Genomic DNA, 54,300 nt, shown 5'->3' on the forward strand with positions numbered 1-54,300 from the left:
CGGTCAAGTTGCCGTTGGCGTCGTAGCTGAACTGCTGGACACCGGCGGCGCTCAGGCGGTTGGCGGCGTCGACCCGCGCGCCGGACAGCGCCGCCGGCAGCGCCGTGCGCGCCAGGCTGCCGCCGGCCTCGATGCGCCGGCCGCCGTTGTCGTAGGTGTAACTCAGGTCGCCCAGCGTGCTGCCGTCGGGATTGATGTAGACGATGGCGGTCAACTGGCCGGCGGCGTCGAAGCTGTTGCGGCGCACGATGCCGTTGGCGTAGCTGGTCTGGATGCGCCGGTCGGCGGCATCGTAGGCGAAGCGAATGCCCTGGGCCTGGTTGTTGTTGGCCGGGCCGGCATCCTGCACGATGCGCGTCAGGCGCCCGCCGGCGTCGTAGCTGTAGCGCAGCGTCGGCTGGCCGGCCACGTCCATGCTCTGGCGCCGGCCGTTGGCGTCGTAGGTGTAGGCGACCGTGCCCCTCGGCGTGGTTGCCTGCGTGACCCGGTCGCGGCCGTCATAGCGGAAGGTGATGGCGCCATTGATGGAATCGTCAATCCGCGTGACGCGGTTGGCCTGGTCGTAGCTGACGCGCACGCTGGCGCCGTCGGCGTAGGTCGTGCTCGTCAAACGGTCGAGCGCGTCGTAGGTATAGCGCGTGACCTGCCTTTTGCGGTCGGTCTTCTGAATCAGGTTGTGCTTGCCGTCGTAGACATAGGCTTCAAGCTGGTTCAAGGGATCGGTGCTCTCGGTTGGCGCGTTGCGCTGGTCGAAGGCGAATTGATGCCGGTTGCCTTTGGGGTCGGTGACGCTGACGGGGTTGCCGTTGGCGTCGTAACCGCTGGTGATCGATTGGCCCAGGGTGTCGGTTACCTGGCTCAACCGATCAAGAGCGTCGAGATCGTAGACCGTGTGGTTGCCCAGCGCATCGACAACGCCACGACGACGACCCGCGTTGTCGTTGAAGAATTGGACGCTGCGGCCCAAAGGATCGCTCGCTTGTGCCAGATCAAAACCATCGTAAGCAAAGTTGCTGCTGTTGCCGAGCGCGTCAGTGATTTGCAGCGGCTGCCCGGCGGCGTTGTAATTGCGCTTGACGCGATTGCCGTTGCGGTCCTGCAGTTCGGTGAGTTGGCCTTTGGCGTCATACCGCATCAACAACTGGTTCCCGAGAAAATCTGTCACGCTCGCCAAGCGGCTGAAGTCGGCGGTATAGGTTCTGCTGGACGTGACCGCGTCGGCGCCGCCTGCCAGCACGGTCTGTGTCAGTAGATTGCCCATGGCGTCATAGGCATAGGCGGTCTTGCGCCCCAGCGCGTCCGTTACCGACAACAGCAGATTGGTCGCTGGATCGCGCTCATAGGTGAAGGCTTGTTGCTCCGGCAAGCCAAACGCTTTCGTCATGCTGCTGGTGTAGCCGCCGGCGTTGAACATCATGCGCGTCAGCGTGCCGCGCTCGTCGGTCACATCGGTTTGCGTCACCTTGCCGCTGACATCGAGCTTGTAGGCGAATTGATTGGTGCTGCCATCGCCGTAGGTCTGTTTGCTGACACGGTTATTGACATCGTAGACATTCGTCACCATCAGATTGCCACGCTTGTCCTGAACGGTAAGCATGTTGTGATTATCGTCGTAGGTGTAGGCCTCAAACTGTCCGTCCGGGTCGATCACTTTGATCAAGCGCCCGATCGTGTCATATTCATAGCGCACGGTCCGCCCCATGTTGTCGCTGGCGACCGTGATGCGATTCTTTTCATCATATGTGAATTGAAGATAGCGCGAGCCGGGGGAGGTCACACGTATTAGATTGCCCTTGCCGTCGCGGTCAAGTGTGGTGGTGTTGCCGTAGCGATCACGGATAGAACGCACTGCGCCAAGCCGGGCAACAGCGTTGTAACCTGCGTCAGGAAAGACAAAAACCGTTCCATCTTTTAACCGCAGTTCCCAATGGCCAAGAGTAGACTTAATAGTCGAGCCAAAATACTTCGACGTCGTCGACATATGCTGATAGACGGCATTAACAAATCCAGTTCCGGCGGAGGTTCGTACATAATGGACCCGCCCACCATCCGGCAGAATCAGATCCTGATAGGTATAAGGAGCCACGTCACCCACCATATAGAAGTCATACGATAAGCTGCTGCCGATTCCAAATGCGCGCGAAGCTGGATCGAGCTGGCGATAGCTGCGTCCGACCTTGAGCGGCACCACGCCGTCGACGAACAGGTCGGTATTCGTTTGCAGGAACAAGCCCGTCGCGCAGTCGACGGGATCGCCGGCACAGCCCGCCGGTTGCGCCGGCTGATTCGGATCGGCGTTGCAATCATCGCTGCCGGCGCCCCCGCCGGTGCCGGCACCGCAACCATTTGGCGTTGGTCCTTTCGCTGGTGCATTACTCGGCAACGAGACCATGGCGCCGGTGAATTCATAAATCGCCACTCCCGCGTCCGGCATCACCTGCTTGCCATTGGCCATCACGGTGCCCCGACCATACACATACCAGCCCTTACTAAGCGTGTCGTAATTCCAGAAGTCGATGCGGGTACCAGGCGCCGCGCCACTGAAATTGGGATAAATCAGCCGTGCACCCTGCTGCGCCATCCCTGAGAGATTGCTCAATTTCGCACCGCCCGGTTGAATGGTGAAATATACCGGCACACCAAGGTCAGGAATCGGAAATGGTGGGCGGTCCGTCGGGATCGCCGTCATATTGATTTCCGTAACAATCTTGCCGTTGCGGTCGCGAATAATGGTGCCGGCTGGAATCCGCAGTTCCAATCCGGGAATTCGCGGCGAAGTTACCACCGTTTCACGCAAGGTCGGTGAAGGCAACGCAACACTACCGGCCGGGTCGAGTTTGGTACTCCAAATGGTGTAGGGCAACACGGTGGTGCGGTTCTTTTCAACGTCGACGCGCACCTGGTAATAGCCATATCGTTTCCCATCAACGCCCGCACTTTGCCCATCGATCGACAGCACTTGCGCGCCGGGAACCAGATGGGGCAGCAAAAAACGTCCAGTCGCATCGCTGCGCGCCGATTGCCCGGCGATCGTCAACGTGACATTTTCCAAGGGGCGGCCGTGCAAGGTGAGCACCTGCCCGGACAATGCCGTCTCGCCCTCGGCGCCTTGCAGCGGCGGCAAGCCTTGCAGCGGGCTGGCGGCGCGCCGGGCACGCCAGTCGCCGCTGAAGTGACTGGCGTCGGGCAGCCACGCTTCGGCGCCGAAGAGACCGTTCGCGGCGGCGACCGCTTGCAGTTCATGGCTGCCGAGTCTGGTCGGCGGCACGATGCCGGCTGTCGTTGACGCAGCACGCACGGCATCGCCGGATGAGGTTGCCGGGCTCATGGCACGAACGCTCCCTTGGTCCTCGGATGCGTCAAAGCTCGATGTCGACTTTGCGCCAAGCTGGACGGTGTCGAAGCCGATGGCGGACAAGGCCAGCGGCTGACCGCTGGCGCCGGTGGCTCCGTTGATGAAGAGTGTGTACCGACTGGCCGGTAGCAGATCCTGCAGCGGCGTGACAAACAACAGCATGCCGTATTCGACCGGCACCACTTTGACGGGTACCGCGCCATAGGGTCCGATCAGCGTTACGCTGTCGGTAGTCAGTGTCGCCACTGCCATCCTTTGCGCGAAGTGCACCATCAGCGGCTGATCAATCGCCGCGCTCTGACCTTCCGCCGCCGGCCGGCTATCCCGAATGCCTGGTGTGCCGGCGATGGCGATGGTCTGGCTCAGTTCAAGGGCGGCCGCCGAATCGACCGGGCTAAAACGCTCGCTGCTGCGCTCATACAGTTCGCCGTTGCTGAGCGCTTCCCGCGCCATATTTACGCCACCCCACAGTAAAACATCCGCACTGGGCAGCATCGCCGCAATGTGCTTCATGCGGGCAGTGCCGAGCTTGCTGCTGAACGGATCGGTTTTCCGGGTAAGCGGGTCGTAGATTTCCGCATCGTATATCGCATGGCCGTGCTGGTCGACGCCGCCACTGATGAACAGATGACCGTTGGACAGGACGGTGGCGGTATGTCCCCAACGTGGTATCAAGACGGGATCGTCCAATACCCGGACCTGTCCGGTTGCGGGGTCGAACTGTTCGGCGGATGTGAGGATCGCGCCGGCGGCGTCGACGCCTCCCAGTATCAATACAGTACCATCGGGCAAGAGGGTCGCCGTATGCCCGCTGCGGGGCTGCCCCAATGTCGCAACCAGCGGGATCACGCCGCCTGTCTTTACGTCCAGCATGCTGGCCGTCGGCGTTGGGGCATAGTCGCGTCCTTGCCCACCCAACAGCAGCCAGCGTCCATCCGGCATTTGTGTCGCACTCTGGCCCGGCTGTACGGCTGGTTGCGGTGCAAATAGTGCACTTAGCGGACTGCCGCTGGTATGGTCGGCTGCACCATCGATTGGCTGAGCAAGTGTCAGCGACTCGCCCCACAGCAACAAGATGCCAGCGAGTAAGCTACGACCTCGACGGGGCAAGCAACGCCTGAACAGATCGCAGGCAATTTGGTGCGAAAACAACCGAATCAGTTTCGTCATTTGCTTTTGCATGATGATCTTCCTAGTCTGCAATCGAACATGGCTGGATACCGCGTATCAATTCGCCGGGATGGCTGTCTGCTTTTGCCGCGTCGCGCTCGTCAAGGACTACTGATGGCAACGCTCGCCTTGCCGGTGTTGGCGCCGCTCGGGTCTATGCCGATCATGTAGGCTCCGCTGGTGGGCAATATCTGGCTTGGTAGATTGAACACTGCGCCACACACTATTTGGGAGATCAGGACTGTGCCGTCTGGCTTGCGCAGACTGATTGTTGGGCATCCCAGCGTGCTTGCGGCAATATGCAGCGTGGTTTTCTGGCCGGCAATTCCGACGAAGCTCAGGCCGGCATTCTGCCCAGGCTTCGTGATCGCCACAGCCACCGCCGACCCGCCGACATCGATACCGGCGGCGACGTCTTGCGACACGTCGTAAAGCTGCAGTGTCACGCTGCCCACGACCAGGTCGCGCGGATTGAGTTTGATGGTGTAAGTGCCTGCAACAGGTAAAACTTTCGCATCAATGAAAGTCCCGCTAAGCAAGGTCATGATGCTGGAAGCTAAGGTGGAACCGTCGGGCTTGAGGAGGGAAATGTCGACATTCGTCCCGTTCAGCAGCAGCAATTTGGAAAGCTGCAGACTGACGCGCTGCCCTGCGGCGGCGCTGAATGTCAGGCTGGCATTCTGCCCGGGCTTGGTGCTTGTTACGGTTACGGCCGGGCCGTCGATCACCATGCTCTTCGCATCTTCTTCCGGCACGCCATATAGCTGTGCCGTCACGCTGCCCATGGCCTCTCCACGTGGGTTGAGTTCGATGGTGTAATTACCGGTGACTGGCAGGGCTTGCGCATCAACAAAGGCCCCATTCACCGACACGGGAATGCCAGGAGCCAACGTCGAACCATCGGGCTTGCGGATGGCGACATCGACATAGCTCCCGTTCGTCAGCGCAACTTTGGAAAGCTGCAGGCTGACGCGTTGCCCGGCCGTACCGCTGAATGTCAGGCCGGCATTCTGTCCGGGTTTTATAGTTGTCACCGTCACGGCCGGGCCATCAATCGCCATACCGGTAGCGACATCGTCCGGTAAGCCATACAGCTGAGCAGTCGCACTCCCCACGGCCTCGCCTTGTGGATCGAATTTGATGGCATACACCCCTGTAAGCGGCAAGGTTTGCGCATCAACATAGATGCCGCTCGAAATCAAGGAAACAGGAACCAGGGTCGTGCCATCGGGCTTGAGGATCGACAGTTTGGCGGAGACGCCGTTTACCAGCGCCACCTTGGAAAGCCGCAGACTGACGCGCTGACCGGCGATGGCGCTGAATGTCAGCACGGCGTTCTGTCCTGGCTTGGTCGTTGTCACCGTCATGGGCACACCATCGGGTGCGATGACGGCGACCACATCCGGAGTGCTAAACAACTGCACCGCCATTCCGCCCACGGAATTGCCGCTCGGATTGAGCTTGATCAGGTAAGTCCCCGTAACAGGCAGAATCTGGGCATCGACGAAGGTTCCGCTACCCGGAGGTGAAAAGGACGAAGACAATGTCGTGCCATCCGGCTTGACGACAGTGATGCTCACATCGCCGCCGTTCGTCAGCGCAACCTTGGCAAGCCGCATGCTGAAACGTTGCCCCGCAGCGCCACTGAAAGCCAAGCTGCCATTCTGCCCAGGTTTTGCAATTTGTACGTCCACCGCCGGCCCATCGATGACGATACTTCCACTAACGTCAGCAAAGGCATCCATCCTCATCGTGATGCTGCCCATTGCATTCGCCACCGGGACAATCAGTATCGTATAGGTTCCGGTGACGGGCAGTGTTAGCGCATCCATGAAGCCAGCGGGCGATATCGACGTCATTGGCAATACAGCGCCATCCGGCCTGAGGATTTTAACCATTACGCTGATAAGCGGCACCGAAGTCAATGACAGGCTCACCTTCTGCCCTGCAGTTCCATCAAACAGAACCAGACCTTTTTTCCCCGGCGTGCTGAATACCACCGTCTTGCTTTCGCCAATAGACAGTCGATCGGTCACTTGAATATCCGCAGCGCTGTAAGGCGTGGGGACAACAAAAAAATCGACGTCACTAACAGCTCCGCCATATGCCGTCGCGACGGAAATTTTTCCTGACGACACCTGCTGCGGCACCGCCGCGATGATGTTATTCGCAGTTACGGAGCGAACAGCGGCAGATACGCCGTTGAACTTCACGTGGTTCGCCACGCTGTCGAAGTTGCCACCCTCAATGCTTACCTGCGTGCCGGCCACACCGATACTTGGCGTAAAGCGTGCAATTGTCGGCGCCTTGTTGACACCGACGTTAAATGCAAGGTCGCTGGTGACGCTAGCTGTTGGCGTGGTAACACTGATCGTGCCGGTGGTCGCCCCAACGGGCACCGCCGTCACGATTTTCGTCGATGAGGCCGAAACGACCGTGGCCGCCACCTGGTTGAATTTGACGATGTTCTGGCTCGGCGTATCGCTGAAACCACTGCCGAAAATTGTCACCTTAGTCCCTGCCGGACCGCCATTCGGGGTGAACTCGGCAATCGCAGGCTGATCGGCGGCGCTGCGCGTGATGGAAAGGATATTGCCTACCGCGTCGTAACGATAGGTCGCGCTGTTTCCGCTTGGGTCGGTCACGCCGACCAAGCGACCGAGCTCGTCATAGCCGTAGGTGACAGCCCTGCTGCCGAGCCCGTAAGCAGGCAAAACCGTGGCAAGAGAAATCGCCGCCAACATCCAAACAATTCTGATCATTACCTTGCAGATGTCGGTCATATCGTTCTCCAGTGACGCGGCAGGCAGCCGATTGAAATCATAGGCAGACGAGGCATGCAGCCACTCTCCTCCCTGCAAGATCCAATAAGGAAATATTAATTACCCATAGGAATTCATTTCCCATTTTAATCAGCCCATTTATCCGCAGATGCCCATCCGATCAAGTAGTGATCTTGGTCAACGTCCATTGGAACTCGCCTATCGGCCCACAATGAAAAAAGGGCTGCGGTTCGAAAACCGCAGCCCTTTCAAATTCACCACGATGATGGTGTCGTTCAGCCCTCGGCGATGCGCTTGGCGATGTGGGCCAGCGCCTCCTCGACCTGGTCGACCAGGATCAGGCACAGGTCGCCCTCGCCCAGCCGCGCCAGCGCGGTGTCGATGGCGAGGAACTCGCCGTTGATCTCGTCGATGTGGCTGGTGCGCGGCGCGCCCTGCAGGCCGGCGCGCAGCAGCGCCACCACTTCGCCGTCGACGCGGCCGCGCTGGCACTGGTCCTGGTACAGCACGACGTCGTCGAAGGCCTTGCCGAGGATTTCGGTCTGCTGGCGGATGTCCTCGTCGCGGCGGTCGCCGGCGCCGGAGATGACCACGCTGCGGCGCTTGGCCGGCATGGTTTCGACGGCCTGCACCAGGGCCAGGATGGCGTCCGGATTGTGGCCGTAGTCGGCGATCAGGGTGGCGCCCTTGTAGTCGAACACGTTGAAGCGGCCGGGCGCGTTGTCGGAGTCGTTGGCGAAGGTCTTCAGGCCGAGGCGGATGGCGTCCCAGCTGATGCCCACGCCCCAGGCGGCGGCCACCGCCGCCATGACGTTCTCGACCTGGAAGCCGATGGCGCCGTTGCGGGTGATCGGCACCTGGTCGAGCGCCACGGCGTGGCGCTGCTCGCCTTCGACGGCGACCAGCTGGCCGCCGTCGACGAACAGGGTGCGTTTACCCTGCGCCAGATGGGTGGCGATGATCGGGTGGCCGCGGTCGGCGCCGAAGAAGATCACCTTGCCACGGCAGTTGGCGGCCATGCCGGCGACGATGGGGTCGGTGGCGTTGAGCACGGCGAAGCCGCTGGCGGCGACGTTCTGCACGATGACCCGCTTGAGCACGGCCAGGTCTTCGAGCGTGGTGATGTAGTTCAGGCCGAGGTGGTCGCCGGTGCCGATGTTGGTCACCACGGCCACCTTGCAGCGGTCGAAGGCCAGGCCTTCGCGCAGCACGCCGCCGCGCGCCGTTTCGAACACGGCGGCGTCGACGTCGGGGTGCAGCAGCACGTTGCGCGCGCTGCGCGGGCCGCTGCAGTCGCCGCTGTCGGTGCGGCGGCCTTCGATGTAGACGCCGTCGGTGTTGGTCATGCCGGTGCGCAGGCCGCTGGCCGTCAGCAGGTGGGCGATCAGGCGCACGGTGGTGGTCTTGCCGTTGGTGCCGGTGACGGCGACGACGGGAATGCGGCCGTCCTCGCCCTCGGCGAACATGGTGTTGACGATGGCTTCGCCGACGGCGCGGCCCTTGCCGTAGGACGGCGCCAGGTGCATGCGCAGGCCGGGCGCGGCGTTGACTTCGACCACGCCGCCGCGCTGCTGCTCGATCGGTTGCAGCACGCCGTCGCAGACCACGTCGACGCCGCAGATGTCCAGGCCGATCATCCGCGCCGCCTCGACGGCGCGCTCGGCGACTTCCGGATGGACGTCGTCGGTGACGTCGGTGGCGGTGCCGCCGGTCGACAGGTTGGCGTTGTTGCGCAGGATCACGCGCTGGCCCTTGGGCGGCACCGAGTCGGCCTCGTAGCCTTGCAGCGCCAGGCGCGCCAGGGCGATGTCGTCGAAGCGGATCTTGGTCAGCGAGGTCGAGTGGCCGCTGCCGCGGCGCGGGTCGGCGTTGACCTGGCGGACCAGCTCGCGCACCGAGTGCACGCCGTCGCCGACCACCTGGGGCGGCTCGCGGCGGGCGGCGGCGACCAGCTTGTCGCCGATCACCAGCAGGCGGTAGTCGTTGCCGGGCAGGAAGCGCTCGACCATGATGTCGTCGCGGAATTCGCGCGCCACGTCGAAGGCCTGCGCCAGTTCCTCGCGGCTGTTGATGTTGACGGTGACGCCCTTGCCCTGGTTGCCGTCCTTCGGCTTGACCACCACCGGCAGGCCGATCTCCAGCGCGGCGGCCCAGGCGTCGTCGGCGTCGGCCACCGAGCGGCCCAGCGGCACCGGCACGCCGGCCGCGTGCAGCAGCTTCTTGGTCAGTTCCTTGTCCTGGGCGATGGCTTCGCCGATGGCGCCGGTGCTGTCCATCTCGGCGGCCTGGATGCGGCGCTGCTTGCTGCCCCAGCCGAACATCACCATGCTGCCCTCGGTCAGGCGGCGGAACGGGATGTCGCGCGCCACGGCGGCGGCGACGATGGCGCCGGTGCTCGGCCCCAGGCGCACGTCCTCGTCGAGGTCGCGCAGCTCGGCCAGCGCGCCGTCCAGGTCGAACGGGGTGTCGGCCAGGGCGGCGTTGATCAGGCCCTCGGCCAGTTGCATCGCCAGGCGGCCGACCGCCTCCTCGCTGTACTCGACGACGGTCTGGTAGATGCCGTCCTCGAAGGTCGGCGTGGTGCGGCTGAAGGTGACCGGGCAGCCGGCCTGCGCCTGCAGGCTCAGGGCGGCCAGTTCCAGCACGCGCGCCAGCGGCACGCTGTCGGCGTCGTGGCCGGTCGGCTGCAGCGCGCCCAGGGCCGGGAAGCGGCCCCGCAGGCGGGTCTCGAAACCGGGCAGGCGGACGATGGCCTGCTCGTCGGCGGCGCAGGAGACGATGACCTCGACGGCCGTGTGGTGGCTCCACAGATTGGGGCCGCGCAGCGCGCGGGTGCGTATAACTTCCATAAATCCGATTATCCTGTCGTGTTGTCTGCGTGGCGTCCTGTTGGTCTTCGGACGCTCCTCACATGGCGCCGCCGGGGCGGCGCCGGCTCTCTCAATACGCTGCGGCTTGCGGCGCGGCCTCGAAGGTGCGCAGGCCGGCGCCGATCAACTCGGCCGACAGGCCCAGCGCCCAACCGGCGGCGACGGCGGCCAGCACGGCCTGGCTCGGCAACTGCGCCGGCAGCGGCAAGGTGGCCAGCTCCTCGGCGCCCTCGGCCAGCACGATGCCGGCGCCGTGTCGGTAGACCACGCGCAGGCCCTGCTTGCGGTGGCCGCTGATCGCCTCGACCTGCTGGTCGAGGCCGTAGAAGATCACGGCGCCGTCGCACAGCTCGGCCATCTCGACCACCTGCGGGTCGTCGGCGTTGAGCACCGCCGTGCCGCTCGGCAGCACCACGTCGACCTGGGTGCGCAGCACCGAGTACAACTGGTCGGCGCTGTCGATGTAGAACTCGCCGAGCGCCTCGTGGCCGCCGACGTCGGTGACCACGCCGACGGCGCATTTGTCGTAGGCCAGGCCCTCGCTGAGGATCATGCGGGCGCCGCTTTCGAACACCGCCGCCTCGACGCTCTTGTTGAGCAGCAGGCGCTCGCCCGACTCCCAGTCGGAGAAGCCGTCGCGCGGCAACAGGCGGCCGTTGACGAACAGGCCGTCGGCGCAGCTCAGGCCGACCTTGTTGCCGGCGATCTGCTGCAGCCAGGCGATCAGCCGCGCCGTCAAGGTGGTGCCTTGGCTGCCGCTGACGCCGACGATCGGCATGCGGCCGCTCTCGTCGGCGGCGAACAGGTGGTCGACGATGGCCGCGCCGACCGCGCGCGGCTGGCCGCTGGCCGGCTTCAGGTGGGCCAGCAGGCCGGGGCTGGCGTTGACTTCGATGATGGCGCCGCCCTGCTCTTCGAGCGGACGGGAGATGTCCTCGGCGACGACGTCGATGCCGGCGATGTCCAGGCCGACGATGCGCGCCGCCAGGGTGGCGGTGGCCGCCACGCTCGGGTGCACCAGGTCGGTGACGTCGGCGGCGACGTTGCCGTTCGGCTGGATCAGCACCTTCTGGCCGGCCAGCGGCACCGAATGCGCCGTCATGCCCTGGCGTTGCAGCTCCAGGATGATCTCGGCGCCGTGCTCGGGCGACAGGGCGTTGAGCGGCGCGCCCTCGGTGGTGCCGCGGCGCGGGTCGGTGTTGATCTGGCTGTCGACCAGGGCGTTGATGTCGGCGACGCCGTCGCCGACCACCCACAGCGCCTCGCCGACGGCGGCGGCGATCAGGCGCTTGCCGACCACCAGCAGGCGGTGCTCGTTGCCGACGATGAAACGCTCGACGATGACGCTCTTGCTGTCGCCCTTGCGCGCGGCCAGGTGGTAGGCCGCCTCGACGTCGGCCCGGGTCATCAGGTTGAGCGAAACGCCACGGCCGTGGTTGCCGTCGTAGGGTTTGACGACGACCGGCAGGCCGATGTCCTGCGCCGCCTCCCAGGCCGCTTCGGCGCTGGTGACCAGCTCGCCCTCGGGCACCGGCACGCCGCACGAGGCCAGCAGGGTCTTGGTCAGGTCCTTGTCGCTGGCGATGCCTTCGGCGATGGCGCTGGTGCGCTCGGTCTCGGCGGTCCAGATGCGGCGCTGGCGGGCGCCGTGGCCCAGTTGCACCAGGTTGCCGTCGGTCAGGCGGATGGACGGGATCTTGCGCTCGCTGGCGGCGTCGACGATGTTGCCGGTGCTCGGCCCCAGGCACAGGTCGTCGACCAGTTCGGTCAGCGTCTCGATGGTGGCGGCCAGGTCGTAGGGGCGGTCCTCGATGGTGGCCATCAGCAGCTCGCGGCCGGCGGCCAGGGCGGCGCGGCCGACCTGTTCCTGGCGCGTGCGGAAGGCCATCTTGTAGATGCCGCTGCCTTCGGCGGTCTGGCGGGTCTTGCCGAAACCGGTGCGCATGCCGGCCAGGTTTTGCAGCTCCAACACGACGTGTTCGAGGATGTGGCCGGCGTAGGTGCCGTCGCGCAGGCGTTCGAGGAAGCCGCCGCGCTCGCCGACGCCGCAGCGGTGCTCGACCAGGTTGGGCAGCAGGGTGGTCAGACGCTCATACAGACCGGGAAGCTTGTTCGAAGGGAAGTCTTCCAGCGCGCCAATATCCAGCCACGCCTCGATCACCGGGCGATAGGTCCAGATATTCGGTCCGCGCAAATGGGTCACACGGAGAACTTCTATGTCTTTCTTCTTAGTCATGTTTCTATTCTTGTATCTTGTGATGCATCTTTGTTAACGGCCGTCGCAGCTTGCGCCGTATTGTAAACCTGCCGCCCCATCCCCCGCCTTATTTTGCGCGTGCGCGCGGCAATTTCACCCTGTTTTGGCGCTGCCATTGTTGTGGCGGTAAGGCATTATTCGTTTTTCTTGACAGCGGCTCTTGCTGTATACTCGCCGCAAAGATCTCGCCCCTCTGTGTTGATTTCCGTCACATGTTCCTCACTGACAGAATACCGTAAATAAGCGCCCCCATCAGCCGCAATCCGGCGTCGCGATCGCGTTTATTTCCGGGGCGGGGATCGGATTTCACGATTTTTCCCACAGTTTTCAGACTTTGCCAAAGGCAAAGAACTTCCGGAGTCCGCAGCACGATGACAACAGCACAACTTTCCTTAGAATCCAGCCTCGTCGAACTGCCGCTCGCCTGGCGTTCCGATGTGCAGGCGCAACTTTCCAAAGGGGAAAACGTTGTAAGTGCCTTGGAGGTTGACCTGGATGCGCAACTTCATTTCTCCAAGGGCATAATTATTCTCACGGAGGGCCGGATTCTGGCCCGTTCGCCGGGCCAACCGGCCTGGCAAGACTGGTCCTTCGCAGCCGGCATGGCCTTGAAACACCACGACCACGCCGGCGTCGGCCATCTGGAATTACTGAATCAACAAGGCCGCCTGGCCGCCTGGCGCTTCACCCTGGGGCAGAACCTGCACGCCATCCGCCTGGTCGAGCAGTTCGCCGCCCGCCTGCACAGCCGCGTCAGCGGCGAACCGCTGGCGCTCGACGACAAGAACGTCTGCCCCAGTTGCAAGGCGCCGCTCGAACCGGAGCAGGAGGAATGCCCGATCTGCACCAAGGTGGTCTACACGCCGCCGTCGACCTGGACCCTGTTCCGCCTGTGGCGCTTCACCAAGCCCTACCAGGGCCAGCTGGCGCTCGGCTTCACGCTGATGCTGCTGGGCACCGCCGCGCACATGATCCCGCCCTACCTGACCATGCCGCTGATGGACAACGTGCTGATCCCCTACCAGAACGGCAAGCCGGTCGACACCATGCTGGTGACGCTGTACATGTCCGGCCTGGTCGCCTCGGCCGTGCTGGCCTGGGTGCTGGGCTGGGCCAAGACCTATGTGCTGGCCCTGGTGTCCGAGCGCATCGGCGCCGACCTGCGCACCGCCACCTACGAACATTTGCTGAAACTGTCGCTGGAATACTTCGGCGGCAAGCGCACCGGCGACCTGATGTCGCGCATCGGCAGCGAGAGCGACCGGATCTGCGTGTTCCTCTCCCTGCACCTGCTCGACTTCGCCTCCGACGTGCTGATGATCATCATGACCGGCGTCATCCTGTGCTCGATCGACCCGTGGCTGGCCGCCGTCACCCTGCTGCCGCTGCCCTTCATCGCCTGGCTGATCCACGTCGTGCGCGACCGCCTGCGCACCGGCTTCGAGAAGATCGACCGGGTCTGGGGCGAGGTCACCAACGTGCTGGCCGACACCATCCCCGGCATCCGCGTGGTCAAGGCCTTCGCCCAGGAGGCGCGCGAAGCGTCGCGCTTCCGCACCGCCAACAAGCACAACCTGGCCGTCAACGACAAGCTCAACAAGATCTGGTCGCTGTTCTCGCCGACCGTCTCCTTCCTCACCGAGCTGGGCCTGCTGGTCATCTGGGTGTTCGGCATCTATCAGGTGTCGAAGGGCCACATCACGGTCGGCGTGTTGTCCGCCTTCATCGCCTACAGCAGCCGCTTCTACGGCCGGCTCGACTCGATGAGCCGGATCGTCTCGGTGACGCAGAAGTCGGCCTCGGCCGCCAAGCGCATCTTCGACATCCTCGACCATGTCTCCTCGGTGCCGGAGCCGGTCAACCCGGTCAAGCTGGCCAAGGTGGACGGCAACATCACCCTGCGCGAGGTCGGCTTCCGCTACGGCAACCGGGCGGTCAACCGCGGCATCAACCTGGACATCAAGGCCGGCGAGATGATCGGCCTGGTCGGCCACTCCGGTTCGGGCAAGAGCACGCTGGTCAACCTGATCTGCCGCTTCTACGACGTGTCCGAGGGCGCCATCATGCTCGACGGCGTCGACATCCGCTCCTTCCCGGTGTCCGACTACCGCCGCAACATCGGCCTGGTGCTGCAGGAGCCCTTCCTGTTCTTCGGCACCATCGCCGAGAACATCGCCTACGGCAAGCCGGAGGCGAGCCGCGAGCAGATCATCGCCGCCGCCCGCGCCGCCCACGCCCACGAGTTCATCCTGCGCCTGCCGCAGGCCTACGATTCGATGGTCGGCGAGCGCGGCCAGGGCCTGTCCGGCGGCGAGCGCCAGCGCATCTCGATCGCCCGCGCCCTGCTGATCGATCCGAAGATCCTGATCCTCGACGAGGCCACCTCCTCGGTCGACTCGGAGACCGAGAAAGAGATCCAGAAGGCGCTCGACAACCTGGTGCACGGCCGCACCACCATCGCCATCGCCCACCGCCTGTCGACGCTGCAACGGGCCGACCGCCTGGTGGTGCTGGACCGTGGCGTGGTGGTCGAGGAAGGCAGCCACGACGCCCTGATGGCGCTGGAGGGCGCCTACCACCGGCTGTACCAGGCGCAGGCCCGCAACGTCGACACCGACCCGGACGACGAGCGCCTGTCGAACCCAGAATAAGCCAACCCGAGAGCACAGCACCATGACCACCACGCAATTCACCTTGAGCCGCAACAGCTTCGGCCAGCTCAGCCTGACCGGCGCCGACGGCAGCGTCCACGACAACGTCGCGCCGGCCCGCGCCTTCCCGGTGCAGGCGCCGCTGGACGGCATCGCCATCGTCAGCAGCGACGGCAAGGAGGTCGCCTGGATCGACCGCCTGGAAGACTTGCCGGCGGCCACCGCCGCGCTGGTGCGCGAGGAGCTCGGCGGACGCGAATTCATGCCGGAGATCGCGCGCATCCTCGGCGTCTCCAGCTACGCCACGCCGTGCACCTGGAGCGTGGCCACCGACCGTGGCGAGACCGAGTTCGTGCTGCGCGGCGAGGAGGACATCCGCCGCCTCGGCCTCGACACGCTGCTGGTGTCGGACACCCACGGCATCCACTTCCTGATCCGCGACACGCTCAATCTCGACAAGCACAGCAAGAAAATCCTCGACCGCTTCCTGTAAAGCCTGGGCGGGAAAAGTTCCCGTCCCCGCGCGCCAAACGCAGCGCCGCTGATGCGCATCAGCGGCGCCGCCGATCGCCCCGTTCCGCCCACCCCGCTCTGGCACACTCCAAAGACTAATTGGAGGGTCCATCATGAGCGCCTACACCACCCGTCAAGACTTGCCCGGCAGCTTGCCGGCGGCCGCGTCCAGCGCCCTGCGCCTGGGCGCGCTCGCGTCCGACGAACGCTTTGAGGTCACCGTGCGGGTGCGCCCGCGCGCCGCGCCGCCCGACCTGGCCGCCAGCGCGGCGACGCTGGCGCTCAAGCCGGCCCAGCAACAGCAGCTGAGCCGTGAAGAATACGCCGCCGCCTTCGGCGCCGACCCGGCCGACCTGGCCAAGGTGGCCGACTTCGCCCGCCACTTCGGCCTGGTGGTGCTCGACAGCAGCAGCGCGCGGCGCAGCGTCTTCCTGTCCGGCACGGCCGACCAGTTCGCCGCCGCCTTCGGCACGCAGATCGAACAGGTCGAGCACGCCGGCGGCGTCGGCCGCGCCGTGGCCGCGCCGCTCAGCGTGCCGAGCGAGGTGGGCGACATCGTCGAGGGCGTCTTCGGCCTGAGCGACGCGCCGGTGGCGCGGCCCCATCTGCAGCAACTGCCGGAGGCGCAGGCGGCGGCCGGCGCCTCGTTCACGCCGCCGCAGTTGGCCAAGCTGTACAACTTCCCCACCGGCGTCGACGGCAGCGGCCAGTGCATCGCCATCATCGAACTGGGCGGCGGCTTCCGCACCACCGACATCAGCAACTACTTCAAGGGCTTGCACCTGCCGGTGCCGAAGGTCAAGAGCATCTCGGTGGACGGCGGCAAAAACCACCCGACCACCGCCAACAGCGCCGACGGCGAAGTGATGCTCGACATCGAGGTGGCGGCCGGCGTGGCGCCGAAGGCGCTGATCTGCGTCTACTTCGCGCCCAACACCGACAAGGGCTTCCTCGACGCCATCACGGCGGCGCTCCACGACAAGGTCAACCAGCCGTCGGTGATTTCGATCAGCTGGGGCGCGGCGGAAAAATTCTGGACACCGCAGGCGCTGAGCTCGTATGACGCCGCCTTCCAGAGCGCCGCCACCTTGGGCGTGACGGTGTGCTGCGCCGCCGGCGACGCCGGCTCGGGCGACGAGAACCCCGACCAGGGCCAGCCGGACGGCCTGGCCCACGTCGACTTCCCCGCCGCCAGCCCGCACGTGCTGGCCTGCGGCGGCACCCGGCTCAAAGCCAACGGCAGCAGCATCGCCAGCGAGACGGTGTGGAACGACGACCCGCTGCGCAGCGCCTCGGGCGGCGGCGTCAGCGACTTCTTCGACCTGCCGGCCTACCAGAACGGCGCCGGCGTGCCGGCGTCGGCCAATCCGGGCGGCCGCGTCGGCCGTGGCGTGCCCGACGTGGCCGGCGACGCCGACCCGAACACCGGCTACCAGGTGCTGGTCGACGGCCGCCGTCTGGTGTTCGGCGGCACCAGCGCGGTGGCGCCCCTGTGGGCCGGCCTGGTGGCGCTGATGAACCAGAAGCTGGGCCACCACGTCGGCTTCCTCAATCCCCTGCTGTACGGCGCGGCGGTGGGCAGCGGCGCCACGCATGACATCACGGTGGGCGACATCGGCGCCTACCAGGCCGGCGCCGGCTGGGACGCCTGCACCGGCTGGGGCTCGCCGAACGGCGCCAAGCTGCTGCAGGTGCTGGGCAGCTAGGCGGCTAAGCGCGCCGCGGTGGCTCCGCGCTAGGCCCGCTGCGGTGGCAGCGCCGCCGGTGTCTGCTCGTGCGGCGCCGGCTCGTGCGGCGCCGGCGCGGCGGCGATGTCGCGGTACATCGCCAGCTGGTTCTCCATCAATTGGAAATACAGGCCGTCGCGCTGGCGCAGCAGTTCGGCGTGCGTGCCCTGCTGGGCGATGGCGCCCTGGCGCAGCACCAGCACGCGGTCGGCCTTGACGATGGTCGAGTAGCGGTGCGCGATGATGATCGTCGTGCGGCCGCGCATCAGCTGGTCGAGCGCGGTCTGCACCAGCAGCTCGCTGGCCGAGTCGAGCGCGCTGGTGGCCTCGTCGAGGATCAGGATGCGCGGATCGCGCAGCAGCGCGCGGGCGATGGCGATGCGCTGTTTTTGCCCGCCCGACAGCTGCACGCCACGGTCGCCGACCACGGTGTCGTAACCCTGCGGGAAGGCGCTGATGAAGTCGTGGGCGTTGGCCAGCCGGGCGGCGGCCTCCACCTCGGCCGGCGCCACCTCGCGTTCGGCCACCGCGAAGGCGATGTTCTCGCCTATGCTGCCGGAGAACAGCGACGGCTCCTGCTCGACGATGGCGATGTTGGCGCGAATGTCGCCCAGCGCCAGCTCGTCCGGCGCCAGGCCGTCGAAGCGGATGGCGCCGAGATCGGGCCGGTAGAAGCCCAGCAACATGCTGGCGATGGTCGACTTGCCGGCGCCCGAGGCGCCGACCAGCGCCACCTTCTCGCCGGCGGCGATGACGAAGCTGATGTCGTCCAGCGCGGCGCGCTCGGGCCGCTCCGGATAGGCGAAGCTGACCTGCTCGAACGCGATGCGGCCCTGCAACTGCCGGCCCAGGCCCGCCCGGCCCTCCTCGTCCGGCGCGCTGTCGATGATCTCGAAAACGCGCTCGGTGGCGCCGATCGAGCGCATCCAGTCGCCCCAGTAGTCGCTGAGCGCGCCGGCCGAGGCGGTGACCATGCCGGCGTACAGGACAAAGCTGACCAGCTCGCCCACCGTCAGGCGCCCGCTGCTGATCAGCCCGGCACCCAACCACAGGGTCAGCAACAGCGCCAAATAGGTCAGCAGCGAGGAGACGCCGCGAAAGCCGGCCAGCAGGCGGGTGTTGCCCAGCGCCGCGTGCAGCGCCGCGTCGGTGGCGGCATGGTAGCGGCGCCGCGCGCCCTCATGCTGGCCGAAGGCGTGCACCAGGCGGATGTTGGTGAAGTGCTCGTGCGCCACCTTGCCGCAATCGGCCTGGCGCTGCTGGATCTCGCGGGCGCAGCCGCGTATCAGGCCGCCGGCGCGCTTGCCCAGGTACAGGCTGAGCGGCACGCAGACCAGTAGGACCAGGCTCAGCTGCGGCGAGATCGACAGCAGCATGACGACGCAGCCGAGCAGCACGCAGAGCGAGCGCAGCGAGACCGCCATGCCCATCGTCAAGGTGTCGTGCAGCACCTCGACGTCGGCCGCCAGCCGGCCGGTCAGCTCGCCGACGTTGTGCTTGTCGTAGAAGGCGATCGGCTGGCGGATCAGCGCGCCGTACAGCAGGCGGCGGATGCGGGTGACGATCATCAGGCCGGTCGATTCGAAGATGTAGTAGCGCAAGGTGGTGGCCACCGCCTGCAGCGTCAACACCGCCAGCATCAGCAGGCCGAAGCGGCCATACCAGTCGGCGCCACGGCGGCTGCCGATGTTGTCGATGAAATGAGACAGCGCCTTCGGATACAGCAACTCGATGGCCACCGTCACACTCATGAAGAACAGGCCGGCCAGCAGGCGCGGCGCGAAGGCGCGCAGCAGGCGCAGGCGCTGCAAATGGGGTCGTTCGGCGCCCGCCGGCGCGGCCGTTGGCGCGGCGCTCGGCTTCGCCGTGCTCATGCGGCCGCGTCCGCGTCCGCGTCGACGTCGCGCATCTGCTCGACGAAGCTGAACCAGTCCTCGTCGCCGACCAGGCCGCCGGCCTGCAGCGCGCCGTGCTCGTCGATGAACAGGTAGGCCGGCGACGACAGTTGCGGATTGAGCCGGCGATAGGCCTTGGCGGCGACGCGCAGGGTGATGCGCTCCAGGCCGCTGCCGGCGAGGAAACGGCGCAGCCGCCAGCCCGATTCGGTGCTGACCAGCCACAGGTCGACGCCGGCGCCGTTGGCCGCCGGCGCCAGCGCGGCGATCTCCGCCAATTTGCCGCGACATTTCGCGCACTTGCTCGACAGGAAGAGCAGCACCGTCGGCTGGCCGGCGCGCGGTGCGTCGCGCCAGCCGCCGGCAGCGGCAGCGTCGCCGGCCAACACGCGGCCGCGCACGCCGGGCACGCTCTGGCCGACCGGCAGGGCGCCGGCCGAGGCGCCGTCCAGGCCGTGCTGTTTCAACAAACCCAGCAGACGGAAAGTCAGCTTGAAGTTCAAGGCGATGGCGCAGGCCAGCACGGCCAGCGCCAGATGGATGGTGTCGAGTTCGTTCACGCGCCCTCCTCCGGCGTACCCAGCAGCGCGACCAGGTCGTGGAAATGGACCGAGACCACGGCCAGCATCAGGCCCAGGCTGGCGCACATCAAGCGCGCCGCCAGGCCGGAGCCGGCGTCATCGCCAACGCCGACACCGCCCAAGGCGCGGCCGGCGCGGCCGTCCAACTCGCCGCCGGCGCCGAGCAGCGCCGCGACGATGGCGGCGATCAGCAGCAGGTTGCGCAACAAGTCGTAGCCGGACACCGGCCGTTCCGCCTCGCCGAAGCAACTGCAGCGCACCACGTCCCGGCTGAGAAATTGATAGCCAACCACCAATGTGAACACGAGCAACATGGCCAAGGCGGCCAACAAGGCGCAGTCGTCCGTGCCCGAGTCGAGCAGCAGGACGATGGCAAGCAAACCTTCGGCGGCGATCAGCAGCGGCGCCAGCGCGGCGGCAAGGCCGGCGGACAGGCCGAAGGACTCGACCAGGTTGCGCTTCAGGCCGGCGAAGCTGGTCAGCTTGCCCCAGGCGCCGCACAGCAACAGGAAACCGAGCAGGAAGCGCAGGGTTGCGCCGAAGAAAACCTCGCCGCTCATCGCAACGCCACCGCATCCGTCCAGGTCGGCAACAGGCCGTCGGCGCGGTACCGGCGCAGGCGCAGGCCGTCGCGGCTGGCCAACAACGCGTCGTGCCAGGGCTCTTCGGCCGACTGGCGCGCGCCGCCGCCCACCGTCGCCTGGAACACGGTCGACAATTGCCAGGCCAGCTCCTCGACCAAGTCGTGGCGCTCGACGTTCAGGCCGAGCCGGCGCAGCTCGTCGCCGTTGATGGCGTAGTCGTGCGAATGGTAGCCGTACATCAAATGCTCGACGATGCGGCGGCGCGCCGCCGCGTCCTGCTGCGGCAGCTGGTGGGCCAGCAATTCTTCGCCGATCTGCCGCAGCTCCTGTGTGCGGCGATAGAAGGCCGTCAAGGTCGGCGGGAAGACGCTGTTGCACAACAGGGCCAGCGACTGCGCCCGGGCCTCCTGCGAGTCGGCGCCGAACCAGTCGGCGCCCATGTCGCCGAAGCGCTTGATGTCCATGCAGGACAGCGCCGTGGCGGCGGCATCGTCGCCGTCCTCGCCGCCGTGCAGTTGCGGATCGATGGGCGAGAAGATCGCCATCTCGCCGGCCACGATCTGGTCCGCCGCCAGGCTCAGGATGGTGGCGGCCGACTGGCAGTAGTAGGGCACGATGAAGCTCAGGTGGCGGCTGTGGCCGCGCAGCAGCAGCGCGATGCGGCGCGCCGCGTTGACCTCGCCACCACGGCAATGCAGCACCACGTCGAGCCGCTCGCAAGGGCCGATGCGGCGCAGCTGCTCGTACAGCGGCGGCAGCAACTCCATGTCCAGGCGCGAGGCGGCCAGCAACAACACCCGGCTGTCGCGCATCTGCTCGATGCCGCGCAGGCTCTGCAACAGGTTCAGCTGCGGCTGCATGCGGCCTCCCGCAGCAGGGTGTCGGCCAGCGTTTCCAATAGTTTGAATTCGGGAACCAGTTGCTCGATGTAGAGGAACTGTCCGGCGGGATTGTTTTCCAGGAAGACGTATTCGCCCTGCGGCGTGACGATCAGGTCCAGCGCGCCGAACTGCAGGCCGTAGCTGGCGACGAAGGCGCGGCAGCGTTGCGCGATATCGGCCGGCAAGGTGGTCGCCTCGTAGCGGATCTCGGCCGTCATGTCGCGCACGTCGACCATGGTGCGAACGTCGTCCTGCGAATGGATCTTGGCGGCGAACAATTGCTCGCCGATGATGGTCACGCGCAGTTCGTATTGTTTGGGAATGTATTCCTGGAACTGGCAGGCCAGTTCGCCGACCGCGTCGATGCTCTCCATCATCTCCTCGCTGACGATGGTGGTGCCGACGCCGCTGACCAGGCGCTGCTCCTCGGCGACGTCATCGGCGGCCAGCGCCGGCGTCGACATGGACTTGAAGATGATGTCGCCCGAAACGCCCTGGCGGAAGGCCTTGACCCGCGCCGGCGCGTTGCTGACGATGGTGGCCGGCACGCGGAAACCCAGCGCCATCGCGCGCTTGAGTTGCTCCCCCTTCCACATCGCCGCCCGCACGACGGCCGGATGGCCGATCCAATAGCAGTCGAGCGCCATCAGCAGGCCGAACAGTGCCTGCTCCGTCTCCTGCCGGGCGTAAGCGAACTCCTGGGCCGACAGGTCGGCGCTGCGGAAGACGTACTCGGCCGGCTTCCTGGCCCAGACCGCGCCCACCTCGCTCATGCGGAGGCGCTGGTCGGTGGGCAGATGGCGCAGCTCGCCGTCCCACTCGCCCTGGCGGAAGCGCTGGCACAGTTCGTAGTCGCGGGGAAAATGGTCGAGGTCGAGACGGAAGGGAGTACAACCCTTGCCGATCAGAATGGGGACGACGAGGTCGGCGTGCAGATCCGAGCTATTGCTGACAATCAGGACTTTCTTGACCATGGGCACCCGTCAAATGGCGATAAATAAATAGCGAGAAACAAGCGTGTCGGCCGGGCCGGGCGGTCGCTGGCCACGCCCGCGAGGACGTGGCCAGGACGCGCGGCGCATGGCCGCGCGAAGGTTAAGCGGGCTGGGCCACGCTTAGCACCAGATGCCTCTGTCGTTGCCGCCGCCAACGCGGTTGGCGCGGGCATCGGGACCGGTGCAGCCGGCCAGGGCGACGCCGTCACGCAGCTTCCACTGTGGCGCAGCTTTCACTTCTTGTTCTTTCTTTGCTGCCAGTTTGAAGGCGAACAGCTTGGCTTGTTTCTGATTATTCATTTTTTCCAACCTTTTAAGAGTAGTTAAAAATCCAATCGAACGGCAATACCACTTGTGGTGGTGAAAGAAATGTATCATTGCGTTTTTTTCAAGTCAATCGCCTCTTTCATTGATTTTTCTGCTACCGGGCGCCACCCCGCCAGCGCTCGTGGGGAGGGGCCGCGGGCGGTGTTTTTCGTGTTGCCTAAACGATACAGTTGCCACAAAAAAAGTCGCCGAATGGGAATCATGAGCTCGGCGCTCAGATCCGAACCCTTGCTTGCGATCAGGATTTTGTGCGGCGTGGACAGCCGCTGGACGGCCTGGAAAAAACTGGCGGGAAGGCGAGGAATGGGGATGGGGCGTGGCGTGGCGTGGCGTGGCGTGGCGTGGCGTGGCGCGGCGACGGAATACCCGCCGCGCCACGCGTAACTCAAAGGCGACGGGCGCCGATCAGCACCAGATGCCGTTGTCGCGGCCCCACAGACGGTCGCCGCGCGCATCAGGGCCGCTGCAGCCGGCCACGGCGACGCCGTCGCGTTGTTTCCATTGCGGGGCGACTTTGGCCGCTTGATCTTTCTTCGCGGCCAGTTTGAAGGCGAACAGTTTGGCTTGATTCTGATTTTTCATTTTTTCCAACCTTTTTAGAGTAGTTAAAAATCCAATCGAACGGCAATACCACTTGCAGTGGTGACAGAAATGTATCATTGCATTTTTTTCATGTCAATCGTCGCTTCCATCGATTTACTGACTGCCGGGCGCGGCGCCGCCACCACCCCGGCGGGGGCCGGCGGCGGCGTTTTTTATGTTGCGGAATCGGCACAATTGCTCCCGAAACGGCGGCGGAAAAGGAAAAATCCCCGTGAAAAATTCCGCCACAATATTTCCGCATGGCTATTAATTGTTAGCAAACAATGCTAGCATTGCATTGTCGGATCGTCATCCGGCCCGACCACCGGGAAGCCGCGCTGGCCGGTTTCGCATCCCACCAGGAAGAGCACCATGAAGAATCTGAAAATCGGCACCCGCCTCGGGCTGGGCTTCTCCATCATCCTGTTGTTGCTGACCGTGATGACGCTGATCGGCATCCTGCGGCTGAGCAGCGCCAGCGCCCTGACCGAGGAAATGGTCGGCGTGCAGGTCCGCGACGAGCGCCTGATCGCCGAATGGGTCAAGGTCATCGAAGTGAACGCGGCGCGCACCACCGGCGCCTGGATGGTGGCCGATCCGGCCGACCAGAAGGCGCTCGAAACGCTGATGGCCGAGTCGTCCGGCCGCGCCACGCAGATCCAGGACCAGATCGGCGCCGAGCTCGGCAACGGCGAGCTCAAACCGCTGTTCCAGCAGGTGCTCGACACGCGCAAGGCTTACACCGCCGTGCGCAAGGCGGTCTTCGTGGCCAAGGGCGCCGGCGACACGGCCCAGGCCAAGTCGCTGTATGAAACCGACATGACGCACAAGCGCATCCTCTACCTCGACGCGCTGAAAAAGTTCTCCGACAAGAAGGCCGCCCTGCTCGACGCCAGCGCCGCCCAGATCCAGCGCCAGTATCAAAGCGGACGCGGCTTGCTGATCGGGCTCGGCGTGATCGCGCTGGCGATCGGCGCGCTGGCCTCCTGGTGGATCACGCGCACCATCACCGAGCCGATCAAGGCCGCCGTCAAGGTGGCCGAGACCGTCTCCGCCGGCGACCTGACCAGCCACATCGTCGTCACCGGCGGCGACGAGACGGGCCAGCTGATGGGCGCGCTCAAGGACATGAACACTTACCTGGTCGACATCGTCGACCAGGTGCGCAGCGGCACCCAGACCATGGCCACGGCGTCGAGCCAGATCGCGGCCGGCAACGCCGACCTGTCCTCGCGCACCGAGGAGCAGGCCAGCTCGCTGGAAGAGACCGCCTCGGCGATGGAGGAGCTGACCTCGACCGTCAAGCAGAACGCCGACAACGCGCGCCAGGCCAACCAACTGGCCATCAGCGCCTCGGCCATCGCCAGCCGTGGCGGCGCGGTGGTGGGCGAGGTGGTGCACACCATGGGCTCGATCAACGACTCCTCGCGCAAGATCGTCGAGATCATCAGCGTGATCGACGCCATCGCCTTCCAGACCAACATCCTGGCGCTGAACGCCGCCGTCGAGGCGGCCCGCGCCGGCGAACAGGGACGCGGCTTCGCCGTCGTCGCCTCCGAAGTGCGCAACCTGGCGCAACGCTCGGCCGCCGCCGCCAAGGACATCAAGGGCCTGATCGACGACTCGGTGCAAAAGGTCGAGCTCGGTTCCGGCCTGGTCGACAAGGCCGGCCAGACGATGCAGGAGATCGTCGAGAGCATCGCCCGGGTGACCCAGATCATGACCCAGATCAGCCAGGCCAGCGACGAGCAGAGCACCGGCATCGAGCAGGTCAACCTGGCCATCACGCAAATGGACCAGGTGACCCAGCAGAACGCCGCGCTGGTCGAGCAGGCCGCCGCCGCCGCCGAGTCGATGCAGGACCAGTCGGCCAAGCTGGCCGAGGTGGTCAGCATCTTCAAGCTCGACGCCGCTCACAGCCCGGTCCGCCTGGCGGCCCCGGCCCCGGCCCCGGCCATCCCACGCGCCCGCATGGCCGCGCCGGCCACGACGCCGCGCCGGCCACGCGCCGCCCTCGCCGCCCCGCTCCGCAAGACGGCGCCCGCCGGCAAGCCAGAAGCGGCGCTGGCCGGCGCCAACGACGACTGGGTCGAGTTCTAAGCGGCCGCCACACCGCCGCGCTATTTCCCCTTGGGCCAGACGCTTTGTCTGGCCATTTTTTTGCCTGCGAAAAAAATCGACACACATGCCTTGTCGCCGGCGCGCACGATTGAGACTCCGTCAACATTTGCACAAAATCAATTACAATTGAATAATCTTCCCTTTCGCGAGCGCCAGCTCGGCCAATCCGCCATGAAAAACCCCACGATGAAAAAAATCGCTTTGTCCGCCATGTCGCTCGCCGCCGTCTTGTGCGCCGGCAGCGTCCAAGCGGCCCCCGTCAGCGCGACGTCGAGCGTCGCCGTCGGCAACTTCCATTACACCCTGATCGACCTCGACACCAACGACAACATCGCCCCGTCGATTCACTTCGCCTTCCCGGACACGAGCAATCCTTGGATGCGCCAAGGCAGCAGTGTGGATGTCAACTCCACAGTGCGCGTCGAAGGCGAAAAAGACGTCATTGACTCGGTGAATGTCCGCAACGTCCGCGTGGTGGACCTGTCGCGCGCCAGTTCCACCATGGGCTTGGTCAACACCTCATCGACGATCACCGCCGGCGCCGGCGAGTTCGGCATTCAGGGCGCCACATCGACCGTTCGGGGCACCGCCGAGATCCCGGTCGACTCCGCGTTCCGCGGCATCAGCAGTTTCGTCAGCCGGGGCAGCATCTTCAACGTCGGCGACTTCACCCTGTCGGCGCACACCAAATTGGTATTCAGTTTCGATTTTGCGGCCTCGGCAAGCGTCTTCGCCAATGCCAACCAAGTGGCGGCGAGCGGCGTCGAATTCAGCGCCGGGCTGACCTATGTCGATGCCCTCGGCCAACGCCAGTACGCGAGCGTCGAGCGCCATATCCGCCTCGACTCGCATTGGGACAGCGCGCAAAGCATCAACGAGACGCTCTCTTACAGCATGAGCAACACCACGGCCAACGATCTGGCCGGCCGTGGCTCGATGTATTCCGAAGCGAGCGGCTACGCCTTCGCCGCGCCGGTGCCCGAGCCGGAAACCTACGCCATGTTGCTGGCCGGCCTGGGCCTGCTCGGCTGCATGGCCAAGCGCCGCCGCGCCTGAACATCACCGTCGGCGGGGGCGGGGGCGGGGGAGACATATCGCGGCGCGCACGAGTGAAATTTTATAATCATTTAATTAATGTTTTCATAAAATAAACTATAATTAAATAATGTTTCACTTCACGAGCGCCAGCTCGACCAACTCGCCATGGAAAGCCCAACAATGAAAAATTCTCCTTGTCCGCCATCTCGCTCGCCGCCGTCTTGTGCGCCGGCAGTGTCCAGGCGGCCCCCACCAGCGCAAAAGCCAGCATCGGCATCAGCAACTTCCACTACACCCTGATCGACCTCGACACCAGCGACAACATCGCCCCGTCGATTCACTTCAACTTCCCGGATTCGAGCGATCCCCAAGGCAGCAGTGTGGGTGCCAACGCCACAGTGCACCCCAATGGCGAAAAAGAAATTGATCAATGGGCGGGTGAAAGAAATGTCAAAGTGGTGGATGTGTCGCGCTCCGCTTCCGTCATGGGTATGGTCAATAGCTCAGGGACGGTCGTCGCCGGCGGTGGCGAGTCCGGTCTGCAGGGCGCCACATTGGCCGTTCAGGGAACGGCCGAGATCCCCACCGACTCCGCGTTCCGTGGCAGTGCCGATTATTCCAGCCAGGGCCGCATCTTCGGCGCCGCCGACTTCACCCTGTCGCCGCACACCAAATTGGTGTTCAGTTTCGATCTGGCGGTATCGGCAAGCGTATTCGCCAATAAAAACCAGACGGCTCGCAACGAAACCACATTCAATGCCAACCTTTTGTATTTCGATGCTCTCGGCAAAATCCACTATTCGGCCATCATCGGCCGCCGTTTCAACCTCGACGCGCAGTGGAATAGCGCGGAAAGCGTCAACGAGGCATTCGCCTTAAGCATGAGCAACACGACGGCCGACGATTTGGCCGGTCGTGTCGGGATGGCTTCCTGGATGAGCGGCGAAGTCTCCGCCGTGCCCGAGCCGGAAACCTACGCCATGTTGCTGGCCGGCCTGGGCCTGCTCGGCTTCATGGCCAAGCGCCGCCGCGCCTGAACCTCCCCGCAGCCCGTCTGCGGGGCCGGGGGCGGGGGCGGGGACGAATGAAACTTTATGAATATTTAATTAATGTTTTCATAAAATAAACTATAATTAAATAATGTTTCACTTCACTAGCGTCAGCTCGACCAACTCGCCATGAAAAGCCCAACAATGAAAAAATTCTCCTTGTCCGCCATCTCGCTCGCCGCCGTCTTGTGCGCCGGCAGCGTCCAGGCGGCCCCCGGCAGCGTAACGTCCAGCGTCACCGTCAGCAATTTCCACTACACTCTAATCGACCTCGACACCAACGACAACATCGCCCCGTCCATTCACTTCAACTTCCCGGACCCGACCGATTCTTGGAAGCGCCGAGGCAGCAACGTGCGAGTCTACTCCGCAGTACTCGCCGATGGCGAAAACTCTATCAATCGCTCGGCGAGTGAACGCAACGCCAAAGTGGTGGATATGTCGCAATCCACTTCCCTCCTGGGCATGGTTAACAGCTCAGGAACGATCACCACCGGCGGCGGCGAGTTCGGTATGCAGGGCGCCTCATCGGTCATTCAGGGAGCGGCCGTGATCCCCGTCGATTCCGCGTTCCAAGGCACAAACTATTATTCCGCCGAGGGCGGCATCTTCAAAGATGCCCCCTTCACCCTGTCGGCGCACACCAAATTGGAGTTCAGTTTCGATATACTGGTCTCAGCAAGCGTCTTCGCCAATAAAAACCAGAACGCGCGGAGCGAAACCAGATTCGAGAGCTACCTGGGATATATCGATGCCCTTGGCGAAAACCGCTATGGCAGCGAGGTGCGTGCCATCTACCTCGGCTCGGCATGGGGCAGCGCGGAAAGCATCAACGAGACGCTTTCCATGAGCGTGAGCAACACGACTGACAACGATTTGGCCGGTGATTTCGCACTCTCTTCCAACATGTGGGGCCAAGTCACCGCCGTGCCCGAGCCGGAAACCTACGCCATGCTGCTGGCCGGCCTGGGCCTGCTCGGCTTCATGGCCAAGCGCCGCCGCGCCTGAACCTCCCCGCCACCCCGCCGTCCGACAACGGGGCGGCGAGCGCGTGGCGGCGAACGGGCGCTCAGCCCACCTGCCACGCGTTGTCACTGCGACGCCGATTGGTCCCGATAGCCTTCGGACCAATCGAGCCGCTCGTCGAGCAACTCCTCGATCTCCGAGGAATCCAGCCTGGTGAACAGGGCGCCCAACTTCAACTCACCCTTGGCCAGGGCCAGCACGGCAAGTATGGCCTGGACGGTCTGCGCGTCCAGCTCGGCGGCCAAGTCCTCGCGCGCCAGCAGGCACGCCTGCTCCCAGGCATCGGCATAGCTCGCCGCCAACCATTGCGGCAGGAGCGGATTGTGTTTGCCGTGCCGCTCCACCTCGATGGTCGCCATCAGGCCGTAGAAATTCCAATCCCGTCCGTCCGCCGCCGCGGCGATGCGCACCAATTGAGGCACGGCGGCATACGAGCCGACGCCGAGGTCGCCCTGATGGTGCAAGTCGTCCCATATGGCCTCCCAGACATCCTCGCCCGATTGCAATTGCGCCAGCAGCGCGGGCGCTGCGGTCGGCGTGCGGTAACCGCCGTCGAGGTCGGCCCAACGCGGGTCTTCAAGTGCAAGCATAGTTTTCCTTTTCGTGGTTTCCAGCGCCGGGCCGGAGCAAGGTGGTGGCGCTCGGCGCGCGCCCCCCCCGGACCGCGCATCCTGCCATGAAAAAGTTGTCGATGCAATATTCGCCGCCCCACTTACTGCACCCAGCGCCCGGATTTCTGCTTGATCGTCTCGGCCACCGCCTCCAACTTGTCGTAGCCGTCGTTGCCCTGCCACGTGGTGTACATGAAACCCTGCACACCGCTCAGCCCATTTTTCTCCGCCGCATCCAGATTACGCAACCACCGTTCGACATCGCCCAGGTCCGGCTCGTCGTAATAGCCGGCTATCATCTGCCGCAACTTCCTATCGCTGAAAAACTTCAAGGAAGCGAGACGGACCTGGTCGTCGGTCGAATCCGTCCAGTTCACCACCACCGTGTTGGGATGCAAACCCTCGACCGCGCCGGCCAGGCTGCCCTTGGCCAGCCAGTAGCTGTCCAAGGCGTTCATGTTCGGATCGAACATATCGTTCCAGATATACAGGGCCAGCGCCGGATACTTGGCCAACAAATCGGCCTGCACCTTGCGCGTCGTGTTGGCCAGGTATTTGCCCGCCGTAATGCCGCCGCAGGCCGGGTCCCAGTTCAGCACGCGGATCTCGTCGTAGTACAGGAAGTAGCTCGACGGCGTGTTGAACAGCGCGTTGATCTTGTCGTAGTAGTCGCGCTGGATGTTGAAAAATTCCGCGTTGCAAGCCGACGCCGGCGTGGCCCAGCGCGCCGTGAAATTCTGCGCCGACTGGTAGTAGGACACGCGCAGGCGCGTACCCTCGCGCAGGCGGCGGTTCTTGATGACCAGCGCCTCCTTGGCGACCAGATAGTCGATGCCGGCGACGTAGGTGATGCTGCCGTCCTCCGAGCGCACCACGACGGGCAAAAGGCCGGCGCGGTCCACCGTGTGGGCCAGACCGATCTCGCGGATGTCCAGGTCGTCGAGCCAGGCCGCGCCGTTGCCAACGCCGCTCCGGCCCCAATGGCCGAAGGACAGATGCACCGTGGTCTCGTCGGCCGTGTTGAAGTCGAGGTTGTACTGCGTCCACCCCTGCGTTTTGGCGAACTGGTTGCCCTCCTCGTTCCACTCGCCATTGCTGGTGCCCCATCCCAAACGGGCGCTGCGGTTGTTATACAGCGGCATTGTAAAATCGGAGCGGAACAGTTGCACCTGCAGCGGCGCGTCGTAGTCCTCGGTCCTCAACCAGAACGACATGCGGTAAGCCTTGTGCGGCTTCAGGTTTGCGAAGCTGCGCTCGATGCGGGCGGTCTCGACCTGGTTCTGTACGAACTTCACCGAACGCTGCCCCTGGTGGGCAAGCGAAGTGTCGTAGCTGACGCCGCCGCTGCCGTCGAGATGCCACTCCCCATCGTTTTGCTCGAAACCGCTGTCGCTGACAATCGATTGCGCCAGCGGCACGGCCCTGTTGCCTTGGACAATGAACGGCGTGTCCTTGACCGGCAAGGCCTCAAGCAGGTCGGGATTGAGCAAGGCTGGAATCTCCGGCCCGCCGCCCACGGGGATGAGTTCGATCCCGGCCTCTTTGGCCTTCTGGAGGATGACAGCCAGATTGGCCGTCAGGTCGGGATTGGGGCCGAACAACAGCGAGGCGTAGGAGCCGTGACCGGAGGTGTTGAGCGCGATCCCGTTGTAGCCGGCCCGCTTGGCGCGGCCGATCAGCTCGATCAATTTCAGATTGGTCGGATCGGTCGCCGGCGTCGGGCTGGACAAGTCGCCGCCGAAGTAGACCCAGCGCTGCTCGAAGCAATTGTTGCAGACGTTGTCGTTCTGCTCGGCGGCATGCGCCGCTAGGGTCGTGAGGCTGGCGAACGCCAGCGTGAGGGCGGCGGCAAGGCGAACGGGGGCCATCGGGGGCTCCTGGGGGTTGGGGAGCCAAGATGATATCAATAAATTAATATTTAATTTTCATCATTCGGCGGCCCGCTCGAAATTCCGCGAAAAAGTGCACACCGCAAGTGAATTGGATAGATATTCAGTCCAGGGGAGGCGTGCCTGGCGCGATACCGGAGCTTACCGCGTCAAAAATCTCCCGCACTCGCGTCCCGCTCACGCCAATGTCGCGGCCAAGTGAAGTTGCCCAATCAAGCACTTCGCGAGCCGAGTTTTGGTCGTTTGCACTTAAGCCCTTGCTGATCGTACGCCATACGCCAAACTCTCCAGGCGTCATATGCGCTCCCCCAGGTCTTGGTATGGTTTTTGAAGGGGCAGGCTCACATCCCGACAGGTTGGCGCGCGCTGTGCTGCGCACGCGAGGCGGCATCCTTGGATGACTTTAGAAAAGCACGACCTGCCGCCGATGAATGAAACGCCTCTGCCGCCTGGTAGAGACTTTCACGCTGCGCATCCGTCAACTCGAGCTTATGTTCACTCATGGCATGGTCAATATAGGCCGCGAAGGCAATGTCGCGCGTGCTGAGCACGGAATCGAGCTTGCTCATGAACCACTCCTTAAATTGGCCGGTAGACAACAAATAAAAAGCGAGAAGGCCAAGCACTGCAGTAAATAGTACGCCCTCCTCCGCACGCCAGGCGCAAGTACAGGCTGCATATGATTACAAATAGTTGCGGCGGCCGATAGCCACGCCACGCAGGGCACGCTCGGCGGCGGAGTTGTCGATTTCGATGGCGCCATCATCGCGGTAGCGTGTCAGTGCCGGCCACAGATTGAGCGAGGTCGAGTTTTTCGGACTTGCGGCCAAACTGCATGCGCCGCAGCTTGGCGATCCACAGCTTGAGATGCTCGATCTCGGCGGCGCGCGTGTTCAACTGCGCTTCCAGTCCTGCGACCTGGTCGTCGCGTTCTTGAACGCGACGTTCGCTTGCCAATAACAGTGCCTTCAGGGCAGCGATATCGTCAGGGATGTCGGCGGCGGTCAGCATGAGGCGAGTTTACGCGAGGCCGACGACGTTTAGGCCACCTCGAAAAACCGTCATTCCGCATCGGCGGACCGCCGCGCAGGCGGGAATCCATACCCCGCATGCCCCTTGGCTCAGTATGGGTTCCCGCTTGCGCGGGAACGACAATTTGGTTCCCGCTTGCGCGGGAACGACAATTTGCTAGTTTTTCGAAGTGGCCTTTACAAGGCAGATGTCGGCCGCCAGGTTCGCTCTGGACGACGCCAGTCGATTCCCTCCAACAGCATGGAAAGCTGGGCTGGCGTCAGCGCCACGCTGCCGCTGTCGGCTTGCGGCCAGACGAAGCGTCCCCGCTCAAGACGTTTCGCCAGCAAGCACAGGCCGTCGCCGGTCCACCACAGCACTTTGAGCATGTCGCCGCGCCGCCCACGAAACACGAAGACATGGCCGCTGTTTCGATACCGACACGCCGGGATCGCAGGCCGCCACTGCGAGCCGATGTTTAAACTCCGGCAAATAGTTCGGCCGCCCTCTACGATTGCCCGACTCCACTTCAGTGTCCACAGTAGTTCCCGCCAAAAAAAACTACGCCGCCAGCGTCGCGGCACAATTCAACAGTCGACCGCGCCGAAAAGTGCGGAGAATTGAGCGCTTACCGCTGAACTGCACTCTATCCTTCGCTTATATTAATATTCATCTTGATTCCAGAAAGCCAATGTGTTCTCGTGATGTCGATCGATTCGATAACATGGTTCGTGTTCTTTAGGGTATTGAAGTCCGAAACAATATGTCCAGTGGACTTGCCATTGACGGTATCCATCGCCTTGTCGAATCCTAGGGTGCCCCTCGCGAGAGTGATTTTCTTTTGATCGTCCGGAATCGTTCTCTCTTTTCCGTCATCATCAATGACATCTCCCATATTTTCCCCACCGAAAATCTTAAAAACTGCGGTTCTGGCGGCCGTGCCGTCAACAGTATCTCTCACAATTGTCTGGGGAAGTTTATTGGGCAAGCTATCCGGAAAGGTCTTGCTACTGTTTGGGGACGCCGCTGCATACTGGGAAAGAAAGACGTCAGTCGCAGTAAAGTCCGTGATCTTGGGGGATTTGTAATTTTCCACCATCACCACCTTGATCGGTTCGTCATTGGAATTGAAACTGAAATAGTTTTTGAAATGTGTCTCGGTATCGTTGCTAGCTGTCGCGAACTTGACGGTGCCATTTGGCTCCTTGCTTATTATGCCCGTCAAAATCTCCTGTTTAAATTTGAGCCCCTCGAAGCCGTCCTCTACATATTTCATTCCCATATAGTCGCCTCTTGAGAGTTTGTTTGAATCTCGCTCTTTCGGTGCGTTATTATAATTCCCAACTCCTAGCGTGATCTCGTCAGTCGTGCGAGGCAGCTTTGGCGGGCGGGATGCAGGTGGCGCTGAAGTGGCGGAGAGTTCTCTACGCAGGGAATGTTCGAATGACAATCCACTTTGGACACTTCCTCTGCGCGACGATCCTTGGGACTGCTCTGGAAGAGCCTGGTTCACGGATGGTTCCGTTTGTGAACTTGTCGTCGTGAGGGGGTTAGGCATTGAAACATTATTGGCGGAAGTGGGAGTGTGAATGGAAGTGGGAGTGATAGGCATAAATTTCCAATTAGAATGTTAAGCGGCTTGACGCAACGGCATCGACATGAAGCTCGCGCTGTCGCAGCGTACTGACGATAAGTGGCAAGAGCCGGGCTTCAGTTCCAATCCTGGTGCTGCTCGACGGCCGGCACGCCAGGACATTGCGGCTTGGATTTAAGGCTGTGTAGAGTCTGGGAATGGCAGATCGGCAGGCTGCCAGAGTTGGCGTAACGCTCAAGCGCAGCCCAACGTTTGAGCGCGTGATCGATCGCTTTAGCCGTGCCACTGCCGGCGGCGACATTGCGCTGTTGCGCCTGCAGCCGGGCGTGTAGTTCGGCCAGCGCCGGCAACGCCAGTTGCTGGCGCAATGCCAAACGCTGCGCTACCGCCAGGTCGGCGCCTTGCTGTTCGATCACGTACAAGCTGGCGTAGGGGTGTTGATGTAGCAGTATTCGTAAAAAAATCTGCGTTCGACCAAGCGGCCCAACGCAGACTTTGTGTGAAAGTTTCAGCTTAGTGCGGCAAGGCGCTCACATCCACATCCGGCACCTTCCCGCTGGCGGGCCGGGTGAAGTTCTGGTTGGTCGGGACGTTGTTGGCGAAGAAGCCGCCGTTGCGCAGGTAGAACTTGCCGTTCTCCATCCCGCCGGCATAGTCCAGCCGCTGGCCGTTGCTGGCGGTGGCGTCGCCGGTGAAACGCCCCGTCGTCAGCTCGCTCCATGCGCCCGATACATTGCGCGCCCACTGGTTGCCGAACGATACGCGCCGCTCCATATAACCGTTGCTGTCGATGAAGTTCTCCAGGAAGGAGTGCGCCCGCGTCAGATAGGTGGTGATGAAGGGACGCTTCCAGGTGGCGATGTAGCGCCAGGCGCCCTGCTCCGGCGCGTAGAACCAGGCCGAATAATCGCTGCCGCCGGCGCCGTCCGGGTGCACCCGCGTGACGAAGCGGTAGGTGTTGCCCGCCACCCAGTTGTAGCGCAGGTAGGATTGGCCGCCCGTGCCCTCGCCACCAAAGACGTTGTCCACCACGTCCGGCCCCTTGCTGACCAGCGTGGTCTTGCCGCCATTGTCGGCGTCCCACACCGAGAACAGCACCCAGCGCTCGCTGTCGGACTTGACCTGGATGCCCATATAGCCTTCGCCGAAGCCGTTGGCCATGTAGTAGGAACCGATCTTGTCCTGCCCCGCCGGCACCGTTACTTCGTTGTAGAAGTATTCGGTATTCGCCGGCACGCTGTAACCCATGTGTACCGACGGTCCGCGCCGCGACCAGTAGTAGTTCGCCGGATCGTTGGCGTAGTTCAGGGCGGCGTTGGCGCTGACCTTCAGCGCCGACACGTCACCGAAGTAGCCGCCGTCCTTGCTGATGCCACGCAGGTCGACCTTCACATAACCCGGCGCGGCGACATTCACGGTGCCAACCGGGTACGAGCGGGCGCCGGTGATCGACAGCTTGACGTCGAACGGCTTGCCGTCGATGGTCACCCGCACCGTGCTGTTGCTGCCGCCGGCCAGCCGGGCGTCCAGCGCCACCGTCACCGGCCCGGCGGCCGCCACCCGGAAGTAGGTGCTGATGACGGTGTTCGGGCTGGTCCAGTCGGCCAAGCCCTGGTCGGTGATGACCTCGGTGGCGTCGGCGTCGGCGCTGGTGATGAAGGCGTTGCCGGCCAGCGCCACCGTCACCGGTTTGGCGGCGATGCCGGCGCTCTTGACTGCGGCGCCCTGCGACCTGGCGTCGGTGGTGGCGGTGGCGGTGTCGCCGCCGCAGCCGCTCAGCGCCACCGCCACCGAGTACAGGAACAGTTTTCTTCGTTTCATCATTGTCTCCAAATATGGTTTTGATGAACAGCAGCGGCCTAGTAACGGCCGTCCAGTGCGAAGATCGGCTTGCGCGTGCGCCACAGGCCGGCCGTGAAATCGGGGAAGTCCAGGGTCTGGAAGCCCTGTGCAATCGACTGCTCCGACAAGGGGGTGATGGCGCTCCAGCTGACGGCATCGTAAATATCGATGGGCATCGGCGCGCGCGCCTTGAGCGCCTCGATAAACGCGTGGATCACGAAGAAGTCCATGCCGCCATGACCGGCACCTTCGGCCCGGTCGGCATACTTGCGCCACAGCGGATGGTCGTACTTGTCCTGATAAATCTGGAAGTCCTCCCATTCATGTGGCTTGCTGACGCCTTCGATATGCACCGACTGGTTCACATCCATCCACAGGCCGTTGGTGCCCTGCACCCGGAAGCCCAGCGAATACGGGCGCGGCAGCGAGGTGTCGTGTTGCAGCAGGATGGTCTCGCCGTTCTCGCAGGACAGCGTGGTGGTGACCACGTCGCCGAGCCGGAACTCGGCCTTGGCGCTGGGATGGTTGGCGCCGCCCGGTTTCTTGACGATGTAGTCGTGCAGGCCGCGCGCCTTGCTGGCAAAGGCGTTGATGCGGGTGAAGCGGTTGCCGCGATTGATGTTGGTATACATCGCGCAGGGACCGATGCCGTGGCTGGGATACAGCTCGCCGTTGCGCTGCACCGAGTGGCCGGTGCGCCAGCGCGCCTCGGACCAGCCCTTCTGGCCGAATTCCAGGCCGCCGCCATACGGCTTGGCCGGATCGCCGCTGTTGAACTTGACCGCCCGCAGATCGTGCTGATAGCCGCCCTGCAGGTGCACCAGTTCGCCGAACAGGCCGGCGCGCACCATCTGCAAGGCCGCCATCACATCGCGGCGGAAGCAGACGTTCTCCAGCAGCATGTACGGCGTGCCGGTCTTGAGCTGGGTGTTGAGCACATCCCAATGGTCTTGCAGGGTCACGCCGGCCACCACTTCGCAGCCGACCGGCACCTTGGCCTGCATGGCGTCGATGGCCATCGAGGCATGCCATTCCCACGGCGTGGCGATGATGACGCCATCGAGTTTGGCGGCGTCGAGCAGGCGCTTGTAGGCGTGCGGGTCGCGGTCCTCGCCGAAGGTGCGCGGCCGCGCCTTGCCGGCCTTTTCCACCTGGGCCAGGGCGCGGCCCAGCATGATCGGCTCGATGTCGCACAGCGCGGCCACTTCCACATCGTCGCGCCGCAGCAGTTCCTGCAACAACACCTGGCCGCGCATGCCGGTGCCGATCACGCCGATGCGCAGGCGTTCACGCGTGCCGGCAAAGGCCGGCGGCAGCAGCAGGCCGCCCACCAGCGCGGCGCCGGTGCTGAGGAAATGGCGTCGATTAAATTGTTTGTCCATCAGTTCTTCCTCGGAAGTTGTGATTCATTTTATCGGTTCAAAAAAACTTGTAGCTGGCCGAGAACGCATACTGGCGACCGAACAGGTTCTGGCTGTTGTTGTAGCCTTCCCAACCGTTCGGATCGTAGGTCGGCTGCTTGTTCAACACGTTCTTGATGTTCAGGCCCAGCTCCAGGTTCTTGACCGGTTTCCAGTTGAAGCCCAGGTTGACCGTGTAGTACGACGGCGCGCCGTCGCACAGGTTGGCGGGCAAGCCGATGCCGCCGGCCGTGCATTTCCCCGGTGCGTTGTCGGTGTCCCAAGGACCTTCGGCCCATTTGGTCTTGCCGGTGTAGTTGACGAACAGGCTGGTGACGAAGTCGCGATAGCTCCAGTCGGCGTTGAAGGTCGCGCGCACCCGTGGCGAGTCATAGTACCCGACCTTGTTGCCCGTGAAGCCGATGCCGTCTTCCGAATCGGCGGTCTCGCGCTTGCGGATCGTCGCCGCGATGCCGATGTTCAGCTTGCCCATGTCGGCCAGCGAGAAGCGGTGGCGCGCGTCGATATCGACGCCATCGATCAGGGTGCGGCCACGGTTCGAGTAGGAGTTGACCAGGCCGCCCAGGTTGCCGACCGAGTAGGTCGGCAGGGCGCCGGTGCAGGCCGCCGCATTGGCCGGATTGGCGCACATGGTGGCGATGGCCGCGATGGTGCCACGGTCGGCGTCGGTGATCGGGTTGCGGATCGCCGCGTCCGTGCCGGCCAGGCCCGGGCCGTGTTTGTCCACCAGTTGTTTGAACAGCTCGTTGAAGTCCTGCCGCACGATCTCATTGCGGCGATACACGAACCAGTAATCCAGCGAGATGCTGGTGTTGCTGGTCGGTTGCAGCACCAGGCCCAGCGTCGAGATCTTGGCCTTTTCCGGACGCAGCGCCGGGTTGGGCGGCGTCAGGCCGCCGACCGTGGTCGAGCAGTTCGAGTTCAACAGGTTCTTGCCCAGCTCCGTTTCGGTCGCCAAGGCCGATTTCATCAGCAGGCGCGCCATCGCATTGGTTTCGTCGCAGCGCACCGTGTCGCGGATGCCGCCGACCTGCGCGAAGACGCCGCCGGTGCCCGACTCGGCCAGGTTCGGCGCGCGGAAACCGCCGGAATAGGTGCCGCGCACCAGCAGATCGGGCCGCGCACGCCATTGCACGCCGATCTTCGGTGCCACGTTGGCGGCAAAGTTCGGGTATTTGTCCACGCGCGCGGCGGCGTTCAATTCCAGCGTCTCGGTGAGCGGCACCACCACCTCGCCGAACACGGCGCCGATGTTGCGCTGGCCGTCGAACCAGGAGCCGCCCTGCTGGGTGATGAGGCCGTTGGCCGCGTCGCTGTTGCCGGGCGTGTAGAAGCTCTCACGCATCAGGCTGGTGCCGAAGGCGGCACGCACTTCGCGCTCGCCCAGCTTGGCGATGGTGCCCTCGATCTTGGCGTCCCAGGTGATGAGCTTGGTCCAGGACTGGATGTCGAAGGTCGGATAGGCGGCCCGCACCAGCGCCGCGTTCGCTTCGCTGATCTCGCCGAACTTGTAGGCCGGATTGTCGGCGATGTAGCTGCGGCCGCTCACCGGGTCGGTGGTGAACGGGCCGAAGGCTTTTTCGAAGCCCTTGGTGTTGATGTTGATGGTCTGGAACAGCGTCGAGTGGCTGCCCGCCACGCTGAGCGCCGTTTCGAAGTCCCAGCCGCCGCCGATGCTGCCGCGCAGGCCGGCCAACGCGCGATAGTTGTTGTCCTTGTTGGTCTGGCCAAAGTGGCCGGGGGCGTCTTGCAGCAGGTAATTGAGTCCCGCCGCGCCGCCCATCTTGGCGACCATGTCGGCATCCAACTTGCCTTTCAGGTAGGCGTTGTTGGGTCCCAGATAAGGTGTGACGAAGGTGTTCAGCGTGGTGCCGGTGTTGCGCGCGAACCAGTTGCTGGTGCTGCCGCTGTTGAAACTGCGCGGACCGTTCTCGCCGCGCAGCTTGATCTGGGTGTAGGCCACTTCCGCGAAGCCTTCCAGCTCGCCGCCCAACTTGACGCGGCCGCTGAGGAAGCCGGTCACACGGTCCGAGGTCGGGCCGGTATCGAGCGCGTAAGGCAGCGAATTCCAGACGCAGCGGCCGCCGGATGCTTCGGTGATGGAGGTGCTGCAACCTGGGACCGGACGCTGGGTACGCGCATTGCCCTTGGCCTTATCGAAGACAAAGAAGGTGCCCGGGTTCAGCACGCCGGGTTCGCTGCCGGTGCCGACCCGGAAGCCCGGCACAAAGGAAGGGTTGTTGGTGTAAAAGTAGTCCGGCCGTTTCAGGTAGGTGTCGGCGGTCGAGATACGGTCGCGCTGGTAGACGTTCACCGAACCGAAGACGTTGTAGCCGTCGCTGTCCAGGTCGCCCAGGCCGTAGGTCAGGCTGCCCTGGCGCTCGCCATAGGATTTCACGCTAGGGGCGAAATCGGCGTTGGCGCGCATTTCCAGGCCCTGGTAGTTCTTTTTCGTGATGACGTTGATGACGCCGGCAACCGCGTCCGAGCCGTACACGGCCGAGGCGCCGTCGGTGAGGATTTCCATGCGCTCGATCGCCGCCGCCGGGATCGCGTCGATGTTCACGAACATGGTCTGGAAGCCGGCCGGCGCGCCGTAGAAGGACAGGCGGCGGCCGTTCAGCAGCACCAGCGTGCCCTGCGCGCCCAGGCCGCGCAGATTGGCCTGCGAGGCACCGTCCGAGCCGGTGAACATCGAGCGGAAGTCCTGTTGCGACGGGCGCGCGGCCGGCAGGTTGTCGAGCACCTGCAGCAGGGTGCGGGCGCCCATGTTTTCGATCTGTTTGGCGTTGATCACCTGCACCGGCGAAGCGGTTTCGGCGTTGATGCGCTTCAGGCTCGAGCCGGTCACTTCGACCCGCGTGACCTTCTGATCCTTGGCGCTTTTCTGTCCCTGCTCGTCCAGCTCGTCGGCAGCCAGCGCTGCGGAAGCCAATCCCACCGCCATCATCGCGGCCACCAGTTTTTTCATATGCATGCTCGTCTCCTGTTATACGTGGTTTGATACGTGGTTTGATACCTTGTTTGTCAGCGTGAGGCTGCAAGCGCCCCTCCCCGGTCCGAGGAGGGGCTCTTGTTTGTAAAAATGAAGTGCTGTCAGCGCGGCCGGACGGTGCTGCCCTCGCTGCCGATCAACACGGCGTTGGCCCAGTTGCCACACACCTGGGACGGCTGCGCACCGCTGGCGCCGAGCGTGCGCAGGCTCAGTTGATCGAGTCCGCGCACATCCAGCTCGGGCTTGACCACCGCCGGCGCCGTCACCAGGCCGCTGTCGTACAACAGCCGCTCGCCGCTCCAGACCTGGAACTGCAAGCCGCCGGCCTTGCGGCAGCTGTCGTCCACGCCCAGGTCGGCGCGCAGCAGGTTCCAGTTGCCACCCAGTTGCAGATCGATGCGGCTGGATGGGCCGACGCCGAGTCCCTTGCGGAACCACAGTCCGTTCATGCGCATCTCCGCAGCTTTGCCGACCGGACGATCGCGGCCGACCGACTTGGCCAGCGTCAGGTCGGACAGATAGCGTTGCAGCTCGGGGCGCTCTGCTTCGCGGTGCTCCAGCACCCTGAATTCGGCCAGGGTGACCGGCGACACTTCGCTCGGGACGGCGGCGTTGAAGGCGCGCGCCGTGGCGGCCGGTTGGGCGGCGGTCACCATCGGATCGACGGCGCTGGCCGCTTCGCCTTCCGGATTCTGCGTGCTCATCACGCGGAAGCGCAGCAGACGGCCGGCGGTCGGCTTGAAGGCGATGCTTTGCACGCCCTGCTGCAAGGTCAGACGGCCGCGCTGCACCGGTGCGCCCCAATCGCCGTTGTTGTCGCCCATGTAGATTTCGTAATCGCGGATCTGGCCATGCTTCCAGTGCTGATCGTTGCGCGGCGCCAGTTCGATACCGTCGATCAAACGGCGTTCGGTAAAGCCGATCACCCATTCATGCGGACCGCCCTGCACCGCCGGGCTGCGCGGGGTGCGGAACCAAGTGGTGGCATTGCCGTCGAAAGCGTTTTCCAGCGGATGGCCGGCTTCTTCGGCCGGACGGTTCAGCACCAGCATGGCGTCGGCCGGCAGCGCGCGGCCGGGGATGGGCGCCGCCGGGAAGGCATCGTCGGCGGCCGCGATGGCGACCGCGCCCCGCACCGTGAATTGCAGCGGCTGGCGGATGTCCTGGCTGGCGCTCTTCACATGCAGCGTGCCCTGGCGGTCGGCGGCGTCGAAGAACCAGCCGGCTGCCGCCGCGTCGAAGGCGGCGCGCTCGGCCAGCGCCGGCAAGGCGACGCCGGCGGCGCTGACCTGGGCCGGACGCTGACGGCTCAACATGCGCAAGGCATAGCCACGGCGCGCTTCCTGGCCGGCGTAGCTGCCGCTCACGGCGTCGATCTCCACCTGCACATCGCCGCCGGCGGCGCGCATGCGGATGGCCTGCTGGCTGAAGGCGCCGTCCTGGTAGCGGCGGCTGTTGCCGTCGTCTTCATACAGCGTGAACTGCGATTCGCCGCTCGGGTAGAGATCGAGCGTCAACTGGTCTTTCGGCTTTTCGCCGTCGAACAGCATCTCGGGATACATCGGCAGGATGGCGCCGGCCCGCACGAACACCGGCAGCTTGTCGAGCGTGACGGCGACGTCGATATCGCGGCCTTCCTGGCCGGCGGTGGCCTGGCGGCCATCCCAATAGTCGAACCACTGGCCCTGCGGCAGGTGGATGCCGCGACGCCAGCCCTGGCTGACGGCTTGGCTGCGGTAGACCGGCGCGACCAGCACCTCCCGGCCCAGCAGGTACTGGTATTTATAAGCTTCGGTGTAGGCGGCCGGATCGTTCGGATAATCCCACATCAGACCGCGCACCAGCGGCGCGCCGCTTTGTTCGGCGTCGCGCATCAGCGTGTACATATAGGGAGTCAGCCGCATCTTCAGTTTCAGATAACGGCGGTTGATGCTGCGGTAAGGCTCGGCGAACCACCACGGATGCTTGCGCGCGGCCGCCGACCAACCGGACATGCCCATCAACACCGGCGTGAAGCTTTTCCATTGCAGGTCGCGGGTATAGGTTTCCGGGCTGCCGCCGAAGATGGCGTCGACGTCGCCGGTGGCGTACGCCTGGCCGGACAGGCCGGAGCCGATCAGGGTCGGCACATGCCAGCGGATGTAGTCCCAGCTGGCGCTCTGGTCGCCGGTCCAGGTGACTGCGTAGCGCTGGGTGCCGGCCCAGCCCATGACGGTCCAGATGAAGGGCCGGCCGTCGGAATTATTCAGGATGCCGTCGTAGGCGGCCTTGTTGGCGTCGAGCGAGAACTGATAGCCCTTGCCGGTCCAGGCGACGTCGAGTTTTTGCACGCGGCTGCCGGCCTTGCCGACCTCCCAGGCCATCTTGTCGACGCCATTCTCGGTCCACAGGCCGGTGCGGAAGCCATATTTGGCCAGCCCCTGCACCACTTCCGGCAGGGCCGCGTAACCGCAACCATAGCCGTCGTTCGGCAAAATCCAGCCGCCCGGCATATCGTGCTCGCGGTACTGGCGCGCCACGCTGTCGACCACGTCCGGCGTGGTGCCGGTCGGACCGTCGCTCCAGCCTTTCGGCACGGTGCCGGGCTTCTTGACGTTGTCGCCGTCGTTGTAACAGTCGGCGTCGCCGTATTCCAGCGCCCAGCGCGGCAGCATGCGCGCACGGCCGGTCCATTCGGTGTAGCGCGAGACGACATCGCGCAGGTCTTTACCGACGAAGAAGTAGGCGTCGAAGCGCGCTTCGGCGTGCTCCAGCGAGATCTGTTCGTTCTGGCGCAGGTCGTAACTGCCATCGGACCAGGTATTGCGCAGCATGCCCCAGCCGCGTGAGCTCATCAAAAATGGCGCCGGGCTGGGACGGTCGCCCTCTTCCCAACCGCCGGAATACGAGACCTGCAATTGCTTGCCCTTGAACTCATAGCGGCCGTTCTGCTGGCCGCCGCCAAAGAAGCGTTCGGCCTTGTCGGTGCTCAGGGTCTGCACGCTTTGCTTGTCGCCCAGTTCCAGCGGCTGCACTTCGCGCCACAAGGCCTGGGCGGCGCCGGCGCGGTACAAACTGAAGCGCAGCGGTTTGCGGTCGATGCGCAGGCTCAGGGCCGGCGTGCGGATCAGGATGTGGTCGGGCTGCTCGCTGACGGTGTGCTCCACTTGGGCGGCCGGCGTGGCCACCACAATGTTCGCGGCCTGGTCGCCCGGCCCGGTCAACGCCGCCTTGGGGCTGGCCCAGATACGCACCACGTCGGCGCGCGGCAGGCTGACCTGCACATGGGCGCCGCTGTCGGTGAGCAGATCCCACTGCTGGCCGACGCCGGCTGTGGGGGTGAGCGTGCGCAGATTGCCGACCGGCGCGGCCAGCAAGGGGGCGCTGGCCAGGGCCAACAAACAGGCCAGCGGCAGGGAAGGTGGAAGGTGTCTCATAACTTTGCTTTTCGAAAGAATGTTGCGTTGTGATACCTTACTTTAGAAATAAAAGTAAATCAGGTCAACAAAAAGAAAGTGATGTCATCAAAAAATAAAGATATTGCGGTAAAAACCACGATAAATTCTTTCACATTAGCTAAAACACCATGAGCCATCTTTCGATTTTGTCGCAAAAACGATACATTTCTTTGAGTGCAACGCGGCGAATCCACTGAAAACAACTAAACAAAGCGAAAATTTCGCAACACGAAACTTTCTTTTTACTTTCGAGTTTGACTTTTCGAAATAAAATCATTAATCTTCCGATGAAGCCAACCAGACACTTATTTCAATGACCACCCTACTCCAGCGCCTCCCCCAAGCCTGGCGCGACATTGGCGGCTTAGACACCGCCGAAGAAATCGCCCAACAGCCAACCCTCTGGCGCGAGCTGGCCGGCCATCTGGCCGCCGAGCGCACGCGCCTCGCCGACTTCCTCGGCAACAGCCTGCGCAATCCACATCAGCGCGTGATCCTGACCGGCGCCGGCAGCTCGGCCTATGTGGGCGAGATCGTCGCCGACGAACTCAATGCGGCCTGGCCGTGCCAAGTGCGCGCGGTGGCCACCACCAGCCTGCTGACCCATCCCGAACTGTATCTGGAAGCCGATGCGCCGACGCTGCTGGTGTCCTTTGCGCGCAGCGGCAGCAGCCCGGAAAGCACGGCGACCGTACAACTGCTGCGTGAAGTGGTGCGCGACGTGCGCTTCCTGAACATCACCTGCAACCCCAGCGGACAATTGGCCCAGCAAGGCGCGCAGGACAAATCGGTATTCAACCTGATGATGCCGCCCGCCAGCTGCGACCGTGGTTTTGCCATGACCAGCAGTTTCACCTGCATGCTGTTGGCGGCGCTGTGCGCACTCAGTCCGAACGTCCAGCCGCAGCGCCTCGAAGCGTTGGCGCAGCTGGGCGAACAGGCGCTGCGCAACTGGTCTGCGCCGGTGGCGGCGCTGGCCGCGAAACCGGTGCGGCGCGTGGTCTACCTGGGCAGCGGCCCGCTCGAAGCGCTGGCCAAAGAGGCCGCGCTGAAGATCCTCGAACTGACCGGCGGCCAGGTGCTGGCGATGGCCAATAGTGCGCTGGGTTTCCGCCACGGCCCCAAGGCCGCGCTGAACGACGAGACGCTGGTGGTGCTGTTCCGCAGCGCCAGCCCGCTGGCGCGCCGCTACGAGCAAGACCTGCTGCAAGAGCTGCAACGCGAGCAGATCGCCGCACGCTGCCTGACGGTTGGCGTCGACGCCGAAATCGGCATCGACGCGGCGGTCTGGAACGACGCCGGCGCGGCCACCTGGCATGACGCCTGGCTGGCGCCACTGTGGCTGCTGATGGCCCAGCAATACGCACTGCACCAATCGGCGCTGCTGCAACTGCGCCCCGACAATCCCTTCGCCGGCGGCACCGTCAACCGGGTCGTGCAAGGCGTCACCATCTACCGCCATGACGATTTCTAAACCCGGCGCTTACCACGGCGTCGATATCGGCGGCAGCAAGATCGAACTGGTCGCCTACCACGACACCGATGGTCAACTGGTCGAGGCGCACCGCGAACGCATCGCCACGCCGGGCACCGACTTCGCCGCCTTCGTGCAGGCGATACAGGAGCTGGTGGCGCGCGGCGACGCGGCGCTGGGCCAGCGCGCACCGGTCGGCATCGGCCTGCCGGGCATGACCGACAGCGCCAGCGGACGCCAGATCAGCTCCAATGTGCCGGCGCTGAACGGCCGGCTGGTGCTCGGCGCAATGCAGCAAGCCTTGCAGCGCCAGCTCGCCTTCGGCAACGACTGCCAGTGCTTCGCGCTGTCGGAAGCCCAGGGCGGCGCGGCCGAAGGCCAATCCAGCATGTTCGGCGCCATCATCGGCACCGGCGCCGGCGGCGGCTTCTGCGTCGACGGCCGGCTGCTGCGCGGGCGCAACGGCATCGCCGGCGAATGGGGCCACTGGCTGCTGCCCGCCCCGCTCATGACTTTGCACGGCCTGCCGGTGCACGACTGCCCTTGCGGCCGGCGCGGCTGCATGGAACGCTATGTGTCCGGCCCCGGCATGAGCCAGCTGCACCGCCACTTCGGCGGCGACGGCGCGGCACCGCTGGCGATCGTGGCGCGCGCCAGCGCCGGCTGCACCACCGCCGCGCATACGCTGGCGGTGCATGTCGACCTGCTGGCGCACGCCATGGCGAACCTGGTGCTGGGTCTGGACCCGCATGTGATCGTGCTGGGCGGCGGCCTGTCCCAGCTGTCGCATCTGTACGAACAACTGCCCGGCGCGATGCACCGCCACTTATTCGCCGGCGTGCAAGTGCCGCCCATCCTGCGGCCCGCCTTCGGCGACGCCGGCGGCGCGCGCGGCGCAGCCCTGCTGGCCAAACAACAACTCTCGCGTGAGCACCATGACTTCCACTGATACCCTGTCCCCTGTCCAGCAAATCGTCGCCGCCCACCGGCGCGGCGAAGCGGCCGGCATATATAGTGTCTGCTGCAGCCACCCCATCGTCATGCGCGCCGCGATGCGCGTGGCGGCCAGCTACGGCACCATTTTGCTGGTGGAGGCGACCTCGAACCAGGTCGACCAGTTCGGCGGCTACACCGGCATGACGCCGGACGCCTTCCGCGACTACGTGCACAAGCTGGCCGATGAACAGCAGTTCCCGCGCGAGCGGTTGGTGCTGGGCGGCGACCATCTGGGCCCCAACGCCTGGCAGGCGCTGGACGCGGCCACCGCGATGGCGCACGCCGAAACGCTGATCGCCGCCTACGCCGCCGCCGGCTTCCACAAGATCCACCTCGATTGCAGCATGCGCTGCGCCGACGATCCGCTGCTCCTGAGCGACGAGACCATCGCCGCCCGCTCGGTGCGGCTGGCCATCGTGGCCGAAAACGCCGCCGCCAAGGCCGGCCTGCCGGCGCCGGTGTACGTGATCGGCACCGAAGTGCCGATACCGGGTGGCGAAGCTTCGCTGGCCCAGGCCGGCACCGTCACCGCGCCATCCGCCGCGGCCCGCACGCTGGACGTGCACCGCAGCGCCTTCTTCGAACATGGCCTGCATGCCGCCTGGCGCCGCGTGCTGGCCATGGTGGTGCAGCCCGGCGTCGACTTCGACCATAGCCAGATCCAGCATTACGATGCGGCGCAAGCGACCGAACTGTCGGCCTTCATCGCCGGCCAGCCGGGACTGGTGTTCGAGGCCCACTCCACCGACTACCAGCGCGAATCGGCTTTGCACGAGATGGTGCGCGACCACTTCGCGATCCTCAAGGTCGGCCCGGCCGCCACCTTCGCCATGCGCGAAGGCTTGCTGGCGCTGTGCCAGATCGAGCGCGAACTGGTGCCGGAAGCCGAAGCCTCGCAACTGATGCAGGTGCTCGACGACGTGATGCTGGCGCAGCCGCAGCACTGGCGCAAACACTATCCGGGCAGCAGCGAGGAACAGCGCCTGCTGCGCCGCTACGGTCTGAGCGACCGTTGCCGCTACTACTGGGGCGAGCCGCCGGTGGCCGCCGCCATCGAAAAGCTGCTGGCCAACCTGGACGCGCGCGAGATCCCGCTGGCCTTGCTGAGCCAGCACCTGCCGGAGCAGTATCTGGAAGTGCTGCAAGGGCAGTTGGGCAAAACGGCGCGCGGACTGGTCGAGCACAAGGTCGGCCGCGTGCTGGCACAGTACGCGCGTGCCTGCAACCGCAACGCCGCCGCGATAGCGACAACGGCGGCGGCGATGGCCGGCACGCCAACATCGATCTGTTAAGCTCGTCGTTTTTTTCAAATCGATAAATACGCCATCATGCGAAATACCAGTCAACGTCGCGAGTCCATCCTGCAAATGCTCACCCAACACGGCTCGGTCCAGGTGGCCGAGCTGGTGGAGCGGCTCGGCGTCTCCGCCGTGACCATCCGCAGCGACCTGTCCGCACTGGAGTCGCAAGGTCTGGCCACGCGCAGCCACGGCGGCGCGATCCTGACGCGCACCCCGCCGCCCGAGCACACCATCGATCAGAAGGATGCGATCAACCACGAGCAGAAGGAACGCATCGGCGCGCTGGCGGCGCGGCTGGTGCAACCGGGCGATAACATCATCATCGATTCCGGCACCACCACCATCTCGCTGGCGCGCCAGCTGCGCGAGGCGCAGAACGTGACGGTGCTGACCAATGGCCTGAACATCGCATGGGAGCTGGCGCACACGCCCGGCGTCGACCTGATCCTGACCGGCGGCCTGCTGCGCAAGCAGTCGCTGTCGGTGCAGGGCAGCCAGGCCGAGGCCTGCCTGCAAGCCTATAGCTTCGACAAGCTGTTCCTCGGCGTCGACGGCTTCGACCTGCAATTCGGCGTGACCACCCACCACGAGGCCGAAGCCAGCCTGAATCACAAGATGGTCGAACGGGCCAAGAAAATCATCGTCCTCACCGACGCCTCCAAATTCGGCCGCGTCAGCCTGCACCGCATCGTGCAGCTGGACCGGGTTCACACAGTCGTCACCGATGCCAGCATCAGCCCCGAGTACCGCGAAGGGCTGCAAGCGCTGGGCATCGAATTACTTATAGCGGAATAAAGCGTGCTTAGCGGCAGAATCCTCACCCCCACTGGCTGGATCACCGGCCATCTCGACTTCGATCAACGCATCCAGCAGATACGTGAAGATCCCGCCGCCGACAGCTCGCTGACGATACTGCCGGGCTTTATCGACCTGCATGTGCACGGCGCCGAAGGCGTCGACATCATGCAGGGCGGCACCGCCGGCGCCAGCGTGGCGCGCAGCCACGCGCGCCACGGCACCACCGCGCTGCTGGGCACCACCCTAACCGCCAAGGAAGCGGCGATCCGCCGCGCCCTCGACGGCCTGGCCGGCGTGATCGCCGAGCGGCCGGCCGGCGGCGCGCGCATGCTGGGCGTGCATCTGGAAGGCCCCTTCCTCAACCTGAAGCGGCTCGGCGCCCAGCCGCCCGACGTCGTCACCGCCAGCCTGGAGCTGGTGCAAAGCTTCCATGCCATGGCGCCGATCCGCGTGCTGACGCTGGCGCCCGAAGTGGCCGGCCACCTGGCGCTGATTCCGCAACTGCGCGACATGGGCATTCGTGTGCAGATCGGCCACAGCGCCGGCAGTTACGAGGACGGCGTGGCAGCGCTGCAGGCCGGCGCGGCCGGCTTCACCCACCTGTTCAACGGCATGACCGGCGCGCACCACCAGCAGCCCGGCATGGTGGGCGCCGCGCTGGCGCACGCCGAATACGCAGAAGTCATTCCCGACCTGCTGCACGTGCAGCCCGGCGCCCTGCGCGCCGCGCTGCGCGCCATCCCGCGCCTGTACGGCGTGACCGACGCCACCTCCGCCACCGGCATGCCGGACGGCGAGTACGCGCTGGGCAGCCAGCGCGTGTTCAAGTGCCTGGGCTGCGTGCGCCTGGCCACCGGCTCGCTGGCCGGCAGCGTGCTGACGATGGACCAGGCGTTGCGCAATTTCATCAGCATCGGCCTCGATCTGGCCGACGCCTCCAACCGCCTGTCGCGCTTTCCGGCCGACTATCTGGGCGAAACGCAGCGCGGCCGCCTGGCGCCCGGCGCCTGGGCCGATATGGTCGTGCTCAATTCAGACCTGCAACCGGTGGCCGTCTTCGTCGAAGGCGAAGCCATCGATCTTTCCACCCACTAGACACTAGACGACGGAGTTACGATGCAAGCCACCCTGCCCAGCGCCCCCGCCAGAACCATGGCCTTCATGTTGTTCATTGCCGGGATGGGTGGACTGCTATACGGCATCGACATCGGCATCATCGCCGGTGCCCTGCCCTACCTCGAATCGACCGCCTCGGTGGCCTGGAAGCTCAGCACCCAGCAACTGAGCTTCATTGTCGCCGCCGTGCTGCTCGGCTCCGTGCTGTCGTCGCTGTTTGCCGGCGCGCTGGCCGACTGGATCGGCCGACGCTGGGCGATGGTGCTGTCCGGCGCCTTGTTCACCTTGAGCATTCCGCTGATCGCGCTGGCCGACGGCTACGGCCCGCTGCTGCTGGGCCGCCTGCTGCAAGGCGTCAGCGGCGGCTTGATCGGCGTGGTGGTGCCGCTGTATCTGGCCGAATGCCTGCATGCGCGCGAGCGCGGCCGGGGCGCGGCGCTGTTCCAGCTGCTACTCACCATCGGCCTGGTGGCCGCCGCGCTGATTGGCCTGGTGCAGGCCCAGTCGGTGGAAACCGCCACCGCTGCGGCGCAAAGCCTGGATGAAGCAGCGCGCGGCGCCGCCATCTTCAGCGCCAAGGACCACGCCTGGCGCAGCATCTTCTGGATGTGCCTTGCGCCCGGCCTAGTGTTCACCGCCGGCAGCCTGCTGCTGTCCGAGTCGCCGCGCTGGCTGGCGCGCCACGGCCGCATGGCCCAAGCCAAACTGGCGCTGCTGCGCACCCGCAACGCCGCCGAAGCGGAAGCCGAACTGCTCGACATCCAGCGGGCGCCGGTGCATGGCAGCGGCGAGGACGGCGCGCGCCAGGCCTTGCTGAGCCGCCGCTACGTGCTGCCTTTCCTGCTGGCCTGCCTGGTGCTGGCGCTGACCCAGGCCACCGGCATCAATTCCATCCTCGCCTACGTGGTGAATATCCTCAACCAAGCCGGCCTGCCGGGTTCCACCGCCAACCTGGCCGACGTCGGCCTGAAGGTGCTCAACGCGGTGATGACCGTGGTGGCGGTGGTCCTGGTCGACCGCAAGGGCCGCAAGTTCCTACTGATGCTGGGCTGCGGCGGCATCGTGCTGGCGCTGCTGACGGCTGGCCTGCTGTTCCGCAGCGTGGAAGGCGAACAGCGCGACGTGCGCGCCGCCGTCACGGCGCGCGTGCAGGGCGACAGCCTGGAGCTGCGGCTTGACCCGGCCACCTTGCAGGCGCTGGGCGCGCCGGCCGGCGGCCCGCCGCAACAGCTGACGGTGGCCTACGCCTATGGTCCGTTCACCAATGTGCAGACGCGCCGCAGCGACGACCCCGCGTTGGCACCGCTACAGATGAGCCGCGCCGACACGGTGCAAGCGGACAGCGTGATCGGCCAGTTCTTCCGCCGGCTGCATCTGAATCCGTTCGCCGATCCGGCCGAAGCGCGCAACGCGCCGCTGCGCATCGAGCAGGTGCATCTGTCCAGCGTGCCGTCGTCGACGCACGGCTGGTGGGTGGCGACGGCGATCTGCCTGTTCGTCGCCAGCTTCGCGGTCGGCCCGGGCGTGTGCGTGTGGCTGGCGCTGTCCGAGCTGATGCCGACCCGGATCCGCTCGAATGGCATGAGTATCGCGCTGCTGGTCAACCAGTTCGTCTCGACCGTGATCGCGGCGGCCTTTCTGCCGACGGTGGGCCAGTACGGCTACGCGACCATGTTCTTCTACGGCGCCGGCTGCGCCGCGCTGTACTTCCTGACGGCGGCCTTCCTGCTGCCCGAAACCAAGGGCAAGACGCTGGAGGAGATCGAAGCGCATTTCGCCAAGTGAGCACTTGCGCCTTGCGTCCAGAGCACGCCATATGCCCATCCCGGCGCGCCAATGTGTTCCAGCAGCAGCCAGTACAGGACGGCAGCGCCGACCGGCGATCGCGGCTGGAGCGACGAGCTCTTGATCTTCACCCGCTTCTTCAATACAAGCTCGTATAAAAACGCCGCCGGCGACTGGTCGGCGGCGGCGAAGGCCCGGCGCTGCCGAGCAAGAGACGCTGTAGAAAACCGAGCCGAAAAAATAGATCCAGATCATTATTGCATAAAGCTATATTCAAGCTATACTTCTAAGCATGAACTTGATTAAATGGACCCCAAAAGCAAGCAAGCAATTGCGCAAGTTGGACAAGCAGTTACAACGCCCAATTGTCGATGCGGTAAAGTCGTTGGAAGCCATGCCAGCGTGCCAGAACATCAAGGCGCTGACGAACCATGAACATGGCTACCGTCTCAGGGTCGGCAATTTCCGAGTACTGTTCGACTGGTCCGGGGAAATCAAAATTGTAGAAATTCAAGAAGTGAGGAAACGGGATGAACGCACCTACTAATATCCAACTGATCAACGGGCCGGACGGGAAACCGGCCTTTGTGGTCATGCCCTATGCCGACTTTATTCGGACATATGAGCAGGACCGCGACCTGATTCCCCATGAGGTGGTCAGCGCCACCGTCGACGGGGCAACGCCCGTTCGAGCCTGGCGCGAGCACCTCAAGCTCACCCAGGCCGAAGTATCAGCACGCCTGGGCATTTCCCAGCCATCTTATGCAAAGCAAGAGGCGAGCGGCGCACTGCGCAAATCGACAATCGAAAAGATCGCCAAGGCGCTCGGCATCACGCCAGCTCAGCTGGATTTCTGATTTTCCGCGTCGTTCGCATCGGTGAAAGCGATGTCGCCTTGTTCGGCCTCCGCGATGCATTCCCACCGCCCGTCTTGATGCAGCGCGATCGGGGCGGCATTTCGCAAGTAGAATTCATCGAGAGTCAGGCCGTCAATCAGGACCGGACGACGCACGCGCTTTTGCTTTCCGTTGATGAAGATGGTCATGAACTTTGCCTTCTCCAACTTCTGGGCGGCGGTAAGTTTGCACTTCGGTTTGGCCATCGTATTGAATGCAATTGTTGACTGTTCGGCTGCTACGCATCGAGTAGGTGCATCTGTCCAGCGTGCCGTCGGCCACGCACGGCTGGTGGGGGGCGACGGCGAACCATGCCTGTTCGTCGCCAGCTTCGCGGTCGGCCCGGGCGTGTGCGTGTGGCTGGCGCTGTCCGAACTGATGCCGACGCGGATACGCTCAAACGGCATGAGCATCGCGCTGCTGGTCAACCAGTTCGTCTCGACCGTGATCGCCGCCACCTTCCTGCCGACGGTGGGCCAGTACGGCTATGCGACCATGTTCTTCTACGGCGCCGGCTGCGCCGCGCTGTACTTCCTGACGGCCGCCTTCCTGCTGCCCGAGACCAAGGGCAAGACGCTGGAGGAGATCGAGGCGCATTTCAGCAAGGCGTAAATTGCGCCGGGCAGAGGCGCCTCATCAACCGACTCTGCATGCGGCCGGCGGCTGCAATCCTGGAATGAATTGAGCGATGTTTTGAATGGTGATGGAACGGCCATTAAGACCACCGGGTCAAAATAATGCGTTCTTGGAGTGAAAAAAACCCGCGACTTTGAAGTCGCTGGTTTTTCTTTAGGTGAACGAAATCCGCCTGGCCACTGCGGACTGATCTAACAGCATTGGCTGACACATGGCCGACAGCACGGCTTCTGGTCGCGGTTGACTCCCACCGCTACCGTGAAGCGGTACTGTGCAGCATAGGCGCACTAGGAGGCCCGCTACGGCGTCGTTCATCGGTAGTCAGTGCAACGCTGCCCACAAGCGCTAGCAACACCCACAGATATTTTAAAACCCGCACGAGGAAAATTACCCGTCCCACAACCTTATTTGATGGAGCCTGCGCCCCGCGACCATCCCACGTCGCCACCTTCACCCCACAGATATCTTTCCCGCGCAGACAGGGGAAGTATCCCGGCCCACCGGCCTGTTAAACAAACCGAGGCAAGCATAGGCTTTTCCCTTCGAAGTTCCTGGCACTGTAGCCCCACTTCCTCGGAATTTTTTTGGTCAGTAACCCGCCACGCTATACTGGCCCGAAACCAACAAATAGGGAACGGGCCAATGACTGATGCGGATAAAATTGCAACTGGTAGCCTGATTGTTGCGTTGCTGTCGATGGGCGTTGCTGGCCTCACTGCATGGCTGACGCTGTGGCAGCGAGGCACTATTAAGATGGTGCGGCCTTCCTTGATAGCGTTTCTCGACGCTGCGGGGAGCGATGGACCGAAAGTATGGCTCCGAGCGCTGCTGTACTCTACCGCCCACAGAGGCTGCGTCCTTGAAAGCATGTACGTCCGTCTTCGCCGGGGCGAGAGCCAGCAGAATTTCAGCTTCTGGGTATGCGGCGGCGGTAGAGGCGACTTAGCCAGCGGCTGCGGCCTGCATGTCGGTCATACCGGCATCGCCCTGAACCACCACTTCGTACTACCCAAGGACGGTAGCCGGTTTGAGTTCTTACAAGGCGACTACATCATCGACGTATTCAGCATCATCGTCGGCAGCAAAACCCCGCTACTGCTGGCTCACATTCCGCTGCACCTGACGGAACCACACGCCCAGTCTCTCAAGAACCCGGACGAGAACGTGTACTTCGACTGGTGGCCCGACTCCGCCCGCTACAACGCACACATCGTCACCCACCCACAACGGCCTGAACTGCCCGATATGCTCACGGAACTATTCGGTAGCAAGCCCTGACTGCCGGCACCATCAAGAAGATGCCTTGTCACGACGCACGCCCAGCACCACCGCTTGAAGGTCTGCATTCGTGACGGATGAGCCACCAAGCGAATCCTGCCGCATCGCAGCCACCATATCAATGAAGGAGTCACATTGTTCATCGGTGTTCATGGTAGCGCCCAAGCGCTCAAATGCTGCAAAGGCTGAAATGACGACAGGACCAGCGTACAGCGAGATTCTGGACTTTGCGTCTGCGGTTTTGGCACCTAGCTGCCGTCCTTCCAGCGTGTTCTTCTGATGCCCCAAATTTGCTAGTTCACTGACGCACAGCAAATAGTCGGAGTATGCCTTCGACCGTAGTTCGCGCTGGTGCTTCTTGCTATCAAGGTGGCGAGTGAAGAAGAACTGCAATACAGCACCGACTACAAGTCCGATTAAAGAGAAGATGGCTGGGTTCATTCAACGCCCTGTCAGGTCGTGCGAAAATGGGAAGCGGCGGCTACTGACTCTAACGTATCTGCCTGCGCTGTCACTGCGCCGGCAATGCAGACCTAGAGGGGAAACGACCTTAGAACCTCTTGTGTCCATTCCCTCACCGCGTCATCTACAGCCACTCCTGGCTCATATGCGACTGCATGGGGGGGGGGTAGCAATTTTAGCCTCACGGCCTATCAGCCTGGTAAGTGGTGACGAATCCGCGAGTAGTCCACTTGCTCAATCACCCCAGTCGGGAAGACCCCTAAAGTGGACCCGTCAGTCAAGACACTCTGCCAGTTAATTTAAGCTGTGCCCATTTCCACTTCATCAGCTGCTCGGCGCTGTCCCGTACTACT

41 protein-coding genes and 2 pseudogenes are annotated in these 54,300 nt (G+C 64.2%); 18 read left to right on the forward strand and 25 right to left on the reverse strand.

The genetic code is table 11. From position 1 onward, the window contains the following. From H7U20_RS24905 to H7U20_RS24920, 4 genes are all read right to left on the reverse strand, one after another. On the reverse strand, positions 1–4,537 hold a 4,537-nt coding region (locus H7U20_RS24905), incomplete at its 3' end, for a kelch repeat-containing protein (protein WP_199761840.1). An 89-nt stretch (positions 4,538–4,626) separates the two neighbouring features. Further along, positions 4,627–7,308: an IPT/TIG domain-containing protein gene (locus tag H7U20_RS24910; protein ID WP_199761841.1), complete on the reverse strand. Its 2,682-nt coding sequence runs from the start codon at positions 7,306–7,308 to the stop codon at positions 4,627–4,629. Positions 7,309–7,583: 275 nt separating this feature from the next. Beyond that, the gene (gene cphA, locus H7U20_RS24915) at positions 7,584–10,157 is read right to left on the reverse strand and encodes a cyanophycin synthetase (protein WP_199761842.1); all 2,574 of its coding nucleotides are present in this window, start codon (positions 10,155–10,157) and stop codon (positions 7,584–7,586) included. Between the two features lie 91 nt (positions 10,158–10,248). Then, positions 10,249–12,414, reverse strand: a complete 2,166-nt coding sequence (locus tag H7U20_RS24920; protein WP_199761843.1) for a cyanophycin synthetase — start codon at positions 12,412–12,414, stop codon at positions 10,249–10,251. 392 nt (positions 12,415–12,806) lie between these two features. Here H7U20_RS24920 and H7U20_RS24925 point away from each other — a divergent pair, with 392 nt between their 5' ends. The 3 genes from H7U20_RS24925 to H7U20_RS24935 all read left to right on the forward strand — a co-directional run bounded on the left by H7U20_RS24925 (position 12,807) and on the right by H7U20_RS24935 (position 17,305). Next, positions 12,807–15,086: a cyanophycin metabolism-associated ABC transporter gene (locus tag H7U20_RS24925; protein ID WP_199761844.1), complete on the forward strand. Its 2,280-nt coding sequence runs from the start codon at positions 12,807–12,809 to the stop codon at positions 15,084–15,086. 22 nt (positions 15,087–15,108) lie between these two features. Then, complete coding sequence (locus H7U20_RS24930; protein ID WP_199761845.1) at positions 15,109–15,579, forward strand: cyanophycin metabolism-associated DUF1854 family protein; 471 nt, start codon at positions 15,109–15,111, stop codon at positions 15,577–15,579. 133 nt (positions 15,580–15,712) lie between these two features. Continuing rightward, a complete protein-coding gene (locus tag H7U20_RS24935) occupies positions 15,713–17,305 on the forward strand; it encodes a S53 family peptidase (protein ID WP_199761846.1) in 1,593 nt (530 codons plus the stop codon). Positions 17,306–17,334: 29 nt separating this feature from the next. Here the strand turns inward: H7U20_RS24935 and H7U20_RS24940 are convergent, their stop codons facing one another. The 7 genes from H7U20_RS24940 to H7U20_RS24970 form a co-directional block, all read right to left on the reverse strand. Then, complete coding sequence (locus H7U20_RS24940; protein WP_199761847.1) at positions 17,335–19,200, reverse strand: ABC transporter ATP-binding protein; 1,866 nt, start codon at positions 19,198–19,200, stop codon at positions 17,335–17,337. Next, entirely contained in the window at positions 19,197–19,781 is a 585-nt protein-coding gene (locus H7U20_RS30505) for a redoxin domain-containing protein (protein ID WP_199761848.1), read from the reverse strand. The genes H7U20_RS24940 and H7U20_RS30505 overlap by 4 nt, the downstream gene beginning before the upstream one ends. Further along, the gene (locus tag H7U20_RS24950) at positions 19,778–20,362 is read right to left on the reverse strand and encodes a MauE/DoxX family redox-associated membrane protein (RefSeq protein WP_199761849.1); all 585 of its coding nucleotides are present in this window, start codon (positions 20,360–20,362) and stop codon (positions 19,778–19,780) included. The genes H7U20_RS30505 and H7U20_RS24950 overlap by 4 nt, the downstream gene beginning before the upstream one ends. After that, entirely contained in the window at positions 20,359–21,246 is an 888-nt protein-coding gene (locus tag H7U20_RS24955) for an SDH family Clp fold serine proteinase (RefSeq protein ID WP_199761850.1), read from the reverse strand. The genes H7U20_RS24950 and H7U20_RS24955 overlap by 4 nt, the downstream gene beginning before the upstream one ends. After that, positions 21,231–22,241, reverse strand: coding sequence for an ATP-grasp domain-containing protein (locus H7U20_RS24960; protein ID WP_199761851.1), 1,011 nt, complete (start codon positions 22,239–22,241; stop codon positions 21,231–21,233). The genes H7U20_RS24955 and H7U20_RS24960 overlap by 16 nt, the downstream gene beginning before the upstream one ends. A gap of 141 nt (positions 22,242–22,382) precedes the next feature. Beyond that, positions 22,383–22,640, reverse strand: coding sequence for a hypothetical protein (locus tag H7U20_RS24965; protein WP_233411066.1), 258 nt, complete (start codon positions 22,638–22,640; stop codon positions 22,383–22,385). Between the two features lie 354 nt (positions 22,641–22,994). Beyond that, positions 22,995–23,180: a hypothetical protein gene (locus tag H7U20_RS24970; protein WP_199761879.1), complete on the reverse strand. Its 186-nt coding sequence runs from the start codon at positions 23,178–23,180 to the stop codon at positions 22,995–22,997. 81 nt (positions 23,181–23,261) lie between these two features. Here H7U20_RS24970 and H7U20_RS24975 point away from each other — a divergent pair, with 81 nt between their 5' ends. The 5 genes from H7U20_RS24975 (at position 23,262) to H7U20_RS31125 (ending at position 28,387) form a co-directional block, all read left to right on the forward strand. Continuing rightward, complete coding sequence (locus H7U20_RS24975; protein ID WP_199761852.1) at positions 23,262–23,462, forward strand: hypothetical protein; 201 nt, start codon at positions 23,262–23,264, stop codon at positions 23,460–23,462. A gap of 81 nt (positions 23,463–23,543) precedes the next feature. After that, positions 23,544–25,271 carry a methyl-accepting chemotaxis protein gene (locus H7U20_RS24980; protein ID WP_199761853.1) on the forward strand — a complete coding sequence of 576 codons (1,728 nt, stop codon included), beginning with the start codon at positions 23,544–23,546 and terminating at the stop codon, positions 25,269–25,271. A gap of 30 nt (positions 25,272–25,301) precedes the next feature. Then, the gene (locus H7U20_RS24985) at positions 25,302–26,348 is read left to right on the forward strand and encodes a PEP-CTERM sorting domain-containing protein (protein WP_233411067.1); all 1,047 of its coding nucleotides are present in this window, start codon (positions 25,302–25,304) and stop codon (positions 26,346–26,348) included. A 176-nt stretch (positions 26,349–26,524) separates the two neighbouring features. Beyond that, positions 26,525–27,367, forward strand: a complete 843-nt coding sequence (locus H7U20_RS30510) for a PEP-CTERM sorting domain-containing protein (protein WP_233411068.1) — start codon at positions 26,525–26,527, stop codon at positions 27,365–27,367. Positions 27,368–27,892: 525 nt separating this feature from the next. Beyond that, the gene (locus tag H7U20_RS31125) at positions 27,893–28,387 is read left to right on the forward strand and encodes an FxDxF family PEP-CTERM protein (RefSeq protein ID WP_233411070.1); all 495 of its coding nucleotides are present in this window, start codon (positions 27,893–27,895) and stop codon (positions 28,385–28,387) included. An 83-nt stretch (positions 28,388–28,470) separates the two neighbouring features. On the opposite strand, the gene H7U20_RS25000 is transcribed toward H7U20_RS31125, so the two are convergent. From H7U20_RS25000 to H7U20_RS25055, 12 genes and pseudogenes are all read right to left on the reverse strand, one after another. Continuing rightward, on the reverse strand, positions 28,471–28,995 hold the full coding sequence (locus H7U20_RS25000) for a hypothetical protein (protein WP_199761855.1): 525 nt from the start codon (positions 28,993–28,995) through the stop codon (positions 28,471–28,473). A gap of 122 nt (positions 28,996–29,117) precedes the next feature. Next, the gene (locus H7U20_RS25005; RefSeq protein WP_199761856.1) at positions 29,118–30,884 is read right to left on the reverse strand and encodes a hypothetical protein; all 1,767 of its coding nucleotides are present in this window, start codon (positions 30,882–30,884) and stop codon (positions 29,118–29,120) included. 362 nt (positions 30,885–31,246) lie between these two features. Beyond that, a complete protein-coding gene (locus tag H7U20_RS25010) occupies positions 31,247–31,474 on the reverse strand; it encodes a hypothetical protein (RefSeq protein WP_199761857.1) in 228 nt (75 codons plus the stop codon). Between the two features lie 117 nt (positions 31,475–31,591). Next, a pseudogene (locus H7U20_RS25015) lies at positions 31,592–31,708 on the reverse strand (IS66 family transposase); the annotation flags it as partial. A gap of 1 nt (position 31,709) precedes the next feature. Next, a pseudogene (locus H7U20_RS25020) lies at positions 31,710–31,916 on the reverse strand (transposase domain-containing protein); the annotation flags it as partial. 197 nt (positions 31,917–32,113) lie between these two features. After that, a complete protein-coding gene (tnpB, locus tag H7U20_RS31010) occupies positions 32,114–32,500 on the reverse strand; it encodes an IS66 family insertion sequence element accessory protein TnpB (RefSeq protein WP_370593249.1) in 387 nt (128 codons plus the stop codon). 62 nt (positions 32,501–32,562) lie between these two features. Continuing rightward, positions 32,563–33,429 carry a hypothetical protein gene (locus tag H7U20_RS25030; RefSeq protein WP_199761859.1) on the reverse strand — a complete coding sequence of 289 codons (867 nt, stop codon included), beginning with the start codon at positions 33,427–33,429 and terminating at the stop codon, positions 32,563–32,565. 197 nt (positions 33,430–33,626) lie between these two features. Continuing rightward, positions 33,627–33,926, reverse strand: a complete 300-nt coding sequence (locus H7U20_RS25035) for an IS66 family transposase (protein ID WP_370593250.1) — start codon at positions 33,924–33,926, stop codon at positions 33,627–33,629. 97 nt (positions 33,927–34,023) lie between these two features. Continuing rightward, entirely contained in the window at positions 34,024–35,331 is a 1,308-nt protein-coding gene (locus H7U20_RS25040) for a DUF3472 domain-containing protein (RefSeq protein WP_199761861.1), read from the reverse strand. A gap of 38 nt (positions 35,332–35,369) precedes the next feature. After that, positions 35,370–36,734 carry a Gfo/Idh/MocA family protein gene (locus tag H7U20_RS25045; RefSeq protein ID WP_199761862.1) on the reverse strand — a complete coding sequence of 455 codons (1,365 nt, stop codon included), beginning with the start codon at positions 36,732–36,734 and terminating at the stop codon, positions 35,370–35,372. Positions 36,735–36,771: 37 nt separating this feature from the next. Continuing rightward, complete coding sequence (locus H7U20_RS25050) at positions 36,772–39,750, reverse strand: TonB-dependent receptor plug domain-containing protein (RefSeq protein ID WP_199761863.1); 2,979 nt, start codon at positions 39,748–39,750, stop codon at positions 36,772–36,774. Positions 39,751–39,869: 119 nt separating this feature from the next. Further along, on the reverse strand, positions 39,870–43,184 hold the full coding sequence (locus H7U20_RS25055) for a TIM-barrel domain-containing protein (protein ID WP_199761864.1): 3,315 nt from the start codon (positions 43,182–43,184) through the stop codon (positions 39,870–39,872). Positions 43,185–43,518: 334 nt separating this feature from the next. On the opposite strand from H7U20_RS25055, the gene H7U20_RS25060 reads away from it, so the two are divergent. The 8 genes from H7U20_RS25060 to H7U20_RS25095 all read left to right on the forward strand — a co-directional run bounded on the left by H7U20_RS25060 (position 43,519) and on the right by H7U20_RS25095 (position 51,532). Further along, on the forward strand, positions 43,519–44,679 hold the full coding sequence (locus tag H7U20_RS25060; RefSeq protein WP_199761865.1) for an SIS domain-containing protein: 1,161 nt from the start codon (positions 43,519–43,521) through the stop codon (positions 44,677–44,679). Beyond that, the gene (locus tag H7U20_RS25065; RefSeq protein WP_199761866.1) at positions 44,666–45,628 is read left to right on the forward strand and encodes an ROK family protein; all 963 of its coding nucleotides are present in this window, start codon (positions 44,666–44,668) and stop codon (positions 45,626–45,628) included. Before H7U20_RS25060 ends, H7U20_RS25065 begins: the two co-directional genes overlap by 14 nt. After that, positions 45,615–46,967, forward strand: coding sequence for a D-tagatose-bisphosphate aldolase, class II, non-catalytic subunit (locus H7U20_RS25070; protein WP_199761867.1), 1,353 nt, complete (start codon positions 45,615–45,617; stop codon positions 46,965–46,967). Before H7U20_RS25065 ends, H7U20_RS25070 begins: the two co-directional genes overlap by 14 nt. 36 nt (positions 46,968–47,003) lie before the next feature. Continuing rightward, entirely contained in the window at positions 47,004–47,771 is a 768-nt protein-coding gene (locus H7U20_RS25075; protein ID WP_199761868.1) for a DeoR family transcriptional regulator, read from the forward strand. A 3-nt stretch (positions 47,772–47,774) separates the two neighbouring features. Next, complete coding sequence (locus H7U20_RS25080) at positions 47,775–48,869, forward strand: N-acetylglucosamine-6-phosphate deacetylase (protein WP_199761869.1); 1,095 nt, start codon at positions 47,775–47,777, stop codon at positions 48,867–48,869. 21 nt (positions 48,870–48,890) lie between these two features. Continuing rightward, positions 48,891–50,675 carry an MFS transporter gene (locus H7U20_RS25085; RefSeq protein ID WP_199761870.1) on the forward strand — a complete coding sequence of 595 codons (1,785 nt, stop codon included), beginning with the start codon at positions 48,891–48,893 and terminating at the stop codon, positions 50,673–50,675. A gap of 292 nt (positions 50,676–50,967) precedes the next feature. Beyond that, on the forward strand, positions 50,968–51,222 hold the full coding sequence (locus H7U20_RS25090; protein ID WP_199761871.1) for a type II toxin-antitoxin system RelE family toxin: 255 nt from the start codon (positions 50,968–50,970) through the stop codon (positions 51,220–51,222). Continuing rightward, the gene (locus H7U20_RS25095) at positions 51,206–51,532 is read left to right on the forward strand and encodes a helix-turn-helix domain-containing protein (RefSeq protein ID WP_199761872.1); all 327 of its coding nucleotides are present in this window, start codon (positions 51,206–51,208) and stop codon (positions 51,530–51,532) included. The genes H7U20_RS25090 and H7U20_RS25095 overlap by 17 nt, the downstream gene beginning before the upstream one ends. On the opposite strand, the gene H7U20_RS25100 is transcribed toward H7U20_RS25095, so the two are convergent. Next, positions 51,517–51,720 (reverse strand): hypothetical protein, encoded by a 204-nt coding sequence (locus H7U20_RS25100; protein ID WP_199761873.1) that lies wholly within the window; start codon positions 51,718–51,720, stop codon positions 51,517–51,519. The two genes, H7U20_RS25095 and H7U20_RS25100, sit on opposite strands and share 16 nt — an antisense overlap. On the opposite strand from H7U20_RS25100, the gene H7U20_RS25105 reads away from it, so the two are divergent. Together H7U20_RS25105 and H7U20_RS25110 are read left to right on the forward strand one after the other, a co-directional pair. Continuing rightward, positions 51,719–52,183, forward strand: coding sequence for an MFS transporter (locus H7U20_RS25105; protein WP_199761874.1), 465 nt, complete (start codon positions 51,719–51,721; stop codon positions 52,181–52,183). The genes H7U20_RS25100 and H7U20_RS25105 overlap by 2 nt on opposite strands. Positions 52,184–52,849: 666 nt before the next feature. After that, a complete protein-coding gene (locus H7U20_RS25110) occupies positions 52,850–53,485 on the forward strand; it encodes a hypothetical protein (protein ID WP_199761875.1) in 636 nt (211 codons plus the stop codon). Between the two features lie 12 nt (positions 53,486–53,497). Here the strand turns inward: H7U20_RS25110 and H7U20_RS25115 are convergent, their stop codons facing one another. After that, positions 53,498–53,926: a hypothetical protein gene (locus H7U20_RS25115; RefSeq protein WP_199761876.1), complete on the reverse strand. Its 429-nt coding sequence runs from the start codon at positions 53,924–53,926 to the stop codon at positions 53,498–53,500. Between the last annotated feature and the right edge of the window lie 374 nt (positions 53,927–54,300).

The sequence above is a fragment of the Rugamonas violacea genome (genome assembly GCF_016461825.1).
Taxonomy (GTDB): Bacteria; Pseudomonadota; Gammaproteobacteria; order Burkholderiales; family Burkholderiaceae_D; genus Rugamonas.

Excerpts from the sequence above, each read along its gene's own strand:
- H7U20_RS25115 (WP_199761876.1), bottom strand. The coding sequence starts at position 53,926 with ATGAACCCAGCCATCTTCTCTTTAATCGGACTTGTAGTCGGTGCTGTA.
- H7U20_RS25010 (WP_199761857.1), bottom strand. The coding sequence starts at position 31,474 with ATGAGCAAGCTCGATTCCGTGCTCAGCACGCGCGACATTGCCTTCGCG.
- H7U20_RS25005 (WP_199761856.1), bottom strand. The coding sequence starts at position 30,884 with ATGGCCCCCGTTCGCCTTGCCGCCGCCCTCACGCTGGCGTTCGCCAGC.
- H7U20_RS24935 (WP_199761846.1), top strand. The coding sequence starts at position 15,713 with ATGAGCGCCTACACCACCCGTCAAGACTTGCCCGGCAGCTTGCCGGCG.
- H7U20_RS24955 (WP_199761850.1), bottom strand. The coding sequence starts at position 21,246 with ATGCAGCCGCAGCTGAACCTGTTGCAGAGCCTGCGCGGCATCGAGCAG.
- H7U20_RS25040 (WP_199761861.1), bottom strand. The coding sequence starts at position 35,331 with ATGAAACGAAGAAAACTGTTCCTGTACTCGGTGGCGGTGGCGCTGAGC.
- H7U20_RS24910 (WP_199761841.1), bottom strand. The coding sequence starts at position 7,308 with ATGACCGACATCTGCAAGGTAATGATCAGAATTGTTTGGATGTTGGCG.
- H7U20_RS25045 (WP_199761862.1), bottom strand. The coding sequence starts at position 36,734 with ATGGACAAACAATTTAATCGACGCCATTTCCTCAGCACCGGCGCCGCG.
- H7U20_RS25110 (WP_199761875.1), top strand. The coding sequence starts at position 52,850 with ATGACTGATGCGGATAAAATTGCAACTGGTAGCCTGATTGTTGCGTTG.
- H7U20_RS25095 (WP_199761872.1), top strand. The coding sequence starts at position 51,206 with ATGAACGCACCTACTAATATCCAACTGATCAACGGGCCGGACGGGAAA.
- H7U20_RS25090 (WP_199761871.1), top strand. The coding sequence starts at position 50,968 with ATGAACTTGATTAAATGGACCCCAAAAGCAAGCAAGCAATTGCGCAAG.
- H7U20_RS24940 (WP_199761847.1), bottom strand. The coding sequence starts at position 19,200 with ATGAGCACGGCGAAGCCGAGCGCCGCGCCAACGGCCGCGCCGGCGGGC.
- H7U20_RS24920 (WP_199761843.1), bottom strand. The coding sequence starts at position 12,414 with ATGACTAAGAAGAAAGACATAGAAGTTCTCCGTGTGACCCATTTGCGC.
- H7U20_RS24975 (WP_199761852.1), top strand. The coding sequence starts at position 23,262 with ATGTCAATCGTCGCTTCCATCGATTTACTGACTGCCGGGCGCGGCGCC.
- H7U20_RS25000 (WP_199761855.1), bottom strand. The coding sequence starts at position 28,995 with ATGCTTGCACTTGAAGACCCGCGTTGGGCCGACCTCGACGGCGGTTAC.
- H7U20_RS24965 (WP_233411066.1), bottom strand. The coding sequence starts at position 22,640 with ATGATACATTTCTTTCACCACCACAAGTGGTATTGCCGTTCGATTGGA.
- H7U20_RS31125 (WP_233411070.1), top strand. The coding sequence starts at position 27,893 with ATGCAGGGCGCCTCATCGGTCATTCAGGGAGCGGCCGTGATCCCCGTC.
- H7U20_RS25060 (WP_199761865.1), top strand. The coding sequence starts at position 43,519 with ATGACCACCCTACTCCAGCGCCTCCCCCAAGCCTGGCGCGACATTGGC.
- H7U20_RS24960 (WP_199761851.1), bottom strand. The coding sequence starts at position 22,241 with ATGGTCAAGAAAGTCCTGATTGTCAGCAATAGCTCGGATCTGCACGCC.
- H7U20_RS25070 (WP_199761867.1), top strand. The coding sequence starts at position 45,615 with ATGACTTCCACTGATACCCTGTCCCCTGTCCAGCAAATCGTCGCCGCC.
- H7U20_RS25075 (WP_199761868.1), top strand. The coding sequence starts at position 47,004 with ATGCGAAATACCAGTCAACGTCGCGAGTCCATCCTGCAAATGCTCACC.
- H7U20_RS25105 (WP_199761874.1), top strand. The coding sequence starts at position 51,719 with ATGAACTTTGCCTTCTCCAACTTCTGGGCGGCGGTAAGTTTGCACTTC.
- H7U20_RS24930 (WP_199761845.1), top strand. The coding sequence starts at position 15,109 with ATGACCACCACGCAATTCACCTTGAGCCGCAACAGCTTCGGCCAGCTC.
- H7U20_RS24925 (WP_199761844.1), top strand. The coding sequence starts at position 12,807 with ATGACAACAGCACAACTTTCCTTAGAATCCAGCCTCGTCGAACTGCCG.
- cphA (WP_199761842.1), bottom strand. The coding sequence starts at position 10,157 with ATGGAAGTTATACGCACCCGCGCGCTGCGCGGCCCCAATCTGTGGAGC.
- H7U20_RS25085 (WP_199761870.1), top strand. The coding sequence starts at position 48,891 with ATGCAAGCCACCCTGCCCAGCGCCCCCGCCAGAACCATGGCCTTCATG.
- H7U20_RS25100 (WP_199761873.1), bottom strand. The coding sequence starts at position 51,720 with ATGACCATCTTCATCAACGGAAAGCAAAAGCGCGTGCGTCGTCCGGTC.
- H7U20_RS25065 (WP_199761866.1), top strand. The coding sequence starts at position 44,666 with ATGACGATTTCTAAACCCGGCGCTTACCACGGCGTCGATATCGGCGGC.
- H7U20_RS25055 (WP_199761864.1), bottom strand. The coding sequence starts at position 43,184 with ATGAGACACCTTCCACCTTCCCTGCCGCTGGCCTGTTTGTTGGCCCTG.
- H7U20_RS24950 (WP_199761849.1), bottom strand. The coding sequence starts at position 20,362 with ATGAGCGGCGAGGTTTTCTTCGGCGCAACCCTGCGCTTCCTGCTCGGT.
- H7U20_RS25050 (WP_199761863.1), bottom strand. The coding sequence starts at position 39,750 with ATGCATATGAAAAAACTGGTGGCCGCGATGATGGCGGTGGGATTGGCT.
- H7U20_RS24980 (WP_199761853.1), top strand. The coding sequence starts at position 23,544 with ATGAAGAATCTGAAAATCGGCACCCGCCTCGGGCTGGGCTTCTCCATC.